General features: G+C 70.3%; 15 protein-coding genes, 1 tRNA gene and 1 pseudogene (1 of these 17 running past the window's edge). 3 read left to right on the top strand and 14 right to left on the bottom strand.

What is annotated here, in order from left to right; all coding sequences use genetic code 11:
• Window positions 1-129: 129 nt before the first annotated feature.
• Window positions 130-2,160 (top strand): NADPH-dependent 2,4-dienoyl-CoA reductase, encoded by a 2,031-nt coding sequence (locus tag OG804_RS29365; RefSeq protein ID WP_328391875.1) that lies wholly within the window; start codon window positions 130-132, stop codon window positions 2,158-2,160.
• A gap of 123 nt (window positions 2,161-2,283) precedes the next feature.
• On the opposite strand, the pseudogene OG804_RS29360 reads toward OG804_RS29365, so the two are convergent.
• From OG804_RS29360 to OG804_RS29330, 7 genes and pseudogenes are all read right to left on the bottom strand, one after another.
• Window positions 2,284-13,137, bottom strand: a pseudogene (locus OG804_RS29360) (SDR family NAD(P)-dependent oxidoreductase); the annotation flags it as partial.
• Window positions 13,138-13,174: 37 nt separating this feature from the next.
• A complete protein-coding gene (locus OG804_RS29355) occupies window positions 13,175-29,740 on the bottom strand; it encodes a type I polyketide synthase (protein ID WP_328391873.1) in 16,566 nt (5,521 codons plus the stop codon).
• Between the two features lie 89 nt (window positions 29,741-29,829).
• Window positions 29,830-46,581 carry a type I polyketide synthase gene (locus tag OG804_RS29350; protein WP_328391872.1) on the bottom strand — a complete coding sequence of 5,584 codons (16,752 nt, stop codon included), beginning with the start codon at window positions 46,579-46,581 and terminating at the stop codon, window positions 29,830-29,832.
• Between the two features lie 884 nt (window positions 46,582-47,465).
• Window positions 47,466-47,780 (bottom strand): hypothetical protein, encoded by a 315-nt coding sequence (locus OG804_RS29345; protein WP_328391871.1) that lies wholly within the window; start codon window positions 47,778-47,780, stop codon window positions 47,466-47,468.
• Window positions 47,777-48,196 (bottom strand): Fic family protein, encoded by a 420-nt coding sequence (locus OG804_RS29340; RefSeq protein WP_328391870.1) that lies wholly within the window; start codon window positions 48,194-48,196, stop codon window positions 47,777-47,779. The genes OG804_RS29345 and OG804_RS29340 overlap by 4 nt, the downstream gene beginning before the upstream one ends.
• Window positions 48,181-48,633, bottom strand: a complete 453-nt coding sequence (locus OG804_RS29335) for a hypothetical protein (RefSeq protein WP_328391869.1) — start codon at window positions 48,631-48,633, stop codon at window positions 48,181-48,183. Before OG804_RS29335 ends, OG804_RS29340 begins: the two co-directional genes overlap by 16 nt.
• 183 nt (window positions 48,634-48,816) lie before the next feature.
• Window positions 48,817-48,889, bottom strand: a tRNA-Asn gene (locus tag OG804_RS29330).
• A gap of 203 nt (window positions 48,890-49,092) precedes the next feature.
• Between OG804_RS29330 and OG804_RS29325 the strand changes: the two genes are divergently transcribed.
• Complete coding sequence (locus tag OG804_RS29325; RefSeq protein ID WP_328391868.1) at window positions 49,093-49,341, top strand: hypothetical protein; 249 nt, start codon at window positions 49,093-49,095, stop codon at window positions 49,339-49,341.
• Between the two features lie 18 nt (window positions 49,342-49,359).
• Here OG804_RS29325 and dnaG read toward each other — a convergent pair whose 3' ends face one another.
• From dnaG to OG804_RS29310, 3 genes are all read right to left on the bottom strand, one after another.
• Window positions 49,360-51,291, bottom strand: coding sequence for a DNA primase (dnaG, locus tag OG804_RS29320; protein WP_328391867.1), 1,932 nt, complete (start codon window positions 51,289-51,291; stop codon window positions 49,360-49,362).
• 71 nt (window positions 51,292-51,362) lie between these two features.
• The gene (locus tag OG804_RS29315) at window positions 51,363-52,613 is read right to left on the bottom strand and encodes a deoxyguanosinetriphosphate triphosphohydrolase (protein ID WP_328391866.1); all 1,251 of its coding nucleotides are present in this window, start codon (window positions 52,611-52,613) and stop codon (window positions 51,363-51,365) included.
• Window positions 52,614-52,677: 64 nt separating this feature from the next.
• Window positions 52,678-53,373, bottom strand: a complete 696-nt coding sequence (locus tag OG804_RS29310; RefSeq protein WP_442941662.1) for a YdcF family protein — start codon at window positions 53,371-53,373, stop codon at window positions 52,678-52,680.
• 514 nt (window positions 53,374-53,887) lie between these two features.
• On the opposite strand from OG804_RS29310, the gene OG804_RS29305 reads away from it, so the two are divergent.
• Window positions 53,888-54,790: a cutinase family protein gene (locus tag OG804_RS29305; protein WP_328391865.1), complete on the top strand. Its 903-nt coding sequence runs from the start codon at window positions 53,888-53,890 to the stop codon at window positions 54,788-54,790.
• Here OG804_RS29305 and OG804_RS29300 read toward each other — a convergent pair.
• The 4 genes in view from OG804_RS29300 to OG804_RS29285 are tightly spaced (at most 50 nt apart) and all read right to left on the bottom strand, a layout consistent with a single transcriptional unit that may run on beyond the window.
• A complete protein-coding gene (locus tag OG804_RS29300) occupies window positions 54,693-56,270 on the bottom strand; it encodes an aldehyde dehydrogenase (protein WP_328398813.1) in 1,578 nt (525 codons plus the stop codon). The genes OG804_RS29305 and OG804_RS29300 overlap by 98 nt on opposite strands.
• Window positions 56,271-56,320: 50 nt before the next feature.
• The gene (locus tag OG804_RS29295; RefSeq protein ID WP_328391864.1) at window positions 56,321-56,713 is read right to left on the bottom strand and encodes a cupin domain-containing protein; all 393 of its coding nucleotides are present in this window, start codon (window positions 56,711-56,713) and stop codon (window positions 56,321-56,323) included.
• 38 nt (window positions 56,714-56,751) lie between these two features.
• Window positions 56,752-57,108, bottom strand: coding sequence for a hypothetical protein (locus OG804_RS29290; protein ID WP_328391863.1), 357 nt, complete (start codon window positions 57,106-57,108; stop codon window positions 56,752-56,754).
• Window positions 57,109-57,128: 20 nt separating this feature from the next.
• Window positions 57,129-57,671: the 3' portion of an MFS transporter gene (locus tag OG804_RS29285; RefSeq protein WP_328391862.1), read on the bottom strand. The gene runs 432 nt beyond the window's last position; only the last 543 of its 975 coding nucleotides appear in the window; its start codon lies off the right edge, out of view; the stop codon is at window positions 57,129-57,131.

Raw genomic sequence — 57,671 nt, 5'->3', positions numbered from 1 at the left:
ACCGCCGGCCATGTCGACGCGCGTCGTGGGATTCTTCGCCACCGACGGGGCGGGCCGTGCGGTCGGTATCGGCACGGAAACCGTCGGCCATCCGTTGCGGCATAAAAGACCGGTCAGTAGGTTCACTTCATGAGCTCCACGTTCCCGCATTTGCTGTCGCCGCTCCAGCTGCGGCATATCACACTGCGCAATCGCGTGGTGATGGGTTCGATGCACACCGGCCTCGAAGACCGGCCCTGGCATACCGACCGGCTGGCCGCCTTCTTCGCCGAACGCGCACGCGGCGGCGTAGGTCTCATCGTCACCGGTGGGTACGCACCCAATCGGGAAGCGCTGATCTCACCGTTCTCGTGCTCGATGCTCACCGAGGCCGATGCCGTGCGGCATCGCGTCATCACCGGCGCCGTCCACGAGGCGGGCGCGAAGATCGCGATGCAGATCCTGCACACGGGACGTGATTCGAACACCCCGAACAATGTCGCACCGTCGGTGGTCGCCTCGCCGTTCAGCGCCTTCGAACCGCGGGAATTATCCGACGCCGAGGTCGAATCGACCATCGATGCCCATGTGCACTGCGCCCGGCTGGCGAAATCGGCCGGGTACGACGGTATCGAGCTGATCGGCGGCGAGGGATTCCTCATCAATCAATTCCTCGCCCCCCTGACCAACAAACGCACTGACCGCTGGGGCAGCACGCCGGCCGATCGCCGCCGATTCCCGGTGGAGATCGTCGCCCGGACCCGCGCCGCGCTGGGTGACGAATTCCTGATCATGTTCCGCATGTCGCTGGCCGACTTCATGGAGGACGGACAGACCTTCGAGGAGATCATCGCCCTGGCTCGCGAGCTGGAAGCGGCGGGAGTGGATATCATCAACACCGATATCGGCTGGCACGAATCCCGGGTACCCACGATCGCCACTTCCGTGCCGCGGGCAGCTTTCGTCGGATACACCGCGAAGATCAAACAACAGGTGAGTATTCCGGTGTGCGCGGCGAATCGGATCAATATGCCCGACGTCGCCGAAGCGATCCTCGAGCGTGGTGACGCCGATCTCGTCGCGCTGGCGCGCCCGATGCTCGCCGACCCGGAGTGGGTGCGAAAAGCGGCCGAATCCCGGGTCGACGAGATCAACACCTGCATCGCCTGCAACCAGGCCTGCCTGGACCACACTTTCACCGGAGAGCTGGTGTCGTGCCTGCTGAATCCGCGCGCCGGCCGGGAGACCCTCCTCCAGCTGCTGCCCACCCGGCAGGCCAAGAAGGTCGCGGTGATCGGGGCCGGACCGGCCGGGTTGTCGGCCGCGATCGGCGCGGCCGAACGAGGGCACCGGGTGGAGCTGTTCGAGGCGGCGGACCGAATCGGCGGTCAGTTCGACCTGGCCCGGCGTATTCCCGGCAAAGAGGAGTTCGACGAGTCGATCCGGTACTTCCGGCGCAAACTGGAAGTCCTCGGTGTGTCGTTGCGATTGAACACCGAGGTCACGGCCGGACAACTCGCCGAAGGCGACTGGGACGAGGTGGTGGTGGCCACCGGGGTACGCCCCCGCGTCCCCGATATCGCCGGTATCGACCACCCGATGGTGCTCTCCTACCCGGAGCTGATCCGCGGCGAACGCACCGCCGGGCGACGGGTGGCCGTGATCGGCGCGGGCGGAATCGGATTCGACGTCGGCGAACTCCTCACCGTGGCGGGCAGCAGCGCGCTCGACCTGGCCGAATGGCAGCGGGAGTGGGGGGTCACCCACGACGAGCAGGCGCCGGGCCAGCTGACCACACGCACCTGGTCGCCGGCGGTTCGCGACGTGACGCTGCTGAAACGCAAACCCGGTCCGTTCGGAACCACGCTGGGCAAGACCACGGGCTGGATCCACCGCACCGCACTCGAGGCCAGGGGGGTCGAGCAGATCGCCGGGGTGAACTACGAGCTGATCGACGACCGGGGCCTGCACATCAGTTTCGGGCCCGATCACGAAGGCCGGCGCGTGCTCGAGGTCGACACTGTCGTGATCTGCGCCGGTCAGGAATCAGTACGCGAACTGGTGGATCCGCTCAGCGACCGTGGGATGCGGTGCCATGTCATCGGCGGCGCCGACGAAGCCAAGGAGCTGGACGCCAAACGGGCGATCGAACAAGGCACCCAACTGGCAGCCGAACTCTGAACGCGGCGGTCGCGATCTGAGCGATCCGCCGCGGCGATATCCCGGTCGGCGACTTCGCCGACCGGGATATCGCGGCCACTGAGCTGTGTGGGCCCGCCCCCGGCCCTCAGGCCGGGGCGGACGTCAATCCATCAGCTCTCGATCGAGCAACGCGAAGAGCTCATCGGCGCTGGCATCCGCCACCACCGTGTGGGCAGGGGGCGGCGACAGTTCCGGCTCGATGGTCGCCTCGTCGAGCAGCGCCCGGATCCGGGCCGCCAAACGCTGCTTGTCCTGCGCCGACCGGATGGTGGTGAACATCGAGCGCAACGCCGCCAGCTGATCGTCGACCGCCGAGGTCACCGCGGTGTCCTCCCACCGCTGCAGGAGCAGTTTCGCGACCGCCGCGGCGGTCGGATGGTCGAATACCAAGGTGGCGGGCAACCGCATACCGGACCCCTCGGACAACCGGTTGCGCAGTTCGACACCGCCCAGCGAATCGAATCCCAGGCTCTTGAACGGCGTATCCGGCTCGACCGCAGCCGCCGACGGGTAGCCCAGCACCGCCGCCGCCTGCTCCCGGACGAATTCGAGTGCCAGCGCCTCCCGCTCGTCTTCGGCGGCGGCGGCCAGCCGCCGGACCAGTCCGGCACCGGCCGCACCACCGCCGGCCCGGCGTGGACGCGCGGGCACGAGACCACTGAGCACCTCGGCCAGCAGCCCCGCCCGGGATTGCGCGGCCAGGGTGGGCCGGTCGAACCGGGCGCCCACGACCACCGGCGCGGCGGCCGGCAGCGCAGCATCGAACAACGCCGTCCCGACATCCGCGCCGAGCACCTCGATGCCCATCCGCTCCAACCGTGCCACGGCCGACCGGTCGAGTTCGCCGGTCATCCCGATATCCGGAGTCCAGGGACCCCAGGCCACCGACACCGCGGGCAGACCCTCGGCACGCCGGACCCGGGCCAGCGCATCGAGCACCGAGTTCGCGGCGGCGTAATTGCCCTGCCCGGGTGAGCCCATCGCGGCGGCCAGCGACGAGAAGACGACGAAGGCCCGGAGGTCGTATCCGCGGGTGAGCTCGTCGAGGAGCAGCGCGCCCTGGACCTTCGGCGCCAGTACCCGGTCGATCTGTTCGGCGGTCAGCGTTTCGATCGTGCCGTCGTCGAGCAGGCCCGCCGAGTGGATCACCCCCGTCAAGGGATGCGCGGGATCGATCGAGTCCAGTAGCGACGCCATACCGGTGTGGTCGGTGACGTCGCAGGCGGCGACCCGCACCCGCGCACCCAGCCCCGACAACTCCGAGACCAGGTCCGCGACGCCCGCTGCCGCCGCACCACGACGTGATACCAGCAGCAGGTGTTCGACACCGTGCGCGGCGACCAGATGCCGGGCCGTGACCGCGCCCAGGCCGGTGGTACCGCCGGTGATCAGCACCGTGCCGGTCCCGAACGCCCCGCCCGGCACCGGTGCCGGGGCAGCGGCGGCGCCCTGGACCACCCGGGGTACGAACATTCGCGATCCGCGCACCGCTATATCGGCCGCGCCGGCCACCAGCGCGGTGCGCACCAGGTCGGGACTCAGCTCGTCGTCGTAGTCCAGCAGGATGATCCGGCCCGGGTGCTCGGATTGCGCGCTGCGGACCAGTCCCGCCGCCGCGGCGGCCGCCAGATCCACCGGCTCGCCGTCGATGCCGGTCGCCCGCCGGGTGGCGACGACGAGGCGGGCCGCGTCGGGAAGGTCCACGGCCAGCCAGGACCGGACCGTGTGCCAGGCGGCATGCACTGCCGCCCGGACGATTGCGGCGCGGTCTCCCGCTGATCGCGTCCGCCCGACGCCGGTGTCCGGATCGTCGGCGACGAGCGGATCCGGTGCCGGTGCCCACACCACCACCTCCGGAACCCGCTCGGTACCGGCCAGTTCGGGGTGATGCCGGTCGATACCGGGGATACGGACCGTGCCCACGGTCGCGATCTCCCGTGCGTCCGGAAACGTCGGCTGCGGGAGTTCCGCTTCGACCCAGCGCAGGTCCAGCACGGGCGCGGGCCGGGAAGCGACAGCGGCGGACAGATCGGCCGCGTCGACGGGCCGGGAGGCCACGGCGTCGATGGTGAGCACCACCGCACCGGAGTCGTCGGCGACGTCGATGCCGACCCGGCCGTCGCCGACGGCGACGGCGCGCACCCGCGCCGCCCGCGCGCCGGAGCGCCACAGCCGCACACCGGTGAAGGTGTACGGCAACGGCAGCCGCCCGGGCGGCAGATCATCGAGCAACCCGGTGATGGCTGTGTGCAGGCAGGCGTCCAGCAGCGCGGGATGGACACCGAAACCGGTCATCGGACCGACCGCGGTGTCGTCGAGCGAGATCTCGGCGAAGGTGTGCTCGCCGCGGGTCCACCGGGCGGTCACGCCCTGGAAGGCCGGCCCGTAGTCGAAACCCGCCTCCGCCAGCCGGTCGTAGATCGACTCCTCCGCCGATGGCTGTGCTCCGGCGGGCGGCCAACTCTGCTCGTTCCAGTTCGGCGCGGACTCGTCACCGAGGGCCAGGACCCCGCGCGCATGTGTCGCCCAGGGGTTCTCCTCGGCGGTGTCCCCGCCCGCGGACAGACGGGAGTAGACCGTGAATTCCCGGCGACCTTCTTCGTCCGGCCGGCCGACACCGATCTGCACTTCGATATCGTCGCCGGCGGCGATCGACAATGGCGACTCGAGCAGGAGTTCCTCGACGGTGTCCAGGTGCAGGTGCGCACCGACACTGCACGCCAGTTCCACGAACGCCGTCCCGGGCAGCAGTACCGAACCGAAGACCGCGTGATCGGCGATCCACGGATGGGTCCGCAGCGAGAAGCGGCCGGTGAACTGCCATTCGTCCCGGCCCGCGAGCGGCAACCCGGTGGTGAGCAGTGGATGACCGAGCGAGCCGGTGGCCGCGTCCACCCTCGGCGCCAGCCAGTACCGTTGGTGCTGGAAAGCGTAGGCGGGCAGGGTTACCCGCTCGACCGGACGCCCGTCGAACAGTCGGCGCAGGCGCACCGGTATTCCCGCCGTGTGCGCGCGGCCCAGCGCGGCGACGAAACCGGCGATCTCGTCTGTCGATCGCCGCGCGGACGCCACCACCGTGGCTGCCGCCGCGATCTCCGGGCGCTCGTCCAGGCTCTCCTCGATCATCGCGGTCAGTGCGGCGTCGGGACCGACCTCGACGAACCTGCGCACCCCCGATTCGATCAGCAGGTCCACCCCGGGTGCGAACCGCACACAACTGCGCACATGCCGCACCCAGTAGTCCGGGTCGCACACTTCGTCGGCGACCCGGGTGGCCGACACATTGGACACAAGCGGGATCGACGGCGCCCGATAGGTCAAACTCCGGGCCACCGCGCGGAACTCGTCCAGAATCGGTTCCATCACCACCGAATGCGACGCATGCGAAATCCGCAGCACAGTGTTCTGCACACCGTCGGCCGTCAACCGCGCCTGGATCTCGGCGACAGCGTCGGCGAAACCGGAGAACACCACCGAACGGGGACCGTTCACCGTTCCCAGCGAGACCCGATCATCGGCGCCGTCCAGGTACCGGTCCGCCTCCGCCTCCGAGACGGCCGCCGCCAGCATCGCGCCGCCCGACGGCGCGGACCCCATCAACCGACCCCGCGCCGCGACCAGCACGCACGCGTCCGCCAGCGTCCACACCCCGGCCACATACGCTGCCACCAGCTCGCCCAGCGAATGCCCCGCCACCACATCGGGCTGCACGCCGAACGACTCCAGCAGCCGGAACATCGCCACCTCGAAGGCGAACAATGCCGGCTGCATCCAATCCATCCGGTCGAGCAGGCCGTCCGGATCGGTGAACATCGCGGTGCGCAACGAGCCGTCCAGGTGCCGATCGAACTCCGCGCACAATTCGTCCAGCGCGGCGGCGAACACCGGGAACGCCCGCGACAACTCGGCGCCCATACCCACTCGTTGCGCACCGCCACCGGTGAACAGGAAAGCGGTGGTACCCGGGGTCGTCCGGCCGTTCACCACAGTCGGCGACGGGGTATCGGAGGCGAGCGCGGCCAACCCGGCCAGCAATCCCTCCCGATCACCGCCGACCACGACACCGCGCCGATCGAACGAGGTCCGGGTGTCCAGCAACGACCGCCCCAGCGTCGCGGCGTCCACCTCGGGATGCGCGGTCCACCACGCCCGTATCCGGTCCGCCTGAGCGCGGAGCGCGGGCACCGATTTCGCCGAAACGACCAGCGGCATCTCGGCGGCCGGGACCGGCTCACCGCCGGCCGCGGTCGGCGGCGCGGGTGACGGCTGCGGCGCCTCCTCCAGGATCACGTGGGCGTTGGTTCCGCTGATACCGAACGAGGACACTCCCGCGCGGCGGACGGCCGCACCTGCCGACCACGGTTCGGGCGCGGTGAGCACGCGCACCGCCCCGGCCGACCAATCGACATGGGGGGACAGTTCTTCGGCGTGCAACGACTTCGGCAAGGTCTCGTGTCGTAACGCCTGCACCATTTTTATGACGCCACCGACGCCGGACGCGGCCTGGGTGTGGCCGATATTGGATTTGAGCGACCCCACCCGCAGCGGGTCCCGCGACCGGTCCTGCCCGTACACGGCCATCAGCGCGTGCGCCTCGATCGGGTCGCCCAGCGCGGTGCCGGTGCCGTGGGCCTCCACCGCGTCCACGTCGCCGGGGCGCAGACCGGCGTCGGCCAGCGCGGCGGTGATCACCCGCTCCTGCGAGGGCCCGTTCGGTGCGGTCAACCCGTTGCTCGCCCCGTCCTGGTTGACGGCGCTGCCCCGGACCACCGCCAGCACATCGTGCCCCAGCCGCCGGGCGTCCGACAATCGTTCCACCACCAGCACAGCGGCGCCCTCACCCCAGGACACGCCGTCGGCCGCGGCCGAGAACGGTTTGCACCGCCCGTCCCGGGCCAGGCCGCGCTGCCGGGAGAATTCCACGAACGGCAGCGGCGTCGCCATCACCGTGGCACCGCCGACCAGCGCCAGTGACGTCTCACCCTGCCGCAACGCCCGGCCTGCCAGATGCAGCGCCACCAGCGACGACGAACACGCCGTATCCACTGTGAGCGCGGGGCCTTCCAGGCCCAGCGTGTAAGCCACCCGGCCGGACACCACACTGCCCGCGCCACCGGTGCCGATGTAGCCTTCGGCGTCCGCGCCGGCGCGCCGGGCGAGCACCTCGTAGTCCTGGTACATCACGCCGGTGTAGACGCTGGAATCGGAACCCCGCAACGAGGCCGGGTCGATCCCGGCGTGCTCGAGTGCTTCCCAGGACACCTCCAGCAGCAACCGCTGTTGCGGATCCATCGCCACCGCTTCCCGCGGCGCGATATCGAAGAACGCGGCGTCGAAACCGGTCACATCGTCGAGGAAGCCGCCCCGGCCCGAGTACGAGGTGCCCGCGTGGTCCGGGTCCGGATGGATCAGACCGTCCAGGTCCCAGCCGCGGTCGGCCGGGAACTCACCGATGGCGTCGGTACCGGCGCTCACCAGATCCCACAGTTCGTCCGCCGAGGACACCCCGCCCGGATACCGGCAGGCCATCCCGACGATCGCGATCGGTTCGTCGGCCTCGGTACGGCGTTCGGTCCGGCGGGGTCGGGCGGTCCCACCCTCGATCCGGGAACGCAGGAACCGAGCGGTTGCCGTGACGGTCGGGTAGTCGAAAATCAGGATCGAGGGCAGTCGCAGGCCGGTGGCCTTGCTCAGCCGGTTCCGGAAATCGACCCCGCCGAGGGAGTCGAAACCCAGTTCGCTGAAAGGCTTTTCGGGGTCGATCGACGCACCGGAGGGGTGGCCGAGCACTTCGGCTACCTGATCGCGGACGAAACCCACCAGGATTTCCTCGTGTGTGTCCGGTGTGGCGGCGGCCAGCCGCCGGAGCAGGTCCGCACTCTCGCCGCCGCCCCCGACGCGGCGCTGCGGCGGGGTCGGGGCCAGTGTTCGCAGCAGGTCGGGCAGCACACCGGCACGGGACTGGATCGACAACGCCGCACTGTCGAAGTCCACCGCGGCGAGGAACGCCGGACCGCCGGCCAGGTCGAGCAACGCCACACCGTCGGCTTCGGCCAGCGGCCGGAAACCCAGCCGTGCGATCCGATCGACTGCCGCCGCGGCCAGTTCGGCGGTCATGCCGCTGTCCTGATTCCAGGGTCCCCATGCCACGGAGACCGCGGGCAGGCCGGCGTGTATCCGCCGGTGCGCCAAGGCGTCCAGTACCGAGTTCGCGGCCGCGTAATTACCCTGACCCGCCGACCCGAGCATCCCCGCGACCGAGGAGAACATCACGAATGCGGCGAGATCGGCGCCGGCGGTGAGCTCGTGCAGATTCAGTGCTCCGTCGACCTTCGGTGCGAGCACCTGATCGACCTGCCCTGGGGTGAGAGTGTCGATCGTGCCGTCGTCCAGGACGCCCGCGGCGTGCACGATACCGGTCAACGGGGGCCCGCCGGCGAATGTGCCGAGCATGGCCCGTACGGCGTCGCGGTCGGCGATATCGCAGGCCACCACCCTGGGCCGGGCCCCCAGCTCGGCCAGTTCGGCGACGAGTTCGCCGACGCCCTCGCCACGTTCACCGCGCCGGGACACCAGCACCAGATCACGGACACCGTGGGTCGTGGCCAGGTGCCGTGCCACCAGCGCACCGAGCCCACTGGTGCCACCGGTGATCAGCACCGCGCCGGTACCGAAGGAGAGGGCCGTGTCCGCGCCGGTGCCGAGCCGGGTCAGCCGGGGCACCAGCAGGGAGCCGGCCCGCACCGCCAGTTGCGATTCGCCGGTGTCCAGCACCGCCGAGACCAGCGCACCGGTCACCTCGGCGGTATCGCTGTCCACGAGCACGATCCGGCCCGGGTTCTCCGACTGCGCGCTGCGCACCAGCCCCCGGATCGCCGCGGCGGCCAGGTCGGGATCCTCGCCGGGTAACCCGGCCCCGTTTCGGGTCACGACGACCAGCCGGGACTCTGCTGCCACCGGCTGATCCAGCCAGCCGCGCACGGTCGCCAGTGCCGTGTGCACCGCCCGGTGCACCGCGTCGGCGGCCGCCGTGTCCGGGGATTCGGTGTGCGGGTCGGCGAACCACACCACGACGGCGGCGGGGCCGCTCGCCTCCACGGTCACGGATTCGGCGGCCACGGACTGCGCCCAGGCGGCCGTATCCGGCTGGGTCTCGGCGAAACCGGTCGCGTGTGGCCGGCCCACCGCGACGAGCCGAAGCTCACCCGCCGATCCGGGTTCCGGTGTATCCGCTGGAATCCAGCGGATTTCGTAACGCGCGTCGCGGGCGATGGAGGTCGCGCTCGTCAACGCTGCGCGGTCGATCGGGCGCGTCAACAGCGATTCGATCAGGGCCACCGGATCACCGGCGGCGTCCCGGAGCTCGACCCGGACGCTGCCGGCACCGTCGGCCCGGATCCGGGCCTGCACGGCCGCCGCGCCCGGACGGTACAGCCGTACACCGTTGAACGAGAAGGGCAGTGGGATCTGCCCGGCTCGTACCTCGGCGGCCAGAACATCGCCGGCCGCGTGCAGCGCCGCGTCCAGCAGTGCCGGATGCAGACCGAAACCGGGGGCGTCCGCGCTCAGCGCAGCCGGTAACAGCACATCGGCCAGCACCTCGTCCTCGCCCCGCGCGGTGCGCCGCACACCCTGGAACGCCGGCCCGTACTCGAACCCCTGGGTGAGCAATCGGTCGTAGAGCACGTCCGCCGCGGCCGCGTCGCCCTCGGCCAGCGGGCCGTCGAACCGGCCGGTGGGCAGTACGTCGGCGGCCGCGCCGGGCGCGAAGACACCTCGGGCGTGGGTGATCGCGGCGGCGGCCGGATCGTCCGCCGGGCGGGAGGCCACCAGGAATCGGCGCCGCCCGTCGGTACCGGCCGCTTCCACGCTGATCTGGATATCGACCTCGCCGCGTTCGCTCAGCGGCAACGGCGCCTCGAGGACCAGCTCGTCGAGTACCTCCATGCCCAGCCGGGCACCGGCCGCCAGCGCCAGTTCCACGAAACCCGTCCCGGGCAGCAGCACCGAGCCGAAGACCACGTGATCGGCGATCCACGCCTGCGCTGCCAGTGAGAGCCGGCCGGTGAACAGCCACTCGTCCCGGCCGGCGAGTGCGACGGCCGCGCCCAGCATGGGGTGGTCGACAGCCAGCAGACCGGCTCGGCGCACGTCACCCGATCCGTCGGTGGGCGTCAGCCAATACCGCTGCCGCTGGAAGGCGTAGGTCGGCAACGGAACCCGGCGGGGCGCGTGGCCGGCGAACAACCGGCCCCAGTCCGCCCGCAACCCGGCGGCATGCGCACTACCGAGAAAGGTGACGAACTGCGCCGTCTCGTCGACACCGCGCCGACCGGCCGCGAGCACCACCGAACGCGCCTCGATCTCGGGGTCGGCGGCCAGACAGTCACGCGTCGCCGCCGAGAGCACCGCGGCCGGACCGATTTCGACGAACCGGCGCACACCCGCACCGGTCGCGGCCTCGATCCCCGGAGCGAAACGCACGCCCGCCCGTACCTGACGCACCCAGTACTCCGGATCGGTCAGCACCGACCCGTCCACCACCGCACCCGTCACATCGGACACGATCGGGATCGACGGCGCCCGGTAGCTCAGACCGGCCGCGATCGCCCCGAATTCGGCCAGCATCGGATCCATCCGGGCCGAATGGAAGGCATGGCTCACCCGCAACCGGGTGGTCTTGGCGCCACGTTCGCGTAGTTCACGCTCGACTTCGCCCACCGCGTCCGCATCACCGGAGAGCACCACCGACGCAGGGCCGTTGACCGCCGCCACCGACAACCTGTCCGAGTACCCGGACAGCAACTCGCCCGCCTCGGTCTCGGTGATCGCCACGGCCAGCATCGCCCCACCCGCCGGCAACGCACCCATCAGCCGGCCCCGCGCCGCGACCAGCGCGCACGCGTCGGACAGGGACCACACGCCCGCCACATACGCCGCGACCAGCTCACCGATGGAATGACCCACCAGGATGTCCGGGGCGAGCCCGAACGACTCGGCCAACCGGTACAGCGCCACCTCGAACGCGAACAACGCCGGTTGGGTGAACTCGGTGCGATCCAGCAGCTCGCCCGCATCGGCCCGGAACATCAGCTCGCGCAGCGACCTGCCCAGCAATGGGTCGAAGACCGCGCACACTTCGTCCAGCGCCGCCGCGAACACCGGGAACCCGGCGTACAACCCGGCGCCCATGCCCGCGCGCTGCGCACCCTGACCGGTGAACATGAAGGCAGTACCGCCCGAACCCACCTGCCCCGACACCACGCTCGCGCCCGGCGCACCTTCGGCCAGGGCAGCCAGCCCCGCCGCCAGTTCGGCGTGATCCCGGCCCACCACAGCCGCCCGCCACTCCAGGTGTGCCCGGGTCGTGCACAGCGAGTACGCGATATCCCGGACATCCACGCCCGCATCCGGATTCAGCAGGCCGCGCAACCGGTCGGCCTGGGCCCGCAACGCCGCCTCGGAACCGGCCGACACCAGCAACGGAACGTACTCGCTGCCGACCCGCTCCCCGATCTCCGTCGAAGCCGGCAGTGATGCCCCCTCGACAGACCCGGCGACCGTAGTCTCACCGGGCTCCGGCGCCTCCTCCAGAACGACGTGCGCGTTGGTGCCGCTGACCCCGAACGAGGACACACCCGCCCGCCGTGGTCGCTGCCCCACGCGCGGCCACGGCGCACTGTCCTCGAGCAGTCGCACCGTCCCGGCCGACCAATCCACCAGCGGGCTGGGTTCGTCCACGTGCAGCGTCTTCGGCAGCATGCCGTGCCGCATGGCCTGAACCATCTTGATCACACCGCCGACCCCGGCGCCGGCCGAGGTGTGGCCGATATTGGACTTGAGCGAACCCAGCCACAACGGGGTCTCCACCGGCCGCGCACCGTACACGCCGATCAGCGCCCGCGCCTCGATCGGGTCACCGAGTTTCGTACCCGTCCCGTGTGCTTCGACCGCGTCGACCTCCGCGGGATGCACACCGGCGTTGACCAGCGCCTGGCGGATGACCGCCTCCTGCGACAGACCGTTGGGCGCGGTCAGCCCGTTGCTCGCGCCGTCCTGATTGATCGCGCTACCGCGCACCACCGCCAGGACCGGGTGGCCCAGCCGCTGTGCGTCCGACAAGCGCTCGAGTACAAGGACACCCAGCCCCTCGGCGAAACCGGTCCCCTCGGCCCCGGCCGCGAACGCCCGGCACCGGCCGTCGGGCGAGAGCGCGCGCTGACGCGCGAACGCGATCAGCAACGACGGATCCGACATCACCGTGACCCCGCCGGCCAGTGCCAGCGCGGTCTCACCCTGCCGCAGCGCCTGGCAGGCCAGATGCAGGGCGACCAGCGAGGACGAGCATGCCGTGTCCACCGAGATCGCCGGTCCCTTGAAACCGAGGGTGTAGGCGACCCGGCCCGACAGCACGCTGTTGGACACACCCAGGTAGACGTGGCCCTCGGTCTCGGCTGTGATCTGCGCCGAGCCGACCCGGGGCCCGTAGTCCTGGTGCGCGACGCCGGCGAACACACTGGTATCGCTGTCGCGCAGCGATACCGGATCGATTCCGGCCGCCTCCAGCGCCTCCCACGACGCCTCGAGCATCAACCGTTGCTGCGGGTCCATGGTGGCGGCCTCACGCGGGCTGATCCCGAAGAAGCCCGCGTCGAAACCGGCGGCGTCGTCGACGAAACCACCCTGGCGCGTGTAGATCGTGCCCGGCACGTCCGGGTCGGCATCGAACAGCCGATCCAGATCCCAGCCCCGGTCCGTCGGGTAGTCCCCGACCGCGTCCACCCCCTCGGCCACGACCCGCCACAGATCGTCGGGTGAGGTGACCCCACCCGGGTACCGGCAGGCCATCCCGACGATAGCGATCGGTTCCCGCGACCGGTCGGTGACCTCGCGCAGTTGCTGTTTGGTGTCGTAGAGCTCTTTGGCGGTCTTCTTGAGATACCGGCGAAGCTCGTCGTTGTCGGCCATCGGTGGGGCTCCTGCTCGTGCCAGTTCAGCTGAGGTTGTCGATGAAATCGAAGAGCTCGCGATCGTCCGCGTCGTCGAGCTTTTCGGCGTTGTCGGCCAGATCGGCCGCAGCTCGGTCGCCGGCTTCCAGTTGCCGTTGCAGCACGGCCAGCCGGCTCGCGATCTCCGACCGTTGCGCCGGCGAGAGTTCCGCGTCGGCGCAGCGGCGCGACAGGGAATCGAACTCCCTCGTGATGGCCGGCATCGGGTCGTCGCCGGGTGCGATCTCGCGGCGGAGGAAAGCCGCCAGGGCCACCGGGGTGGGGTAGTCGAACACGGCGGTCGCGGCGAGCTGCACACCCGCCGATGCCTTGAGCCGGTTACGGAACTCCATGATGCCCAGCGAATCGAAACCGATATCGCTGAACTGCTTGTCCGCGCTGATCTCCGCCGCGCTCTGATAGCCCAGCACCGCCGCGGCCTGTGCCCGGATCACCTCCAGCAGCACCTGCTCCTGCTCCGCCGGCGAGCGGCCGGCCAGCTGCCCCGCCAGTCCGGTCGGCGACTCGTCCACCGGCCCCGCCGCCCGCCGTCGCGCCGGGCGGGTCAGACCGCGCATCACCGCCCGCAGTTCGGCCGGCGACAGTTCGGCCAGCGCGGCCCGATCCAGCCGGGCCGCCACCGAAACGGCCCGGCCGGCCGCGAGCGCGGCGTCGAACAGCGCCATACCGTCGGAATCCTCCAGTGGTAGCAGGCCCTCTCGGCGCAGGCGGGCCAGATCGGTGTCCGACAGCGCGCTGGTCATCCCACCGCCCTGCCGCCACGGACCCCACGCCAGCGAGGTCGCGGGTAATCCGTTGATCCGGCGGTGGTGTGCCAGGCTGTCCAGGAAAACGTTCGCGGCAGCGTAGTTGGCCTGCCCCGAACTGCCGATGACACCGGCGATCGACGAATACAGGACGAACGCCGCGAGATCGAGACCCGCGGTGGCCTGGTGCAGGTTCCACGCGGCATCCACCTTGGCCGCCAGCACCGCGCCGATCTGTTCTTCGGTCAGCTGCTCGAATACCCCGTCGGCCAGCACGCCCGCGGCGTGCACGACCGCGGTGAGCGGACGATCCGGGGGGATGCTCGCCAGCACCGCGTCCACGGCCGCTCGATCGGCGGCATCACACGCCACTACCTCGACTTCCGCACCCGCGGCGACCAGTTCGTCCCGGAGTTCGACCGCGCCGGGCGCGGCCGGCCCGCGGCGTCCGGCCAATACCAACCGCCGCACGCCGTATGCCCGGACCAGGTGCCGGGCCAGCACCGCTCCCAGCGCACCGGTGCCACCGGTGACGAGAACGGTCCCGTCGGTCCGCAACCGGGTGGGCACGGTGAGCACGTTCTTGCCGATGTGCTGGGCCTGGCTCAGGTACCGGTAGGCATCGGGACCGTTGCGCACATCCCAGGCGGTGATCGGAGACAGCCCCAGTGCTCCGGCCTCGAAGAGCTCCACCAAGGTCGCCAGGATCTCCTGTAACCGCCCGGGATCGGCGTCCAGCAGCATGAAGCTCTGATACCGGACACCCGGATGCCCGGCCGCCACCTCCGCCGGATCACGACGGTCGATCATGCCCATCTCGACGAACCGGCCGCCGCGCGGCAGCAGCCGCAACGACGCGTCCACGAACTCACCGGCCAGCGAATCCAGCACGATATCCACACCACGGCCGCCGGTGACATCCAGGAACTTCTGCTCGAAGTCCAGCGTCCGGGAATCCCCGATCAGGTCCTCGGGGAATCCCAGTTCCCGCAGCGCACCCCACTTCGGCGTACTGGCCGTGACCAGCGAACGCAAGCCGAGATGCCGGGCGACCTGGATCGCCGCCATCCCGACCCCACCGGTCGCCGCGTGTAGCAGCAAGGTCTCGCCCGGCGCGGCCGCGGCCAGATCCACCAGTGCGTAATAAGCGGTGGCGTAGGCGATCGGCACCGAGGCCGCGCGGGCGAACGACCAGCCACGAGGTATCCGGGCGAGCAGGCGCCGATCGGTCACGGTGACCGAGCCCACCTCGGTGACGAACCCGAACACGCGGTCGCCGGGGACGAATTCGGTGACATCCGCGGCGACCTCGAGTACGACGCCGGCGCCTTCACCACCGATCCCGGCGCTCGGGTCCGGGTAGGTGCCGAGTGCGATCAGCACATCACGGAAGTTGAGTCCGACCGCGCGCATACTCACCCGGACCTGGCCCGGAGCCAGTGCCGCCCGCGCGTCGGAGTTCTCGGCCAACGCGAAGTTGTCCCCGGTCAGCGTGCCCGTCCCGCGCAGTGTCAACGACCACGCGGACTCGCCGACCATATCGACGACCAGCTCGTCGCCGACTCGCCGCAGCCGTGGCACCTGGATCGCGCCACGGCGGATCGCCAACTGCGGTTCTCGGCGCGCCGACAGCGCCGTCGCGATACCGCTCGCGCACTCGGCCCAGTCGTCGATATCGAGCAGCACCAGCCGATCCGGATGCTCGCTCTGCACCGAGCGCACCAGACCCCATACCGCCGACGACGACAGATCCACCGGCTCGCCCGGATGCACCGCGACCGCTCGCCGCGTCACCACCACAATCGGTACGTCCCGAGCCAGCAGGCGTCTGATCCGGGCGGAGACGCCGATCACCACATCGCGCACCGTTCCCGGCAGATCACCGGCGGCGCGTTCATCGACGACGCCGCGGCGCTCGACGACCGACCGGCGATCCACCCGGATCACCGCCGTGACCCGGCCGGCGACGGTAACGATCTCACCGAGATCACCGGCGGCGGCGGTGAGCTCCGCGGCGTGCTCCACGCCGAACTCGGGCACACGTACCCACTCCACCTCGTAGCCCGTCCCCGGCGAACTCCGGCCGACCGGTCCGAGTGCCGCGATGGAGATCGGACGCAATGTCAACGTCCCGATCCGGGCCACCGGAGCACCCGAGGTGTCCGCCAGCCATACCGTCACCCGGTCGGCGGAAGTACTCGCCACCGCACGCACTCGCACCGACGACGCACCCGCCGCGGCGAGGTCCACGTCCTCCCAGGAGAACGGCACGGCCACCGCACCGGCGCCCGCGGCGGGGACCAACCCGCCCACGACCACCGCGTGCAATGCGGCATCGAGCAGCGCCGGGTGGATGCCGAACTCTCCGGCCGCGCCCGCGGCGTCGGGCAGGGTCACCTCGGCGAACACTTCGCCGTCACCACGCCACAACGCCCGCAGGCCACGGAACGCGGGACCGTATTCATAGCCGCGTGCCGCGAGATCCGCGTACACGTCACCTATCTCGACGGCCACCGCTCCGCGCGGCGGCCAGCTCATCCGCTCGGTGTCGCCGTCGGCGGTGCTCGCGGCCGGAAGTTCCGGCACGACCGTCGCCGACACATGCCGAATCCAGCGGTCGGGCCGGTCGCCGTCGTCCGCGCCGGAGCCCGCTCGCGAGTGCACCGATACCGTCCGCGCACCGGACTCGTCGGGCCCGCTCGCGACCACCCGCAACTCGACAGCCGCGTCCCCGGCCAACGGCATCGGCGACTCGACCACCAATTCCGCCACCCGCGGGCAGTCCACTGTGGTCCCGGCATGCAGGACCAGGTCGACGAACGCCGCGCCCGGAACCAGCGTCGTCCCGGCGACCGTGTGGTCGGCCAGCCACGGATGACCGTCCACCGTCAACCGCCCGGTGAACACGGCCCCCTCGGAATCCGGCAGCCGCACCATCGCACCCAACAGCGGATGGCCGGCCCGGTCCATACCCGACTGTCGGACATCCGACGTGGTGATCGGCGCGGGCCAGTAGCGCTGGTGCTGGAAGGCGTAGGTAGGCAACGAGACCCGGGTCGCCGTGCGGCCCGCGAACGACGGCCGCCAATCCACCGCGACACCGGCGACATGAGCCCACGCCAGCGCCGCCAGCAACTGTGCCGGTTCGTCCGTCGAACGCCTGGCGGCCGCCACGAATATCGAGCGATCCTCGATATCGGGTGTTTCGGCGAGGCACTGCCGGGCCATCGCGCTCAGAACCGCGTCCGGCCCGATCTCGACGAATCGCCGCACCCCGATCGAGACCGCCGTTTCCACGGCCGGCGCGAACCGCACACAGCCGCGCAGCTGGTCGACCCAGTAGCCCGGATCCGTCAGCTCGGCGCCGGCCACCGAGCCGGAGACATTGGACACGATGGGCACGGTGGGCAGGTGATAGGTCACCCCCTGGGCCACTCGGCGGAATTCGTCCAGTACGGGATCCATTCGCGGGGAATGGAACGCGTGACTCACCCGCAGCCGGTTGGTCTGCACACCCGCCCCGGCCAGCTCCGCCTCGATCTCGGCGACGGCGTCGAGATCACCCGACAGCACCACCGACGACGGCCCGTTGACGGCCGCCACCGATACCCGGTCGCCGCGACCGGCGACAGCCTGCGCGGCGACCTCCTCGGAGACGGCCGCCGCCAGCATCGCGCCGCCCGCGGGCAGCGCACCCATCGATCGGCCCCGGGCCACCACCAGCGCGCAGGCGTCGGGCAGCGACCACACACCCGCCACATACGCTGCCGCGAGTTCACCGATCGAATGCCCGATCAGCACATCGGGCACGACTCCGAACGATTCCAGCAGCCGGAAGGACGCCACCTCGAAGGCGAACAGCGCCGGCTGGGTGAACTCGGTCCGATCGAGCAGGTCCGCATGGTCGGGGTCGAACACGATATCTGCGAGCGAGCGGCCCAGTAACGGATCGATATGCGAGCAGACCTCGTCGAAGGCGGCCGCGAAAACATCGAAGGCCGCGTACAGTCCGGCGCCCATACCGGTGCGCTGGGCACCCTGTCCGGTGAACAGCAGAGCTGTCGCGCCGGTGCCGGCCGTCGCCGTGATCGTGCCGGGCGCACCGGCCGCGATCTCGGCCAGACCGGCCAGCAGTTCGTCGCGGTCGGCGGCGACCACCACGCCGCGCCGATCGAGTCGGGCCCGGGTGGACTCCAGCGCCCAGGCCACGTCCCGGAGATCGAGGTCGGCGTGTTCGAGCAACCACTGCCGCAATCGTTGCGCCTGAGCCCGCAAGCCCGGCTCCGAACTCGCCGACACCAGAATCGGCACAGCCGCACGCGGCACCGGAATCGGCACAGCCGTACGCGGCACCAGAATCGGCACAGCCGCACGCGGCGGGTCCACCGGCTCGGCCGCCCGGGCCCGAGCCCGCGGCGCCTCCTCCAGGATGGCGTGCGCGTTGGTGCCGCTGACCCCGAACGAGGACACCCCCGCGCGCCGGATCCGGCCGTCGGCCGGCCACGGCGCGGCCTCGGTCAGCAGCGCCACCTTTCCGGCCGACCATTCCACGTGCGGACTCGGCTCGTCGGCGTGCAGAGTCTTGGGCAGCATCTCGTGCCGCAGCGCCTGCACCATCTTGATCACCCCGCCGACACCGGCGGCGGCCACGGTGTGGCCGATATTCGATTTGACCGTGCCGATGCGCACCGGATGCTCACGATCCCGGCCATAGGCCGAGATCAGCGCATTCGCTTCGATCGGATCCCCCAGCGTGGTCCCGGTGCCGTGCGCCTCGACCGCGTCCACATCAGCGGGTCCGAGTCCGGCGTCGGCCAGCGCGGCCGCGATCACCCGTTCCTGGGACGGGCCGTTCGGAGCGGTCAGCCCGTTGCTCGCGCCGTCCTGGTTCACCGCGGTTCCGCGGACCACCGCCAGCACGTCGTGGCCGAGCCGCACCGCATCGGACAACCGTTCCAGCACCAGCACGCCGACGCCTTCGGCGAACCCGACACCGTCGGCGGCGGCGGAGAACGGTTTACACCGCCCATCCGGCGCCAGCCCGCGCTGCCGCGCGAAATTGATGTACAGCCAGGGGGTCGCCGCGACGGTCACGCCACCGGCCAGCGCCAGCGAAGTGTCCCCCTCGCGCAGCGCCCGGCAGGCCTGATGCAGCGCGACCAGCGACGACGAGCACGCGGTGTCGATACTCACCGCGGGCCCTTCCAGACCCAGAACATAGGACACCCGGCCGGAGACCACACTGTGCGCCGTGCCGGTGAGCCGGTAACCCTCCAGTTCTTCGGGTATCCGGTCGGCGTACCCGGAGTCGCAGACGCCCGCGAACACTCCGGTGTCACTGCCGCGCAGGGTGGTCGGGTCGATACCCGCGCGCTCGATCGCCTCCCAGGACGCTTCGAGCAGCAAACGCTGTTGCGGATCCATGGCCGACGCCTCACGGGGGCTGATCCCGAAGAATTCCGCGTCGAACCCGGTGATGTCGGTGAGGAATCCCCCGCGCCGGGTGTAGGTCGTACCCGGGCTGTCCGGATCGGGATCGAAGAGTCGCGCGAGATCCCAGTCGCGATCCGCGGGAAACTCCCCGCTCGCGTCGATTCCGGCCGCGACCAGATCCCAGAGATCGTCCGGCGACGCGACGCCGCCCGGGAACCGGCAGCTCATCCCGACGATCGCGATCGGTTCGGGGCCGAGCCCCGGATCCACCGGCCTGCTCGGCGGCACAACCTGTTCGGCGGCGCCCGCCGAGGTCGCGGGCTCGATCCGGGACAGCAGCAGTTCCGTGATCGCCGTCGCGGTCGGATAGTCGAACACCAGAGTCGAGGGCAGTGCCATACCGGTGCTCGCGACCAGCTGATTACGGAACTCCATCACACTGAGCGAATCGAACCCCAGATCCTTGAACGGCATGCCCGGGGCGATCGACTCGCCGCTCTCGTGCCCGAGCACCGCCGCGGCCTGGGACCGGACCAGTTCCAGCACGAGACGTTCCCGCTCGGCAACCGGCCGGCCCGCCAGCCGCCCGGCCAGCGTGTCGGCCGGCGTCGGCGACTCGCCCGGGCCGGCCGCCACCCGCCGGCGAGCCGGCCGCGACAGGCCACGCATGATCGAACGGGTACCGGCCGCACCGGATTCGGCGAGGGCCGACCGGTCGATCCGGACTCCGGCGAAGGCCGCCCGGCCACCGGCCAGGGCCGCGTCGAACAGCGCCAACCCCTCCTCGGTACCCAAGGGCGGGAAGCCGTCTCGCCGCAGCCGGGCGATATCGGCCGACCCGAGACCGGTGGTCATCCCGGTGCCGTCCTGCCACAGTCCCCACGCCACCGAGGTAGCCGCGAGACCCATGACCTGCCGGTACTGGGCCAATGCGTCGAGGAAGACATTGGCCGCCGCGTAGTTCGCCTGGCCCGGGTTGCCGATCACGCCCGCGATCGACGAATAGAGCACGAAGGCCGACAGGTCCATGGACCGGGTCGCCTCGTGCAGATTCCAGGCCGCGTCGACCTTCGGCCGCAACACCTCGGCGATCCGCTCGGGTGTCATGGCATCGAGCAGGCCGTCGGCCAGTACGCCGGCGGCGTGCACGACGGCGGTCAGCGGATGCCGGGCCGGTATCGCGGCCAGCACCGCGTCCAGCGCCGCACGATCGGCCACATCACAGGCGACGATCTCCACCCGGGCGCCGAGGCCGGCCAGCTCGGCCCGCAATTCGCCCGCACCGGGGGCGGCGGGTCCACGCCGGCTGGTCAGCACCAGGCTGCGGACGCCGTACTCGGTGATCAGATGCCGCGCCAAGCCCGCACCCAGTCCACCGGTTCCACCGGTGATCAGCACCGTCCCGTCCGGCCGCAGCGGAGTGGGCACGGTGAGCACATTCTTGCCGATATGCCGGGCCTGGCTCAGGTACCGGAAAGTCTCCGGCGCCCGCCGGATATCCCAGGCCGTGGTCTGCGACGGTGTCAGGGCACCCGACTCGAAGAGGCCGACGACGGCGGTGAGGATCTCCCGCAACCGATCCGGGTGCACATCCAGGAGCACGAACTGGCGGTACTCCACGCCGGGGTATTCGGCGGCGACCCGAACCGGGTCACGCTCGTCGAGGAGCCCCATTTCGATGAACCGGCCACCGCGGGGCAACAACCGCAGCGACGCGTCCACGAACTCGCCGGCCAGCGAATCCAGCACGATATCCGCACCGCGCCCGTCGGTGATCTCGAGGAACTTCCGCTCGAAATCCAGCGTCCGGGAATCCGCGATCTCGTGATCGGCGAAACCGAGGTCGCGCAGCACGTTCCACTTCGACTCGCTCGCGGTGACCAGCAGCCGCAACCCGAGGTGCCGGGCCAACCGGACGGTCGCCAGGCCGACACCACCGGTGGCGGCATGCAGGAGCAATGTCTCACCGGGCTCGGCGCCCGCGAGATCGACCAAGCCGTAGTAAGCGGTCGCGTAGACGACCGGAGCAGCGGCGGCCTGGACGAAGGACCAGCCGTCCGGGATATGAGCGAGCAGTCGCCGGTCGGTCACCGATTCGGAACCGGCACCGGAGGTGAACCCGAATACCCGGTCGCCGGGCGCGAATTCGGTCACGTCGGATGCCACCTCGAGCACGACGCCCGCGCCTTCCACGCAGAAGGTCGCGTCGATCGTTCGTGATCCGGCGTCCGTATTCGTCACCATGCCCAGCGCGATCAGCGCATCCCGGAAATTCACTCCGACGGCGCGCAACGACACCCGCACCTGACCCGGTTCCAGCGCCCGCTGCGCCGGTGTCTCGGTGAGCACGAGATTATCGCCGGTCAAGGTGCCTTTCTCCAGGTGCGTCAGCGCCCACCCCGGAGTGCGGACGAGATCCGCGGCCCCCACGATGTCGCCGACGCCGGCACTCAGCCGGGGCGCGTACCGGGCCCCGCGGCGCAGCGCCAGCTGGGGTTCGGTGTCCGTGGCCACCGCCAGTGCCACCGCGTGGCGGTATCGCGACCGCTCGTCGATATCGATGACGACGATCCGGTCGGGGTACTCGGACTGCGCGACCCGCACCGTTCCCCACACCGGCGCCTGCGCGATATCGATCGACTCGCCCGGATGCACAGCCACCGCACGGTGGGTCACCACCACAATCGGCTCGTCCCGGCTCAGCAGCCGCTGGAGCCGCTCGGTCAGCGCGGTCACGGTGTCGCGCACGTCCCGGGGAATATCGCCGCCGGTCGCGTCATCGAGGAGCAGCACCGAGACGGTCCGGCCGGCGATGGTCGCGGTTTCCCCGATCTCGGCCGGATTCCAAGCACCGGGATCGCTGGGCGCACTGCCATTTTCGGGCAGCGCGACCCACTCGACCCGATAACCCGGATCGGTGCGGGTGGCGGACAACGCACCGATGGACAGGGGCCGCATCGTCAGTGCGCCCACTTCGGCGACGGTCGCTCCGGAACTGTCGGCGAGGGTCACCGCGACCCGGCCGGAACCCGGATCGGTGGCCGCGACCCGGACCCGCAGGGCGGTCGCACCGGTCGCGTACAGCTCGACGTCTTCCCAGGCGAACGGAACAGCGATCTCTCCGAGCTGCGTCTCGGGCAGGAGCCCGCTCACCAGGATCGGATGCAACGCGGCGTCCAGCAGGGCCGGGTGCAGATCGAATTCGGCACCGCCGGCACCGGCCGGTAGCTCCACCTCCGCGAACACTTCGTCCGCGCGCCGCCACACGGCCCGCAGACCACGGAACACCGGCCCGTACTCATAGCCCCGCTCGGCCAGATCCCGATAGGCGTCGCCGATCTCCACCGCTACCGCGTCGACCGGCGGCCACACCCGCAGACCCGAATCCGGCGTCCGGACAGTGGTACGTCGGGCGAGGGTGGCCACCGCATGACGCACCCAGGTCGGCGTCTGCTCGAAACCCGCGGCACCTGCGCGACCCGAATCCTCGGCCGGCCGCGTACGCGAATAGACCGCGACGCCGCGGGCTCCGGATTCGTCCGGTGCACCTGCCACCACCGCCCGGAACTCGACGGTATCGGCGGCCGGCAACGGTAGCGGCGCCTCGAGCACCAGTTCGGCCACCCGTGGACATCCGATCACCGCGCCGATGTGCAGTACCAGCTCGGCGAACGCCGCCCCCGGCAACAGCGCCACACCCGCCACCGCGTGATCGACCGCCCACGACTGCCCCGACCGGGACAACCGCCCGGTGAAGACCACCGCACCGGAATCGGGAACCTGCACCATCGCACCCAGCAACGGGTGTTCCGGATCGTCCAGACCCGACTGCCACACATCCACCGACTGCACCGGCTCCAGCCAGTACCGCTGACGATCGAACGCGTACGTCGGCAACGGCACCCGGCCCACCGCACGACCGGCGAACAACGGCCCCCAATCCACATCCGCCCCCGCGACTCGCACCGCCCCCAGCGCCGCCACGAACGCCGCCGCCTCCTCGACCGAACGCCGCGACGACGCCACCACCGCCGACTCGGCCGCCAGCTCCGGGCGCTCGGCCAAGCACTCACGAATCATCGCGGTCAGCGCGGCATCCGGACCGACCTCGACGAACCGGCGCACGCCCGAGTCGATCAACGAATCCACCCCGGGTGCGAACCGCACACAGCTGCGCACATGCGAGACCCAGTACTCCGGATCGCACACCTGCTCACCGATCAGCGCACCGGACACATTCGACACGATCGGGATCGACGGCGACCGATAGGTCAACCCCCGCGCCACCGCCCGGTACTCGTCCAGGATCGGCTCCATCAGCACCGAATGCGACGCGTGCGAGATCCGCAGCAACGAGTTCTTGCGCCCCGCCTCGGTCAACCGCGCCTGGATCTCGGCGACCGCGTCGGCATATCCGGAGAACACCACCGAGTTCGGGCCGTTGACCGTACCGACCGATACCCGGTCGCCGTAACCGTCCAGCAGTTGCGCGGCCTCGGCCTCCGACACCGCCGCCGCCAGCATGGCGCCGCCCGACGGCGCCGCGCCCATCAACCGGCCACGCGCGGCCACCAGCACACAGGCGTCCGGCAACGACCACACCCCGGCCGCATACGCCGCGGCGAGCTCACCCAGCGAATGCCCGGCCACCACATCCGGCAGCACACCGAACGATTCCAGCAACCGGAACAGCGCCACCTCGAACGCGAACAGCGCCGGCTGCATCCATTCCATCCGATCCAGCAACCCGTCGGGATCGGTGAACATCACCGTCCGCAACGACCCGCCCAGCTGCCGGTTCAGCTCGCCGCACACCTCGTCCAACGCCGACGCGAACACCGGGAAGGCCCGGTACAGACCCGCACCCATCCCCACGCGCTGGGCGCCGCCACCGGTGAAGAGGAACGCGGTGCTCCCCGCCCGCGCACCGCCCTCGACGACCGCCGGTGATACCGTCCCCGACGCCAGCGCCGCCAGCCCCGCGATCAATTCGTCCCGGTCCGCGCCGACCACCACCGCCCGGCGCCCGAGCCATCCCCGGGTCTCGATCAGCGAATACGCGACACTGTCCACATCCAGATCAGGATGTTCGAGCAGCCACTGCCGCAACCGATCCGCCTGTCCGCGCAAACCCGGTTCCGACTTACCCGACAACACCAACGGCACCACACCACCGGCGGCGGCACCACCGGCCGCGGCCGCACCGCTCGCCGGCAGCGCGGGCGCTTCCTCCAGGATCACGTGTGCGTTGGTGCCACTGATCCCGAACGAGGACACACCCGCGCGACGGATACGGTCACCGACCGGCCACGGCTCGGATTCGGCCAGCAACCGAACCGAACCGGCCGACCAATCCACATGCGGTGTCGGCGGATCGGCGTACAGGGATTTCGGCAAGGTCTCGTGGCGCAGGGCCGCCACCATCTTGATCACGCCGCCGATACCGGCGGCCGCGACCGCGTGCCCGATATTGGATTTCAGCGATCCGATCCGGAGTGCGAGTTCCCGATCGGTTCCATAGGCGGCGATCAGGGCCTGGGCCTCGATCGGATCGCCCAGCGCCGTACCGGTGCCGTGCGCCTCGACCGCGTCCACCTGCGCCGGGTCCAGCCCGGCATTCGCCAGTGCCGAGGCGATCACCCGTTCCTGCGAAGGGCCGTTCGGCGCGCTCAGTCCATTGCTCGCGCCGTCCTGATTGATCGCGCTGCCGCGCACGAGCGCCAGCACCGGATGGCCGAGCCGCCGGGCATCGGACAACCGCTCGACCGCCAGCACTCCGGCGCCCTCCGCCCAGGTGACACCGTCGGCGGCTGCGGAAAACGGCTTGCACCGCCCGTCGGCGGCCAGGCCGCGCTGACGGGAGAAGTCGACGAACAGGTCCGGGCTCGCCGCGACGGTGACACCGCCGGTCAGGGCCAGCGACACCTCACCCTGCCGCAGTGCCTGACAGGCGAGGTGCAGCGCGACCAGCGAGGAGGAACACGCGGTGTCGACGGTGACGGCCGGGCCTTCCAGGCCGAGGACGTAGGCGACCCGGCCGGAGACCACACTGTGCGCGTTGCCGGTCAGCCGGAATCCCTCGTATTCACCGGTTACTCCGGGCGAGTACCCGGAGGAACCGGCACCGAGGTAGACACCGGTATCGGTGTTGCGCAAGGTGGCCGGATCGATCCCCGCGTTCTCCAGGGCCTCCCAGCACACTTCCAGGATCAACCGCTGTTGTGGATCCATCGCCGCCGCTTCGCGGGGCGCGATTCCGAAGAAGGCCGCGTCGAATGCCGCCACATCGTCGATGAAGCCGCCTTCCCGCGTGTACACGGTGCCCGGCTTGTCCGGGTCGGCATCGAAGAGACGGTCGAGGTCCCAGCCGCGATCCGCCGGAAAAGGGGTGACCGCGTCGACGCCACCGGCGACCAGGTCCCACAGGTCCTCGACCGACCGCACACCGCCCGGGAAACGGCAACCGATTCCGACGATGGCGATCGGTTCCTCGGTGCGGTCGCGGCGCGCCGGTCGCGGCATGTCGTTCTCGAGGCCTTCCAGCCGGGACCGAACCAGCCGGGTGACCGCAGTCGGTGTCGGATGGTCGAAGATCAGCGTCATCGGCAGGTCGACGCCGGTGGCGCTCGCCAATCGATGCCGTAACTCGATGCCGCTCAGCGAATTGAAGCCGAAGGCGGTGAACGGCAGGTCGGGGTCGATCGCATCGGGCGAATCGTGACCGAGTACCGCCGCCGCCTGCTCGGCGACCACCGCGAGCACCAGCGCCTGCCGCTGCGGCCCGGGTACGGCGCCGAGCCGCTCGGCGAAGGACCCGGCCACTACGGTCCGCCGTTCCCGCACCGGACGTGCCGGGTTCACCACCGCGGCGTCGGTATCGGGCACGGGCCCCGCCGACTCGATCAGCACCGACTCGACGGTGAGCAGCGGTCGACCGTTCTCGGTGGTCGCGGTGAGGTGCGTGGCACCCGCTGCGCCACGTCCGATCCGGACGCGCGCGGCCGGCGCACCACGGTGATACAGGCGGATACCGCGCAGCGACACCGTGATCGGTATCGCCGGGCTGCCGGAGCCGGCGGTGTAGGAGTCCAGCGCGGGATGCAGCATGGCATCGAAGAGCGCCGGATGGACCATGAAGCGCCCGGCCCCTTCGGCCAGGCTCTCGTCGAGCGAAACTTCGGCGAACTGCTCGTCGTCCTGTTCCCAGGCGGCGGTGACGCCCTGGAATGCCACTCCGTAATCGATGCCCCGGCCGAACATCCGGTCGTAGAGTTCCCCGGCGGACACCTGGCCGCCCGTGGGGGGCCGGTCACCGATCGCCACCTCGGTGGAGTCCGCCGCGGCCACGGCCGCGGCGAGCACGCCGGACGCACACCGCACCCACACCGCCGCGCTGCTCTCGTCGCCGGTATCGGGCCGCGCGTACACGGTGAACGACCGCTGTCCGTGATCGTCCGCCGCTGCCACACTCACCTGCAGATCCAGCACCTCGGCAGCGGGCAGCGGCGGATGGATCCGCAATTCGGACACCGTTTCGGCGCCGACCCGGGCGCCGGCGGCCAGGGCGATCTCGACCCAGACCGAGCCGGGTACCACAGCCGCCCCGGCGAGCACATGGTCGGCGAGCCACGGATGGGTACGAGTGCTCAGCCGGCCGGCGAACAGCCAACCGCCGGTCCCCGCGATCGGCGTCGCGACGCCGAGAATCGGATGATCGGGATCATCCAGCCCGTACGCGCGCACATCGCCCGCTCCGACGGCCACATCCGGCGTCCAGCACTGCCGCCGTTGGAAGGCATAGGTCGGCAGATCCACCGGGTCGGTGCGTGGCGCGAGCTTCTCGTCCAGCACATCGATGCCCACGCAGTACGCCCGAGCCAGCGCGGCGCCGAACTGCTCCGCACCGCCACGTTCGCGTTCGAGCGTGCCCAGCACGGCCACCCGCCCGGACAGCCCCAGCGACCCGGCGGTGAGTTCGATCGCCACGGTCAGCACCGGATGCGGGCTCACCTCGACGAACGCGTTCATTTCGGTGTCCATCAGGCTGCGCACCGATTCGGCGAACCGGACCTGTCGGCGCAGACCGCGATACCAGTACCCGGCATCGAGACCGGCCGTATCCAGGTAGTCGCCCGTCACGGTCGAGAAGAACGGGATCGACCCCGAAACGGGCCGGATCGGCTCCAGTTCGTCCAGTAGTCGCTCCCGGATCCGTTCCACCGCGGCCGAATGCGAGGCATAGTCCACCGGAATGCGCTTCGCCCAGACTCCCTCGGCCGCGCACGCGTCGAGGAACTCCCCGATCGCGTCCGCGTCACCGGAGACGACCGTCTGCCCCGGACCGTTCTCGGCGGCGACCGACAATCGAGGACCGAACGCGCGCAACCGATCGGCGACCGCGTCGGCGGCCAGTCCGACCGCCGCCATACCACCGGATCCGGCGAGCTCCTGGGCCACCGCCTGCGAGCGCAACGCCACCACCCGGGCGCCGTCCGCTGTCGACAGGCCGCCGGCCACCACCGCGGCCGCGATCTCACCCTGCGAGTGTCCGAGCACCGCGGCCGGCCGGACACCCCGTGCCTGCCACGATCGCGCCAGTGACACCATGACCGCGAACAGCGCCGGTTGCACCACATCCACCCGGTCCAGTCCGGGGGCGCCCGGTTCGGCCCGCAGCACCTCGGTCAACGACCAGTCCACGAACGGCGCCAGTGCCGCTTCGCATTCGGCGATGGACGCGGCGAATACGGGGTCGGCGGCCAGTAACCGGGCGCCCATCCCCACCCATTGGCTGCCCTGACCCGGAAATACGAACACCACCTGACGGGTCGCGGCCCGCTCGGGGACAACCGCCCCCGAGCCGGAATCGGGTGCCGGGTCGATGAGCCCGGCCAGCCCGTCGGACAGGGCGGCGATATCCCCGCCGACGACAGCCGCGCGCCACTCCAACCGCGCGCGGGACCGGGCCAGCGACGAGGCCACCGCCGCGGCGTCGAGGTCGGGATGATCGCCGAGCCAGTCCCGTAGCCGTGCGGCCTGCGCGCCCAGCGCCTGTGGACTGCGCGCGGACAGGACCCAGGTCAGCGGCTGCCCGGGTGCGGTATCCAGATCGCCGGAATCCGCACCGGCGGGAGCGCCTTCCAGGATCACGTGCGCGTTGGTTCCGCCCATGCCGAACGACGAGACAGCGGCCCGGCGCACCGGTGCGGCCGGCCAGGGCCGGTTGCCGGTCAGCACGGTCAGGCCCAGCTCGTCGAGCGGGATCCGGGGATTGGGCGTGTGGAAATTCAAGCTGGGTACCAGCTCGCCGTACCGCACGCACAGTGCGGTCTTGATGAACCCGGCGATTCCGGCCGCACCCTCCAGATGCCCGATATTCGTCTTGACCGAACCGACGGCCAGCCGCCGCCCGGCCGGGCGACCGGCGCCATAGGTATCGCCCAGCGCGGCCGCCTCCACCGGATCCCCGGCGGGGGTGCCGGTTCCGTGCAGCTCCACGTAGTCCACCGACTCCGGCTCGACCCCGGCGGTCGCCAGCGCGGCCCGGATGACCGCCGCCTGGGTATCCGGACTGGGTGCGCTCAGCACCTGCCGATCGTTGCCGTTGTTGACCGAACTGCCACGGATCACCGCGTAGACCCGATGGCCCTCGGCCACCGCCCGGTGCAGCGGTTCGAGCACGACGATGCCGCCGCCCTCACCGCGCACGGTCCCGTCGGCGTTCGCATCGAAGGTGTGGCACTTTCCCGACGGCGAATGGGCGCCGAAGTGTTCGTAGCGCTCGCCGCTGAGCGGCGACAGGATCAGGTTGACGCCACCGGCCAGCGCGACCTCGCAGTCACCGCGGCGGATCGCTTCGGCGGCCAGATGCACAGCCACCAGCGACGAGGACTGCCCACTGTCGACCACCAGGCTCGGCCCGGTGAACCCGTAGTAATTCGAGATCCGGTTGGCCGCGACACCCCGACCCACCGCCCACAGCGAATGCCGGCTGATACCGGCGCTTCCCCGCGCGGCCGCGATTTCGGCGAAGTCGGTGCCGGTACTCCCGAAGAACACGCCGGTGGCGGCCTCGGCCGCAGCACCGAAACCCGCGTCCTCCAGCGCCTCCCAGCTCAGTTCCAGACCGAGCAGCTGTTGGGGATCGATAGCGCGGGCCTCGTTCGGGGGCACACCGAAGAAGTCCGCGTCGTATCGGGTCGCGGTATCCAGGAACCCCGCGATCTCGTCGATTCCCGGACGGTCCGCCCCGGCGGTGCCGATCGCGTCCCGTCCGTCCCGCAGCAGTCGCCAGAAGGCCGGGAGATCGGGTGCTCCGGGCATGCGGCACGACATCCCGACAACAGCGATATCGTTCGCCGACTCGATCATGGAAATTCCCGTCCAACCAGGTGAATACTGAGCTTGTTGGTGTTCGCCGGCAGCCACGTCACACCAGGGACTGCGGCCGGCGGCGCCGGTCATCTCGGATCGACATCGCGCCCCGGATCCATCGCCGGCAACTGCGGATCGGCGCCGTTCACAGCGCCTATCCACTGCCGGATATGTGTCGCCACCTCGCCCGCGGCCCCGTCGAGCACGGACAGATGGTCGGCGGTGATCCGCACCGTCGGACCGGCGTGCTGCCAATCCGGCACCGGTACCGCCATATCCGACAGTCCCGGCATCGGGGTGGTGGCCCGCAGCAGCAGCGTGGGTTCGGAAATCGGCTCCGCCCCGCGGCCGCCGTAGACCTGGCCGTAGTGCGCCATCACCACCAGGCCACGATCGTCGACCGTCACCAGTTCGTGGCTGAAGGCCACTTCGAGTGCGCTGCCGAACACCTCGAGGTTGTCCGCTTCGCTGTCGGGCGAATAGGTGTCGATCATGGCGACACCCCTCGGCGCCCGTCCGCGTTCGGCGAGCCGGCCGGCGAGCCCGTGCGCGATCGCGCCCCCGATCGAGTAGCCGACCAGCACGAACGGATCCGCCCCGACCGTGTCGAGGGTGGTGTCGGCGAGACAGTCCAGCAGGGCATCCCAGTGCGGCGGCAACGACTCCCCCGGGCGCGTACCGGGCAGCCAGAGGGCGGTCATCCCGAACTCGGCACCGAGCTCCCGGGCCAACCGGCCGAACTGGTGCGGACCGTTGCCGACCACGAACGACGGGACACAGATCAGCTTCAGCCCCGCCCCGCCGCGCGCCAGCAACATCGGTTTCGGCGCGACCAGTCGATCGGCCGATTCGTCCAGATCGACGATCAGCCGGCCGGTCTGCATCAGCACCGGCAGGGCGACCTTCGCGTCACCACGCCGGAGCGCCTCGGTGACCAACCCGGTGAGAATCCCGGGCGCACTCGATCCCGCCGCCGGCGCGGCCCCGCCCTCGACACCGACGAGACCACCGATCTGCTCGGTCAGCGTCTCGGCCACGGCGGCCGGGGTCGGATATTCGAACACCAGCGTGGACGCCAGGGTCAGTCCGGTGATCGTGGCGAGCCTGTTGCGGAATTCCACACCGCCCAGGGAGTCGAACCCGAGTTCGGTGAACAACGCGTCCGGGTCCACTTCGTCGGCCGAGGCGTGGCCCAGCACGGTGGCCGCCAGCGCCCGGACCTCGTGCAGCACCAGGTCGTAACGTTCGGACTCGGCAACGGCAGCCAGCCGGCGGGCCAGCGATCCCTTGTCCTCGGCCGACAGCGCCGCCACCGGAGCGCGCACGATATCCCGGAACAGGCTGGGCAATGCGCCGGTGCCGGCGAGCTCACTGAGCGCGGGCATGTCCAGCAGCGCGGTCAGCACCAGGGCGTGGCCGGTGCCGAGTGCCTTGTCGAACAGTTCCATGCCCGGTTCTGCGGTGATCGGCACCAAGCCGAGCCGGGTGCGGATCTGGCGAACGATCTGCTCGGCGCCTTCGCCGCCGAGCGCGCTGCCCATGCCGACGGTCCACAGTCCCCAGGCCAGCGAATGCGCGGGCCGGCCGGATTCGCGACGCTGATGAGCCAACGCGTCCAGGAAGGCATTCGCCGCCGCGTAGTTGCCCTGGCCCTGGCCGCCGAGCAGCGGCGCGGCCGAGGAGAACAGGACGAAGGCCGACAGCTCCGCATCCCGGGTGAGTTCGTGCAGGTTCACCGCGGCATCGGTTTTCGGTCGCATGACCCGATGCACCTGGTCGGCGGTCAAGGTCTCGATGGTGCCGTCGTCGATCACACCCGCGGTGTGCACCACCGCGGTCAGCGGATACTCGGCCGGCACGGTGCGCAGCAGGTCGCCCAATGCCGCGCGATCGGCCGCATCGCAGGCGACGACCCGCACCTGGGCACCGGCCTCGGTGAGGTCGGCGGCCAGTTCTTCCGCACCGTCGGCGGCGGGCCCGCGCCGGGACACCAGCAGCAGCCGCCGCACCCCGTGCTCGGCCACCAGGTGCCGGGCCAACAACGCGCCCAGGCCACCGGTGCCACCGGTGATCAGGACCGTCCCGGTGCCGAACGACACCGGTTCGGTGTCCGCCACCGCCTTGACCATCCGGGGCACCAGCGCCGCGGAATCGCGTACGGCGACCCGGGGTTCACCGGCCGCGGCGACCGCGCGGATCAGATCCGCGCTCGGCGCGGTCCGCTCGTCGAGGTCGAGCTGGACGATCCGGCCCGGGTATTCCGCCTGCGCGGAGTCGATCAGGCCGGCGACCGCCGCACTCGCCGGGTCGCCGGGCTCGCCGGGCAGACCGGCGGCGCAGCGGGTGAGTACCACCAGGGTCGCGCGCTCGGTGCGTTCGTCGGCCAGCCAGTCGCGCACCAGCGTCAGCGTGGCGCTGACACGGAGCCGCGCGACCTGGGCCAGGTCGCCCGCGCCTGTTTCCTCTCCGGAATCCCAGACCACCGATCCGGGTAGATCCGGGGCGGCGGCCAGCGCGGTGAGATCTCGGTGGGTACTCACCGATCCCGGCACCGGAGCCGAGCCGAGCACTGCCACCGCGGTTCCCGGCCCGGCGGCCGGGAGCGGCACCGGCTTCCAGCTGCGGGTGTAGAGCGGGCTGGAGGTGGCCCGGGACCGATTCAGCGTCTCGATATCGACCGGGCGGGCCAGCGCGGCGGCAATGGTCAGGACGGGTGCGCCGTCGGTGTCGGTGAGGTCGAGCCGGGCGGTATTGGTCTGGTCGGTGACGCTGATCCGGACGCGTACGACATCGGCACCCGCCCGGTACAGCCGGATCCCGGTGTAGGAGAAGGGCAGCGGAACCCGGCCCGGATCGTCGAGCCGGTCCAGCGACGGGTGGATACTCGCGTCCAGCAGCGCCGGATGGATCCGGTACCCCCGAGCAGCGGCGCTGTCGGGCAGCGCCACCTCGGCATACATCACCTCGCCGGCACTCCAGGCCGCGCGCACACCCTGGAACGCCGGACCGTAACCGAAGCCGATCGACGCCAGCTGTTCGTACAACTGGCCGGGGTCCAGCGACCGGACCCCGCTCGCCGGCACCTGTCCGTCCCACGGCGCGTCACCCGGAACCGAGCCGGCCGGGGCCAGCGTGCCGATCGCGTGGGTGATCCAGTCGGCCTCGTCGGGAGCCCCGACAGGCCGGGAATGGATCACGAACCGCCGGCGGCCGGTGGTGTCGGCCGCCTCGACGACGACCTGCGCGTCGAGCGGGGTGTCGTCGTCGAACAGCATCGGCGACTCGAGCACCAGTTCCTGAATCGTGTCCATGCCCAGATGGCTCCCGGCGTGCAGCGCCATCTCCACGAAACCCGTGCCCGGGATCAGCGCCGACCCGAACACCACGTGATCAGCCAGCCACGGATGGGTGCGGGTGGAGAAGCGGCCGGTGAACAGCCATTCGTCCCGTCCGACCACCGGCACGACCTCGGTGAGCAGATGGCCCGAAACCGGCCGGGCGGCTTCCGGTCCCGGCTCCAGCCAGTACCGCTGATTCTGGAAGGCATAGGTCGGCAACGCGATCCGACGGGTGTCCCGGCCCGCGAACAGCGGATCCAGCACCACCGGCAGACCCGATACCCGCGCCTGCGCCAGGAATGTCACGAACTGCGTGCCCTCGTCGGCTGTGCGCCGGGCGGTGGCCGCCACCAGCGACTCGGCGTCGGTGTCGGCCAGGCATTCGCGGGTCGCCGCGGTGAGCACCGCGTCCGGCCCGATTTCCAGGAAACGCCGGACTCCGGCAGCGGCCAGCGTTTCCACGCCGGCGGCGAAGCGGACACATCCGCGCACCTGGTCCACCCAGTACTCCGGGTCGGTGAACTCACTACCCGCGACGGTTCCCGAGAGGGTGGAAACGATCGGGATCGAGGGCGCGCGATAAGCCAGAGACTCTGCGACCGAGCGGAATTCCGCCAGCATCGGGTCCATCAGCCCCGAGTGGAACGCGTGGCTCACCCGCAGCCGCGAGGTTCTGATCCCCGCCTCGTCCAACAGCTTCGCGACCGTGTCGACCGCGTCGGCGGTTCCGGAGAACACCACCGAGAGCGGGCCGTTCACCGCGGCGATCGACAGGTCGTCCCGGCTGCCGTCCAGCAACCGCTCGGCGCTTTCCTCGGTGGTCGCCGCCGCGAGCATCGCCCCGCCCTCCGGTAGCGCACCCATCAGCCGGCCGCGTGCGGCCACCAGTGCGCAGGCGTCCGCCAGCGACCACACCCCGGCCACCTGCGCGGCCGCGAGCTCGCCGATGGAATGCCCGGCCAGCATGTCGGGAACGATCCCGAACGATTCCACCAGCCGGAACATCGCGACCTCGAAGGCGAACAATGCGGGCTGGGTGAACTCGGTGCGGCCGAGCAGATCCGCCCGGTCCGCGTCGAACATCAGCTCCCGGAGCGACCGCCCCAGCAGGGGATCGAACCGGTCACAGACCTCGTCCAGTGCGGCGGCGAAAACCGGGAAGTCGCGATACAGCCCCGCCCCCATTCCCGCCCGCTGCGCGCCCTGGCCGGTGAAGAGGAACGCGGTGCGACCCGTGCGCGCCTTCCCGGACGCCACCCGCCCGGCCGACGCGCCCGACGCCAACTCCGCCAGGCCGTTCAGCATCGCGTCGCGGTCGTGCCCGATCACCGCGCCGCGCCAGTCCAGCTGCGCTCGGCTGTCGACCAGCGAGGAGGCCACCCGCCACAGATCATCGGACTCCGGGGCGGCGGCCAGCCACTGCCGCAATCGATCGGCCTGCGCACGCAGACCCGCTTCGGATTTCGCCGACACCAGCAGCGGTACCGCCGCCACCCGCACGTCCGCGTTCGTATCGTCCGGCCCGGTCCGCCCGGGTGCCGGCCGGGTCTCGGCGGGAGCTTCCTCGAGCACCACGTGTGCGTTGGTGCCGCTGATACCGAACGACGAAACACCGGCCCGGCGCTTGCGCCCGGCCGCGGCGGGCCACGGCTCGGGCTCGGTCAGCACCCGCACTGATCCGGCCGACCAATCCACCTGCGGCGAGAGCTCGTCCGCGTGCAGGGTCTTCGGCAGGATACCGTGGCGCATGGCCTGCACCATCTTGATCACGCCGGCCACCCCGGATGCCGCCACCGAGTGCCCGATATTCGATTTCAGCGACCCGATCCGCAGCGGTTCGGCCCGATCCTGCCCGTACGCCGCGATCAACGCCTGCGCCTCGATCGGATCACCCAACGGCGTACCCGTACCGTGCGCCTCCACCGCATCCACATCCGCCGCCGACAACCCCGCCGACGCCAACGCCGCCGCGATCACCCGCTCCTGCGACGGACCATTCGGCGCGGTCAAACCATTGCTCGCCCCGTCCTGGTTGACGGCGCTACCACGAACCACCGCCAGCACCTCGTGCCCCAGCCGCCGCGCATCCGACAACCGCTCCAACACCAGCACACCCACACCCTCGGACCAGCCCACCCCATCCGCGGCCGCCGAAAACGCCTTACACCGACCGTCCGACGCCAGCCCCCGCTGCCGGGCGAAGTCGACGAAGAACTCGGGGCTGCCGGAGATGCTGACGCCGGCCGACAGCACCAGCGACGTCTCACCGTTGCGCAGCGCCTGGCACGCCAGGTGCAAGGCAACCAGCGACGACGAGCAGGCGGTGTCCACGGTCATCGCCGGACCCTGCAGCCCGAGAACATAAGCGACGCGCCCGGAGATCACGCTCTCGGAGTTCCCGGTCATCCGGAACCCTTCGTTCTCCCCCACGACCCGCTCGCCGTAACCGGACGGAGTGGCGCCGACGTATACACCGGTATCGCTGCCCCGCAGCGATACCGGATCGATACCCGCGTCTTCCAGCGACTCCCAGGCGGCTTCCAGCATCAGCCGCTGCTGCGGGTCCATCGCCGTCGCCTCACGCGGGCTGATCCCGAAGAAGCCGGGGTCGAAACCACCGGGGTCGGCGAGGAAACCGCCCTCACGCACGTAGGTGGTGCCGGGGACATCCGGGTCCGGGTTGTACAGCCGGTCCAGATCCCAGCCCCGGTCAGTGGGGAAACCGGAGATCACATCGGTGCCTGCGGCCACCAGGTCCCACAGCTGTGCGGCGGAGGAAACGCCGCCGGGATAACGGCAACCGATTCCGACGATGGCGATGGGCTCGTCGGTGCGGCCCTGGCGCAATGCCCTGGGGGCCGGCTTCCGCGCACTGGGCGCGTCATCGATCATCGATACCAGCAATACCGCCACCGCCCGCGCGGTCGGATGGTCGAAGACCAGGGTGGCGGGGAGCGGCAAACCGGTGGCCTTGGCGAGCCGATTGCGGAATTCGACCCCGGCCAGGGAGTCGAAACCCAGGTCGGTGAACGGCATATCCGGCTCGATCGCCTCGGCCGAGCCGTGCCCCAGCGCCGCGGCCGCGGTCTCGCGCACCACCGTCAGCGCGACCTCGTCCCGTTCGGCGGCCGCGACGGTGGCCAGTCGTCCGAGCGGCGTCGCGTTCGGCGGGGACCCGGGCGCGGCCACCAGTGTGCCCAGCACGTTCGGCAGCGAACCCGCCCGGGCGAGCTCGGTCAGTCCGGCGATATCGAAATCGGCGGCCACCGCGAAGGCGTCCGGCGCCGCGACAGCGGCGTCGAACAACAGCAGTCCGGCCGTGTTCTCCAGCGGCCGTAAACCCATCCGGCGCAGTCGCGCCAAGCCCGGCGCACCGAGTTCGCCGGTCATCCCGGTGCCCGCGTTCCACGGGCCCCAGGCGATCGATACGGCCGGTAGCCCAGCCGTGGTCCGCAGCGCCACCATCGCATCGGCGAAGGCATTCGCGGCCGCGTAGTTGCCCTGGCCCGGCGCGCCCGCCACCCCGGCCATGGATGAGAAGACGACGAACGCCGATACCTCGGCAGATCCGGCCACCTCGTGGAGCGACCACAGCCCGTCGACCTTGGGCCGGAACACCCGATCGATCTGCTCGTCGGTCAGGCTCTCGACAGTGGCGTCGTCCACCACCCCGGCCGCGTGCACGATTCCCGACAACGGGAACTCCGGCGGCAGCTGTGCCAGCAACTGTGCCAGGGCATCTCGATCCGCCACGTCACAGGCGGCCACCTCCACCTCGGCCCCCAGCGCGGACACCTCGGCGACCAGCTCCGGCACCCCGTCGGCGTCGCGGCCCCGGCGCGAAACCAGCAGCAGCCGGCGCACCCCGTGTACCGCGACCAGATGCCGCGCCACCAGTGCGCCCAGACCGGTGGTGCCGCCGGTGACCAGCACCGTGCCCGTGCCGAAAGACATCGGCGCGGAGTCCGTCGCGGCAGGACGGCGACGCACGCGCGGCACCGAGAGAGCGCCGTCGCGTACCGCCAGCAGCGGCTCGTTCGCGGCGAGGGCGGCCGCTACGATCCGCCGGTCGAGCTCGCCGTCCCGGTCGAGCAGGACGATCCGGCCCGGATGTTCGGCCTGCGCACTGCGCACCAGTCCGGCGATCGCCGCCGCCGCCGGGTCGGGTGATTCCCCGGCCGGCCTCATCGCCCGGTGCGTCACCACCACCAGCCGGGTCCGGGACGCCCCGCTCTCCGCCAGCCAGGATCGCATCAGACCGAGCGTCTCCCGGACGCCGCGCCGGGCCGTTCCGGGCATCGTCTCGACGGCGTCGGCCACAGTCGCGGCGACATCGGCCACTGCCTCGGCAGCCTCGGGCACTGTCTCTGCGGCACCGGCCACCGTCTCGACGGCATCGGGCACCGTCTCGGCGAACCACACGACCGCATCGGGCGCCGCCGGCCCCCGCGCCGCCTCGGCGGCCGCACCGATATCGGTGAATCGATGTGCGGCCCCGGCGATATCGGCCCCGCCGAGCACCGCCACCGTCACCTCGGGCACCTCGGTCAAGGCCGGGACCGGCAACCAGTCCAAGCCGTACAGCGGCAACGCGCCCGCCGAGCGGACCCGCTCCACCGTGCGCCGCTCGACCGGATGAACCACGACCGAGTCGACACTCAGCACCGGTTCGCCGGCTTCGCCGACCGCTTCCATCCGGATCCCGTAGCCACCGTGCCAGTCGATCCGCAGCCGCAGCGGCCCGGAACCGGTCCGGGCCAACCGCACGCCCGCACAGCGCACCGGCAGCGGAACCCGGTCGGCGGGAACGTCGTCCATGACGAAGTCGAGCGCCGGGTGCAGGCAGGCGTCGAACAGCGCCGGGTGGATACCGAAGCCGCCCGTCTGGGGGATCACCGCGTCGTCGAGCGAGACCTCGGCGAACATCTCGTGCCCACGCCGCCATGCCGCGCGTACCCCGCGGAATACCGGTCCGTATTCCATACCCAGGCCGGAGATCCGGTGATACAGGTCCGCCACCTCGAGCTGTTCGGCGTGCTCCGGCGGCCAGACCTCGGCCCATCCGGTGCCGGTATCGGGTGTCGTGTCGGCTTCGGCCAGCACACCACCGGCGTGCGCGACCCAGGCCTCGGCGTCCTCGGTCCGCTCCGGCCGGGAGTAGACGGTGAAGCGGCGGCGGCCGTCCGGCCCGGCCTCCGCCACCGCGACCTGGATGTCCACCGGGTTCTCGGTGAGCACCAGCGGAATATCGAGCAGCAGTTCCTCGATCACCCCGGCGCCCAGGCGCGCCCCGACCGCGGATGCCAATTCCAGATAGGTGGTCGCCGGCACCACCGGCGTGCCGAACACCAGGTGCTCGGCGACCCAGGGCTGGCCCGGATCGGACAGCTTTCCGGTGAAAAGCCACTCGTCCCGACCGGCCACCGGCACGGCCTCGGTCAGGATCGGATGGCCGAATCCGCCCGTGGCGGCCGGGCGACCGGCAGGCAGCCAGTAGCGCTCCCGCTGAAACGCGTAGGTCGGCAGGTCGACCCGCGCCGGTAGGCGGTCGGCGAACAGTGGCGCCCAATCGACCTCGATACCCGCACTGTGCGCCCGGCCGAGGAACGCCAGGAATTGCGTCACCTCGTCGGCGCCGCGCCGGCCGGCGGCCGCCACCAGAGCCTTCGATTCCAGGTCCGCGGGCAGGCACTGCCCGGTCATCGTGCTGAGTACGGCATCCGGTCCGATTTCCAGGAACCGCGTCACCCCGCTGTCCACCAGATGGTCGACGCCGAGGGCGAACCGCACGGTATCGCGGATATGACCCACCCAATACATCGGATCGGCGAATGCTTCACCGCCGACGACCCCGAACACGGTGGACACCACCGGAAGCAGCGGACGGCGGTAGTTCACCCCGGCCGCCACACTCTCGAACTCGGGGAGCATCGGCTCCATCAATCCGGAGTGGAAGGCGTGGCTCACCCGCAGCCGGGACACCCGCACGTCCTCGGCCGAGAGCAGCGCCTCCAGCTGCGCGACAGCTTCCTCGGTACCGGAGAACACGACCGCCGACGGACTGTTGACGGCGGCGACCGACAGCCGCCCGCCGAAGGGGGCGACGATCTCGTCCGCGCGCGGCGCCGTGATCGCCGCCGCCAGCATCGCGCCGCCCGGCGGCAACGCACCCATCAGCCGGCCGCGCGCCGCCACCAGCGCACACGCGTCCGCGATCGACCACATCCCGGCCACATACGCGGCGACCAATTCGCCGATCGAATGCCCGATCAGCACATCCGGACCGATGCCGAACGACTCCACCAGCCGGAACAGCGCCACCTCGTAGGCGAACAACGCCGGCTGGGTGTACTCGGTCCGATGGATCGAGTCCGGCTCGGCCGCACCGAAGACGATCTCCTTCAGGCCGGTATCACTGCCGAGCTGTCGATCGAATTCGGCGCAGATCTCGTCGAAGGCGGCGGCGAAGACCGGGAAGGCCGAATACAGTCCGGCACCCATGCCCGGTCGCTGGGCGCCCTGCCCGGTGAACAGGAAGGCGATCTTGCCGTCGACAGGTGTGCCGTCGACGACGCCCACGCCGGTCGAACCGGTGGCCATATCCGCCAGCCGCGCCAGTGCCGACTCCCGATCCCCGGCGACGACCACTCCGCGCCGGTTCAGCCGGGAGCGAGTTGTCAGCAGCGCGTGCGCGATATCCGGTAGTTCCGCGTCCGGGTGCGCGAGCAGCCAGTCGCGTAACCGCGCCGCCTGGGCGCGCAGCCCCGGCGCCGACTTGGCCGACAGCAGCAGCGGCACCGCTCCCGCCGCCGGACCGCGGCCGTCGGCTACGGACACCGCCGAACCCGCCGGTCCGGCCGGTGCTTCCTCGATGATGATGTGTGCGTTGGTGCCGCTGATCCCGAACGAGGAGACCCCGGCCCGGCGCACCCGGTCCGCCGAACCCGGCCACGACCGATCCTCGGTGAGCAACCGCACCGCCCCGGCCGACCAATCCACATGCGGCGACGGCGCGTCCGCGTGCAACGTCCTCGGCAGCACCGCGTGGCGTAGCGCCTGCACCACCTTGATCACCCCGGCCACCCCGGCGGCCGCTTGACTGTGCCCGATATTCGATTTCAGCGACCCGACCCACAGGGGTTCGGCCCGATCCTGCCCGTACGCCGCGATCAACGCCTGCGCCTCGATCGGATCACCCAACGGCGTACCCGTACCGTGCGCCTCCACCGCATCCACATCCGCCGCCGACAACCCCGCCGACGCCAACGCCGCCGCGATCACCCGCTCCTGCGACGGACCATTCGGCGCGGTCAAACCATTGCTCGCCCCGTCCTGGTTGACGGCGCTACCACGAACCACCGCCAGCACCTCGTGCCCCAGCCGCCGCGCATCCGACAACCGCTCCAACACCAGCACACCCACACCCTCGGACCAGCCCACCCCATCCGCGGCCGCCGAAAACGCCTTACACCGACCGTCCGGCGCCAGCCCCCGCTGGCGCGAGAACTCGGTGAACAGGAACGGTGTCGACATCACCGCGGCGCCGCTGGCCAGCGCCATCGAGCATTCGCCCTGACGCAACGCCTGAGCGGCCAGATGAATGGCCACCAGCGAGGACGAACACGCGGTGTCCACGGTGATCGCCGGCCCCTCCAGGCCCAAGGAGTACGCCACCCGCCCGGAGGCGACACTGCTCGCCGAACCGGTGCCGATGTACCCCTCGACACCGGCGCCCGACGCTTTGGCGATCTCCTCGTAGTCCAGGTACGAGACGCCGGTGAACACACCCATATCGCTGCCCCGCAACGACGCCGGGTCGATTCCCGCGTGTTCGAGCGCCTCCCACGATGCCTCCAGCAGCAGCCGCTGCTGCGGATCCATCGCCGCCGCCTCCCGGGGGCCGATACCGAAGAATCCCGCATCGAAATGGCCCGCATCGGTGAGGAACCCGCCGTAGCGCAGATAGGAGGTCCCCGGGTTGTCGGGGTCGGGATGGAACAACCGGTCCAGATCCCAGCCCCGGTCCGTCGGGAAATCGGTGATCGCGTCGGTTCCGGCGGTCACCAGATCCCAGAGCTGGGCGGGCGATTCGACGCCCCCCGGATAGCGACAGCCCATACCGACGATCGCGATCGGTTCATCGGTCCGGACCCGGCGGACCACCCGGCTCACCGGTCGAGCCGACTCGAGCTCACCGACCCGGGACAGCACGAATGCGGCCACCGCCCTGGCGGTGGGATGGTCGAACACCAGCGTGGACGGCAGTTGTACGCCGGTCGCCTTGCTCAGCCGGTTGCGGAACTCGACGCCGGCCAGCGAATCGAAACCCAGTTCACTGAACGGCGCGCCGGGATCGATCGCGGCGGCGGAGATGTGCCCGAGCACGCCGGCCGCCTCCGCACACACCACCGCGAGAACAACGGCCTCGTGCTCGGCCGGCTCGGCAGCCGCCAACCGGCGAGCCAGTGAGCCGGTGGTATCCGCCGCCCGCCGCACCGGCACGGTCACCATCGCGTGCAGTACCCGGGGAAGCGAGCCCTCGCGTGCCCGCGCCGCCAGTGCCTCGGTGTCGAAATCGGTGGCGACGACCGTCGGCGCGGCCGCAGCGGTCGCCTGATCGAACAGGGCCAGTCCGTCGGCGGCAGCGAGCGGGCGTATCCCCATCCGCGCCATCCGCGCCATCGCGGTGTCGTCCAGCGCACCGGTCATACCGCTGCCCTGGTTCCAGGAACCCCACGCGATCGACACCGCGGGCAGGGCCGCCGCGTGCCGTCGGGCTGCCAGCGCGTCCAGGAAGGCGTTCGCCGCAGCGTAGTTGCCCTGCCCCGGTGATCCCGCGACACCCGCGAGCGAGGAGAACAATACGAAGGCGGCCAGCTCCCGGTCACGGGTGGCGTCGTGCAGATTCCACGCGGCATCCGCTTTCGCCGCCAGTACCCGGTCCAGCTGTTCGGCGGTCAGGGTTTCGACGGTGCCGTCGGCGAGAACGCCGGCCGAATGGATCACCGCGCTCGGGGCGAATTCGCCGTTGAGATCCGTTAGCAGCGCCGCCAGCGCGGTGCGATCACCGACATCGCACGCGGCCACCCGCACCTGCGCACCGGCCGCGGCCAGCTCACCGACCAGCTCGGGCGCCCCGGGGGCGCGGTCGCCACGGCGCGAGACCAGAACCAGGCGACGCACTCCGTGCGCCGCCACGAGATGCCGGGCCACCTCGGCACCCAGCCCACCGGTGCCGCCGGTGATCAACACCGACCCCGTGCCGAAGTCCGGTACCGCGGATCCGGCCCGGCCGGACCGGCGTCGCAGCCGGGGCACATACCGCACACCGTCGCGGATCGCCAGCTCCGGTTCTTCCGAATCCGCCGCGGCGGCGACCGTTTCCTCATCCAGGTCCGCGCCCGGCGCCACGTCGAGCAGCACGAACCGGCCCGGGTATTCGAACTGCGCGCTGCGCAGCAAACCGGCCACAGCCGCTCCGGCCGGATCCGGCGATTCGCCGGATATCGCGGCGGCGCCTCGCGTCAGCACCACCAGCCGAGCAGCCGACAACCGGTCATCGGTCTGCCACCGACGCAACAGCTCCAGCGTCGCGGCGACCTCGGTGTGCGCGCGAGCGACGATATCGTCGGCACCGGAAACACCGCCGACCGGGGACCATACGACGACCTCGGGAATCGTCTCCGCGGCCAGCAGCTCGGCCACGTCGGCGAACCGGCCGCCGACCCCGGAGACCGCGCCGGATCCCAACACCGCCACCGACACCGTCGGATCGCCGGACCCCGCCGACACCGGCACCCACTCGACCTCCACCAGTGACGGACGCTCTCTGGCCGCGCCGCGCAACACTTCGGCGTCCACGGGACGGGAAGCCAGCGAGTCGAGACTCAGTACCGGAGCACCCGCGTCATCGACCGCGACGAGCCGGATCCGGTCGGATCCGGTCAGCATGACGCGCACCCGGACAGCCGTCACCCCGGTGCGGTACAACCGGACCCCACCGAACGAGAACGGCAGTGGTAGCCGGCCCGCCGGCAGCTCCCGCGCGAGTTCGGCGATCGCCGCATGGAACGCGGCGTCGAACAACGCGGGATGGATGGCGTAGGAAGCCCCCGTACCGGCGTCGTCGGTCAGCGCCACCTCGGTGAGCAGATCCCCGCCGTCCCGCCAGATCGCCTGTAGTCCCTGGAACGCCGGGCCGTAGCCGAACCCCAGATCGGCGAGCTGGTCGTAGAGCGCGTCATAGGCGACCGGCTCCGCCCCGGCGGGCGGCCAGTCCCCCGGCGTCTCGGCGGCGACCCAGGTCGGGACGGCCTCGGCAACGGGGACCAGCACACCACTGGCGTGCGTACTCCACTCGCCACCGGTGACCTCGTCATCCCCGGCCGCGCGGGAGTGCACGGCGAACCGGCGCCGGCCCGCTTCATCGGCGGGTTCCACACTCACCTGGATATCCGCCGGAGCATCGCCGGTCAGCACCAGCGGGTTCTCCAGCAGCAGCTCCTCGACGGAACCGGCGTCCAGCCGCGCCCCCGCCGTGAGCACCAGCTCCACGAACGCGGTACCCGGCACCACGACCGAACCGAATACGCTGTGATCGGCCAGCCAGGGCTGATCGCCCGCCGAGATCCGGCCGGTGAACAGCCATTCGTCCTTGCCCGCCAGCGGAACCACACCGGTCAGGATCGGGTGATCGGAAGTTCCCGGCGCCGCCCCCCGGCGCAGCGGCTCCAGCCAGTACCGCTGCCGCTGGAACGCATAGGTGGGCAGCGCTACCCGGCCGATCTCCCGGCCGGCGAACAAGGGACGCCAGTCCACCTCCAGGCCGGCGGCGCCGGCCTGGGCCAGCATGGTGACGAACTGGGTCACCTCGTCGCCCGATCGCCGGGACGCGGCCACCACCAGCGACTCGGCCTCCACCCCCGGATGGCCGGCCAGGCATTCGCGCGACGTCGCCGCGAGCACCGCGTCCGGTCCCACCTCGACGAACCGTCGTACTCCGGCAGCCACCAGCGCATCCACCCCGGGTGCGAACCGGACGCAACCGCGGACCTGGTCGACCCAGTAACCGGGATCGGTCAGCGCCGTCGCGGCGATACCGGCGGACACATTCGACACCAGCGCCGGCGACGGCTGCCGATAGGTCAACCGCTCGGCGACAGCCCGGAACTCGGCCAGCATCGGATCCATCCGAGCCGAATGGAAAGCATGGCTGACCCGCAACCGCGAGGTCCGCACACCTTCGCCGGAAAGCCGGCGCTCCACTTCCTCAACCGCGTCGGCGTCACCGGAGAGCACCACCGAGGCGGGACCGTTGACGGCGGCCAGCGCCAGCCGATCCCCGAAAGCCGTCACGATCTCGAGCCCACGCTCCTCGGTGACGGCGGCGGCCAGCATCGCCCCGCCCGCCGGCAGCGCACCCATCAACCGGCCCCGGGCCGCCACCAGCGCACAGGCGTCCGCCAGCGACCAGACACCCGCCACATACGCCGCGACCAGTTCCCCGATCGAATGCCCCGCCACCAGGTCCGGCGCGAGACCGAACGATTCGACCAGGCGGAACATGGCCACCTCGAACGCGAACAGGGCCGGCTGCGTCCACTCGGTCCGCTCCAGCACACCCTGCGGATCGGCGAACATCACCTCCCGCAGCGACCCGCCCAGCAGCGCGTCGAATTGTCCGCATACTTCGTCCAGTGCCTGTGCGAAAACCGGGAACGCCGTGTACAGACCGGCACCCATCCCCACCCGCTGCGCACCCTGACCGGTGAACAGGAAGGCCGTCTTCCCGGAACCCACCGAGCCGGTCACCACCGCCGGCGACGCCGAACCCGACGCCAGATCCGCCAGCCCCGCCAGTAATCCGGCCCGGTCCCGGCCCACCACGGCGGCCCGCCGCGCGAACCGGGTCCGATGTTCCAGCAGGGCCGACGCCACACTGGGGAGGTCGGCGTCCGGATGGCCGGACAACCACCGGCGCAGCCGCTCGGCCTGAGCCCGCAGGGCAGGTTCGGATTTGGCCGACACCACCAGCGGGGTCACCTCGGTGGACACGGCGGCCGGCGAATCCGCGGGACCTCCGGTCTGGTCCGCGACCGGTTCGGCAGCAGGCGCCTCCTCCACGATCACATGCGCGTTGGTGCCGCTGATCCCGAACGACGAAACCCCCGCACGTCGCACCCGCGCGCCGGCCGGCCACTGCTCCGCCTGTGTCAGCACGCGCACCGTGCCCGCCGACCAATCCACATGGGGCGACAGTTCGTCGACGTGCAGCGTCTGGGGCAGTTCCGCGTACCGCAACGCCTGCACCATCTTGATCACCCCGCCCACCCCGGCGGCCGCCTGACTGTGCCCGATATTCGACTTCAGCGTCCCGATCCGCAGCGGTTGCGGGCGGTCCTGTCCGTAGGTCGCGATCAGCGCCTGCGCCTCGATCGGATCGCCCAGCGCCGTACCGGTCCCGTGCGCTTCCACCGCGTCCACATCGGCGGGTCCCAGCCCGGCCGCCGCCAGCGCCGCGGCGATCACCCGCTCCTGGGAGGGGCCGTTGGGTGCGGTCAACCCGTTCGACGCACCGTCCTGGTTCACCGCTGAACCGCGGACCACCGCCAGTACGTTGTGCCCGAGCCGCCGGGCATCCGACAACCGCTCCAGAACCAGCAGCCCGACCCCCTCGGACCAACCGGCCCCGTCCGCGGCCGCGGAGAACGCCTTGCACCGGCCGTCCGGCGCCAGTCCCCGCTGCCGCGCGAACTCGACGAACAGCTGGGGTGTCGACATGACCGTCACGCCGCCGGCCAGCGCCATTGCCGTCTCGCCACGGCGTAGTGCCTGGCAGGCCAGGTGGATCGCCACCAGCGAGGACGAACACGCGGTATCCACCGTGATGGCCGGCCCTTCCAGGCCGAGCGTGTAGGCGACCCGCCCGGACACCACGCTGCCGGAAGTACCGACCCCGCCGTAGCCTTCGGCGGCCGGACCGGCCGCTCGCGCGGTGTGGTCGTAGTCCTGGTACATGACACCGGCGTAGACACCCGTGTCGGAGCCGTGCAGAGACACCGGATCGATCCCGGCGTCCTCCAACGCCTCCCACGCCGCTTCCAGCAGCAACCGCTGCTGCGGATCCATCGCGGCCGCCTCGCGCGGGCCGATCTCGAAGAAGCCGGCATCGAAATCGCCTACGCCGCGCAGGAAGCTCCCGGACCGGGTGTAGGTCTTGCCGAACCGATCCGGATCGGGGTCGTAGAGCCCGTCCACATCCCAGCCGCGGTCCCGGGGGAACTCGGTGACGGTATCGCCGCCGGAGCGGACCAGCTCCCACAGCTGGTCGGGCGACTCCACACCACCCGGGTAACGGCACGCCATGCCGACGATCGCGATCGGTTCGTCGAGCTTGTCGCGCAGCCGGGTCAGATCGTCCCGGGTGGTGAGCAATTCGACCGTTACCTTCTTGAGGTACTCCAGCGTGCGGTCGGACGAGGCGCTGTTGTTGGTGTCCACGTGTCACATCCCGGTTTTCAAGGTCGGCGGAGAAACCCGGGGCGTAACCACGTCGGGTTCGAAAAGTCAGTCGGTTGCGAGGAGTCGATCGGCTGGGAACCGATCGACGACTGACCGATCGGCAGGTCGCCGATCGGTCAGGGCATCCGCCGGATGGGCGGCGAGATATCGCGCCGATCAGCGGGTTCTACGGCTGCGGGAAGTTGGGTTGTCCGACGGCCTCGGCGGCAACAGTCAGCCGGATAAGGAGCGGTGAAAGACTCGGTTCAGCGAGTTATTCGGTCACCGAGAAGCTCAGGCACAGGTATCACCGGACTCGAAACCGGGGGCCGATCAACGCTCATTCACAATCCCTCACCTACGGGCATACAGGCGGTAGCTCATCTGACCCGCCCGCGTTCCAGTAGCTTGCCAGCTCACACGCATTCGTGCAACCGACCGGTTTGTATTAGCTGGATTCCGTCGAGTTCCCCCGGAAAGCTGAAGGACACGGTCTGAAGTCGCTGTCGTCCCGGCCCGGCCGCGCCGGCATCGACGAATCGCAGGGGCGGGCCGCGACCGCATCGAGATCAGCGCATTCCCGCCTGGTCCGTGACGCCGAGGAACAGTCCGGCCCGATCGAAAACCGAGGTCGCCCCGACCAGCAGTCGACCTCGCAAAATAGCCGACCGGGTTCCCTGACAGTGGCAGCGCTGTCACCCGAGCCCGGCACCGAATTCACCGCGTGAACCCAGCAGTTACTGCGCAATGTCGGTGTGGGAAAAGGCGATCCGCCGACCACGCCCGAACAGCAACCAGCCGACCTACTGAATTAACGATGAATTAATCTACGAGTCCGACACTTCCTGGTTCGATTTTCAATTGCTGCCAGAAATGCATCTTCACTACTCCGGTGAATCGGCACGCAGTCTGCCGAAACGGTCCACCGCCGGCGCCGGTGGCCCCTGATCGGGTCGCCGATGGTCCGCATCGCTGGCCCCGGCCCGGTCGGCGCGCTCAACGAGGACACTGAGGCCCCGGTGGGCGTCTGCTGTGTAGCACACGATTTTGCCCTTGTGATTCTTCGAGCGGCCGAGTGCTCCGGCGTCGGCCAGCTCGGTCAGCGCGCGGTGGGCAGCAACAGCCGAGACGCCATACCGAGTGGCGGCCGATTCGGTGGTGAACACGGGGTGTGCGGAGAAGTCCGCGAGGATCTTCATGGCGACCGCGTCCCGACGGAGTAGGACGGGACTGGTGCCTCGTCTGCGCCGGTGCTCGACCAGGCGTTGCAGGAGTTGCTCATCGAGGCGGCAGCGTCTCGGGCCAGCCGCACTCCGGTCTGCGCTGCTTGCTCGGCGGCCTGGGCGAACCCGATGACCCACTCGTCGGTGTGTGGTTCCGGATCGCGGTAGGAGGTCAGGCCTGCCAGATAGACGTCAGTGCGCGCGGCGAACACAGTGCTGATCGGGATCAGCGTGTGCCGCAGGGCATCGCAGCGCCGCAGCACGGTGTGTATCAGTGCGCGGCCGGTGCGTCTGTTGCCGTCGATGAACGGGTGGATCGTCTCGAACTGCGCGTGGGCGATCGCGGCCCTTACAACCGGGTTGCCGTGAGTGGCGGTCAGGAACGAGGCCACATCCGCGACCAGGACGGGAACCTCGGACTCGGGCGGGGGTACGAAATCGGCCCGTAGTGGGCACCACCCGGTCCGCCCACCCAGCTCTGTCGGGTACGCAGACCGGCCGGTAACCGGGGTTCGATTGTGTGCTGTAGATCCACGATGTCCCGTGTCGTGATCGGCCTGCATCGGTCGGCCGGCGAATCGATGGCTCGCTCAGTGGCAACCACGTCCAGGGCCGTGCGAGTACCCGATTCCAGGGTTTCGGCGATGGCGAGTTCTTCAGGGGTGATGCGGTTACCTTCGATCCAGGACGAGGAGATCGACTCGGACCGGATCAGCAGGTGGTTGAGGTAGCTACCCCGGGACCCGATGCGTTCATCAGCCCTGGCCAGCACCGCCAGTGCATCCTCGGCAGCCTGCTGGGCCCGGGGGCCGATCTGCGGGAGGTCCACCCCCAGCGGGTCGGGGATATAGGCCCGATAAGTTCCCGCCCCGAGTATGGGAACCTGCGACGGACGACCACCGGCCCGTTCAACTGTTCGGAGGCCTGGCCCGGAACTTCGGCGTATTCCTGGCTACAGGCTAAAAGAGAAAGCAGGTCGAGCGGAGTTAGTAGGCTCGACCTGCGTCTTCTGCTCCCCCAACTGGACTCGAACCAGTAACCTGCCGATTAACAGTCGGCTGCTCTGCCAATTGAGCTATAGGGGATTGTTCGGTTGCCCGCCCGTACCGGGCTGGCCGAGAGGAAACTTTAGCGTATCGCCCCGCGCGGGCCCAAATCGCGGGGTCGGGTGGGCACTCGGGGGTGAATCCGGGGCTGAGCGGGCGGTCTGTGTGGCGTCGGATCGACAGGTGTCGGTGCGGTCGGGCAGGATGTGTCAGCACGGACTACTGGGAGGAGCTCGACCCCTATGCTGCGGTTGATCATCGGTATCGCTGCCGGTTATGTGCTGGGCAGTAAGGCCGGGCGGGCGCGCTACGAGCAGATCAGTGCGAGTGCGCGCGCGGTCACGGGAAGCCCGGTGACACGCAAGCTGGTGCAGGTGAGCCGGCAGAAGCTGTCGGACAGGTTGAGCACCCAGCAGAAGCTGGAGCCGATGGAGCCGCTCGACGAGCGCACCACGGTGATGGTGCCGCACGATCAGCTGCGGCGGCGTTAGAACAGGGTGAGCCGAATCTCAGGTGGAGGCGAAGTCGCCGCTGCCCATGGCCTGCTCCAGCAGGCTCTTGCGGTACTGCTCCAAGGCCACCAGGTCGCCGAACAGCGCCATATAGGTGTCGGGTTCGTCGGTGGACGAGACGCGGTGCAGACGGGATTTCAGTTCGGCGATCTGGCGCCCGACCAGCGCGGCCTGGGCGTTGGCGAGGACGCCGGTGATGAAACGCGGCAGATCGTTGATGGTTTTCACCGGCAGCGGTTCGCTCGCGAGTTCGGACACCAGGGCGCGCAGGGTGAGGTCGTCGGTCAGGTCGCCGATGGCACTGACCCAGTCCGCTCCCGAGAGCCCGGAGGCCGTACCGCCGGCTTCGGCCATCAGGGTGCGCACCGCGATATAGGCGGGGTGGGTGAAGGCGTCCGATTCGAGTGCGTCGAACGCGGGACCAGCGATTTCCGGGTACTGGAGTCCGGCGGTGAGGGCCTGCCGCTGCGAACGCAACACCGGGTCGCGCGGATCGGGGCGGGCGGCCGGCTGGCTGGGGCCCATACCCGCTTGCTCGGTGCGGGCTGCGCGCGGCGGGGTCGTAGCCGCGACGCCGCGTAGTTTGCGGGCTTCTTCGTCCACCCGGCGGTACACCAGTTGCGGGTCCTGCCAGCCGGTCCATTCCGCCAACTGGGTGGCATAGCGTTTACGCAGGCCGTGGTCCTTGATCTGGGCGACGATGGGCACCGCCCACCGCATCACCTCGACCTGGCTGTCGTAGGTGAGGGCGTGGGTGCGGCTGTCCTCACGTTTGGCGATCTCCTGGCGCAGCGCGAAATCGAACAGCGGTTCGCGGCGCGCGACCATATCGCGCAGGGCGGCGTCACCGGAGTACTGGCGCATCTCGCACGGGTCCTGGCCGTCCGGGGACACCACCACATAGGTCTGCCCGGCCACCTTGTGGTCGCCCAGGAACGCTTTGAGCGCCGCAGCCTGCCCCGCGGCGTCGCCGTCGAAGGTGAAGATGATCTCGCCGCGCCAGAAGTTGTCGTCCATGAGCAGGCGGCGCAGGATCGCCAGATGGTCGTCGCCGAAGGCGGTGCCACAGGCGGCGACGGCGGTTTTCACGCCGGCCAGATGCATGGCCATCACATCGGTGTAGCCCTCGACGACCACGGCCTGATGGCCCTTGGCGATCTCGCGTTTGGCGTGGTCGAGACCGAACAGCACCTGAGACTTCTTGTACAACAAGGTTTCCGGGGTATTGACGTATTTGCCCGGCATGGTGTCGTCTTCGAAGAGTTTGCGGGCGCCGAAACCGATCACATCGCCGCCGAGATTGCGGATGGGCCACAGCAGCCGCCGATGGAACCGGTCGATCGGGCCGCGCCGCCCCTGCCGGGAAAGCCCGGCTGCCTCGAGTTCTTTGAACTCGAAACCCTTGTTCAACAAGTGTTTGGTGAGGGTGTCCCAGCCGTCCGGGGCGTACCCGCAGCCGAATTGGGTGGAGGCGGCCTCGTCGAAATTGCGGTCGGTGAGATATTTGCGGGCGACGGTGGCGTCGGGGCCGCGCAACCGCGCAACATAGAACTCGTGCGCGGCGGCGTTGGCGGCCACCAGGCGGCTGCGGGTGCCGCGGTCGCGCTGCACCGAGGTCCCGCCGCCCTCGTAGTTGATCCGGTAACCGATCCGGTCGGCCATCTGTTCGACGGCCTCCACGAACCCGATGTGCTCGATCTTCTGCACGAAGGCGAACACGTCGCCGCCCTCGCTGCATCCGAAGCAATGGAACAGGCCGTGGTTGGGACGGACGTGGAAGGACGGGGATTTCTCGTCGTGGAACGGGCACAGGCCCTTCATCGAGTCCGGGCCGCCGCGCTTGAGCGCCACGTACTCCCCGACCACATCCTCGATCCGGACGCGCTCCCGAATGGCGGTGATATCGCGAGCAGGTATTCGTCCGGTCACGGAGTCGAGTCTAGGCGAGGGGGCATCCACCGGAACCCGAGCACCCTGTGCGCGAACTCACCGTGCGCTGCTCACCCGCCCAGCCGCGCGGCGATCCGTTCCAGACGGCTCTCGGTGTAGGAGGCGATCTGGTCGACGATCGCCCGGACCCGCGCCGCGTCGTCGGCGGCGGCCTCCCACCAGGGCAGCAGAAGCGGGTCGAGCGCGGCGGGGCCGGTGGCCAGGAGATGCTCGGCCACGGCGGTGATCCGGTCGCGTTGTTCGGCTTGACGCAGTTTGTGGTCGGGATCGGACATGACATAACGCAGCGCGACGGTCTTCAGTACGGCGACCTCGGCGGCGGCCACCGGCGGCACCACCAGGTCCGCGGAGTACCGGGCCGGCTGCCCGGGCCACGCCGCCCGGGTCGCCGCGACCGCCGCATTGGCGAAACGGCCCACGAGTTCACTGGTGAGCCGTTTCAACGCGACCGAACTGGTGATCGTGCCGTCATAGACGAAGACATCGGCGACGACCGGCAGTTCCGAGAGCCGCTGCGCGGCCGCCACCAGGTCGTCGACCGACAGGCCGCGGTGCTGCACGTGCCCGAGTTCGGCGAGGGCCAGCCGTTCCGCCGGATCGGCCAGAGCACGGAGATCGATACGGCCGGCGATGATGCCGTCCTCCACATCGTGCACGGAGTAGGCCACATCGTCGGACCAGTCCATCACCTGGCATTCCAGGGACGGCCGACGGTCCGGCGCCCCCTTACGGACCCAGGCCAGCCGGTCGGCGTCCACTTCGTAGGCGCCGAACTTGCTGCCCGCCTCGGTGCGGTGCCACGGGTATTTGATCGCGGCGTCGAGCGCGGCGCGGGTGAGGTTGAGCCCGGCGCTGCCGCCGGAGGAGTCGAGCACCTTGGGTTCGAGCCGGGTGAGAATACGCAGATTCTGGGCGTTGCCCTCGAAACCACCGAAGCCGGCGGCGAATATGTCCAGCGCGGTCTCCCCGTTGTGGCCGTAGGGCGGGTGACCGATATCGTGCGCTAGCCCCGCGAGTTCGGCCAGGTCGGGATCGCAGCCCAGACCGTCGGCGATACCACGGCCGATCTGCGCGACCTCCAGCGAATGGGTGAGCCGGGTACGCGGGGTGTCCCCCTCCCGCGGACCCATCACCTGGGTCTTGTCGGCGAGCCGGCGCAGCGCGGCCGAATGCAGTACCCGAGCACGATCACGCGCGAATTCACTGCGGTGCCCGTTGCCGTGGGCGGCGGCATCGGCCAGACCGGCCGTTTTGGGCGCCTCGATGACCAGGCGTTCCCGGTCGTGCTCGGTGTAGCTCATCGCACCCAGTCTGCCACCGGGCGGTGACCGAACGGGGTGTTCGAGCGCACCGGCGAGTGCAGGGTCACTGCCCGGCGGTGTAGTTGAAATCCGCCGAGAAATGGGTGAGCTGATACCAGAGCAGAGCCGCGGTTTCCCGGGCTATCCCGTGCGCCTGCGACTCCCGGGTGTAGACGGCGGGCCCGGTGCGGGTGGGCGCGGTCCAGGCGTCGAGCCCGGCGTCACGGGCCATGGTCCGGGTGCGCAGTGAATGCCACGGATCGCTGACCAGGGCCGCGGAGCCGAGCCCGCGTTCGTGCATGGCGTCGGCGACGGCCTCGATACTGCGGAGTGTGTCGGAGCCGGTCTCCACCGCGAGGATGGCGTCCTCCGGGACCCCGGCCTCCGTCAGGTACATCTTTCCGGACGCGGCCTCGGTGTACAGATCGCCGTCCTGTTTCCCGCCGACTGTGATCACCAGATCCGATACGCCCTGCTGGTAGAGGCTGGCCGCCTGGTAGAGCCGCGCCTCGAACACCGACGACGGGGTCCCCGAGTACTGGGCGGCGCCGAGGACGACGATGGCGTCGGCACGGGTGTAGTCCTCGATCCGCGCCACCTGCCACACCCGCACCGCGGTGCCGCCCACCAGGATCAGGCCGACCACCAGGGCGCCCCCGATCAGCCGTCCGCTCCACCGCAGGATTCCGGCGCCGATCCCCCGCGCGCCGCCGGAATCGGCACGCGAGTCCGGTCGTGTTCGCACTGGTGCCCAAGTCACGACACAAGTCTGCCAGGCAGGTCTACCCCTGGACGGCGCGCGGCCCCCGCGCTCGCACGCGCCACAATGCCGCGGTGATGTTGTTCTCCCTGGTCAGGGCGTCACACGGGCGTTCGGGATCGCTCGTCGACCATCGATGCGGGGTCGAACCCGCCCGATCCCGGGCTCATCCGGCGAATCTTGCGGCCCGAATCGTTATGTGCCGACCACCTGTACGGGGAAGGGCGCCTTCGGGCGCGACGTGGATCCGGGTTCGACTCGCGCCACGGCGGGTTGGTGAATATCCCGTGGATCACCGCAGAACACCGGTAGATTCAGGCGCCGGAACGGGCGCCGATATGCTTGGCTATCCTGGTGCGGGACCTGCCGCGGCGTCGGTCGTTTACCGGCGAAGGGCAGACCCGCATTTCGCACGCGTTACGCCGCATCGCTGCGGCATGCCCGTCGACTGTTTTGGGAAACCTGGGAGCAGGTGACGGCCCGCGGCCGTCTCGGTGAGCACATGGAGTACACGATGTTTCCTCGATGGAAGAACGCAACCGCCGGACTGGCGGCAATTCTCGCGACTGCGATCGCCCCGGGAGTGGCCACCACCGCCCATGCCGCGCCGGTGGGCTGCCCCAGCCTGTACGTCGTGGCGATCCCCGGCACCTGGGAGACGTCGAAGACCGAACCGGGCCGGGGCATGCTGGCCTTGGCCGCCGACAATCTCCCGGGCAACGCCCAGACCGACTACGTCGCCTACACCGCGACCGCCTTCCCCTGGGAGGGCGAGGTCTACGGCCGGTCCAAGAACGAGGCGATCGCGGGTGCCCGCGGACTCATCGGCGATGTCGCGCGCGCGTGCGGCAACACCAAGTTCGCCCTCCTCGGCTACAGCCAGGGCGCCGACGCCGCCGGTGACCTGGCGGTCGAGATCGGCACCGGCCTCGGTGTGGTTCCCGCCGATCGGATCGGCCTGGTCGGCCTGATCGCCGACCCCCGCCGCTCCCCCCTCGACAATCTCGTCGGCCCACCGGTTCCCGGCGCCGGAGCGGGCGGCACCCGCCTGACCGGTTTCGGCTGGCTGAGCAACCGCACGTACACCTTCTGCGCGGTCGGCGATCTGTACTGCTCGACCCCCGACGGCGATTTCGCCGCCCGGATCGCCGGATTCTTCGCCCAGGTCTCCAACGCCGACCCCAGTCAGGTCGGCAACTACCAGACCCTCGGTATGCAGCTGCTCAACGACGCCCTGGCCGCGGGCGGACTCGGCCTGCTGCACGACCAGCTCAACGGCAGCGCCTACGAGGAGCGCAAGAAGCAGGTCGACGATTTCGTCAAATCCGGTATCCACCAGAGCTACCCGCAGTACCAGGTGGCGGGCGGCGCCACCGCCCTGAGCTGGCTCCGGCAGAAACTGGTCGAACTGTCCTGACGGGCCACCCCCGCTGCTGCGCCGTGCGGCCATCGACGCCGAGCACAACCTCCACTCCACGCTCAGCTGATCGTGTGCTCGGCCAGGACAGCCTGTGCGATCGCGAATCCGTCCAGGGCGGCCGGGAAGCCACAGTAGGCCAGGGGACTTGTGGGGCGACGGTGCGGTAGGAGTTGATCCAGACCGACCCTGCGCGAAGTCGACCGGCGATGCGGTGCGCGCGATAGACGTCCCGGGTCCAGACTGCGGCGGCCAGCTCATACGGGGTGCCGTTCGCGATCCTGACGGCCTCGTCTTCGGTGTCGAAGGTGACCACCGACAAGACCGGGCCGAAAATCTCCTCGGTCAACGCGCGGGCGTCGACCGGCAAGTCACGCAACACGGTCGGACGCACGAAATAGCCGCCGAGCTCTGGGACAGCGCTGCCCCCGGTCGCGACCACCGCGCCGCACTCCCGGGCGGCGTCGAGGTGCTCGAGTACTTTCTGATACTGCCGCTCGTTGGCGAGCGGACCCATCTCGGTCCGGTCGTCGGTCGGATCCCCGAGCACAATGGACTCGGCCCGCGCGACCAGCCGATCGATCAGCTCGTCGACGACAGAACGGTGCGCGACAAGACGCGAACCGGCCATACATGTCTGGCCCGCCGCCGCGAAGATCCCCGAGACCACCCCGTTGACGGCTGCGTCGAGGTCGGCGTCCGGAAAGACGATCTGGGCGGATTTGCCGCCCAGATCCAGCGTGATTCGCGCGAAGCGGTCCGCAGCCGCGCGCGCGACCGACCTACCCACCTCTTTGGAACCCGTGAACGCGATCTTCTGCACGTCCGGGTGCGCGGCGAGTGCCCGGCCGGTCTCGGGACCCCAGCCGGTGACCACGTTCACCACACCGGCCGGGAAGCCCGCTTCGGCAATGAGTTCGGCGAGGGCGACCGTGGCCGCCGGCGTGTGGTCGCTCGGCTTCACCACCACCGTGCAACCAGCGGCCAGCGCGGGTGCCAATTTCCATGTCAGCAGGAGCAGTGGTGAGTTCCACGGGGTGATCGCACCGACCACGCCGACCGGGACGTTCTGCGTGTAGACGAGGAAGTTGGACTTGTCGGTGGGGATGACGTCGCCCTGGACCTTGTCCGCCAGCCCGCCGAAGTAGCGGTACCACTCGGGCAGCGCCCGAACCTGACCCCGCATCTCGCGCAGGAGCTTTCCGGAGTCCCGGGTCTCCCACAGTCCGAGGCGGTCAGCGTTCTCCTCGATGAGTGCGGCGAGGCGTTCGAGGAGTCGGCCTCGGGCTGGTGGGGTCATCGTGCCCCAGGGACCGTCCAGGGCCTCCCGGGCGGCCCGCACGGCGCGGTCGATATCGGCGGCGGAACCGTCCGCCACCCGCGCCCACACCTGCCCTGTGTAGGGGTTGACCGAGTCGTAGGTGCGCCCGTCGGCTGCCGGGACGACCCGGCCGTCGATGAACAGGCCGATCTGTTCGATGTCGGTCGTGGGGGCGCTACCCGAGCCAGCGCTGATCCCCCGGTCGTCGTTTACCACGATGCCTCCTGTACTGCACGTTCGTACTCCTCATCCAAGACCTCGTGCAGCCATTCGGTGGTACCGAACGAGTACGCGGTCTGGGCGAACACACTGTCCGGCCCGGCTCCGTGCCAGTGCATTTCGCCCGCTGGGGTCCAGATGCTCTGTCCGGCCACGACGGGCCCGCCGCCACCGTCGTCGCGGACGACGAACCCCCGCCCGTGTGATGCGATGATCAGTTGGCCGCCGTGATGGCGGTGCCAGTAGGTGCGGGCCCCCGGGGCGAAGACGACAATGTTGACCGTGGGTTCGCCGCTCGAGACCGGGTCGGCCCACACCTCACCGGTGAAGGTCGCTGTTCGGCGGACGCTCGGTTCCCCTGAGCGCGGTGGGATGAGATGCATCGGATGGTGTCTCCTGTCGGCAATGACGGTCCGGTCGGTCAGGACGGGACCGAGATGTTCTGTTTCGGGGTGGTCGGGGGCCGGACGCTGTGGTCGCCCTCGAGACCGAGGCCACGCTCACGGGTTTCCGGGAGCATCCGCCACAGCACGGCGGTGCAGATCAGCGCGACGCCGGCGATGTACACAGCAGGTAGTGCGCGTCCATGCCCGGTAGCTGCGAGTGCTGCCGCGATCAGTGGACCCGGTCCGGCGACCAGGGCCGCGCCGAGGTTGTAGCCGATGGCGCTCCCGGTAGTGCGCATATGCGCTGGGAAGAGCTCGATGAGCATGACGGTGGTCGTGCTGTTGTGCATGGCCTCGAAGAGCCCGAACAGCACCAGGCGGAGCAAAGCCATCAGTGGCTCGCCGGTTGCCATCAGAACGAAGGCCGGGACGCGCATACCGCCAGACCGGCGCCACCGAGAAGTGAGACCGGGCGCCGCCCGACCCGGTCCGACCAGGCACCCATCATCAGGCACAGCCCGGCGTAGATGACCGCGCCGATGGCGACCACGGTCAGCGCCGGGAAGCGTTTCATCTCGCCCGTCGTGATGAGAAACGTCATGACATAGGTGGCGATGTAGTAGAAGCCCAGGACAGTGATGGCCGAAAGCCCGAAGGAGATGGCGATGGAGCGCCGCTGGGTCTGCGCGACTGCGCGGATCGGGGTGTCCGACACCGCGCCTCGTGCCTGGATCGCCCGGAACACTTCGGTGTCATCGAGCTTGACGCGAAGGTAGAGGCCCGCCAGTGTGAGGGGAAACGCCGCCAGGAACGGCAGGCGCCAGCCCCAGCTGACGATCGCCGCGGCGGGCACGGTCGTCTCGACCAGTAGTGCCACACCGGCGCCGACGCTCACCGCGAGGGCGGCTGTCGTCGGGATGACGCTCGCAGTCAACCCGCGTCGGTGCGCCGGTGC

Origin of the sequence: Nocardia sp. NBC_00416, assembly GCF_036032445.1 — a bacterium.
Classification (GTDB): domain Bacteria; phylum Actinomycetota; class Actinomycetes; order Mycobacteriales; family Mycobacteriaceae; genus Nocardia.
Note: the sequence above shows the minus strand (reverse complement) of the source record. Positions and strands in the feature narration are given on the sequence as shown.

What these genes read in the sequence shown, in the direction of transcription:
- OG804_RS29365 (WP_328391875.1), top strand. Translation starts at nt 130, where the DNA reads ATGAGCTCCACGTTCCCGCATTTGCTGTCGCCGCTCCAGCTGCGGCAT.
- OG804_RS29315 (WP_328391866.1), bottom strand. Translation starts at nt 52,613, where the DNA reads ATGAGCTACACCGAGCACGACCGGGAACGCCTGGTCATCGAGGCGCCC.
- OG804_RS29295 (WP_328391864.1), bottom strand. Translation starts at nt 56,713, where the DNA reads ATGCATCTCATCCCACCGCGCTCAGGGGAACCGAGCGTCCGCCGAACA.
- OG804_RS29355 (WP_328391873.1), bottom strand. Translation starts at nt 29,740, where the DNA reads ATGATCGAGTCGGCGAACGATATCGCTGTTGTCGGGATGTCGTGCCGC.
- OG804_RS29325 (WP_328391868.1), top strand. Translation starts at nt 49,093, where the DNA reads ATGCTGCGGTTGATCATCGGTATCGCTGCCGGTTATGTGCTGGGCAGT.
- OG804_RS29305 (WP_328391865.1), top strand. Translation starts at nt 53,888, where the DNA reads ATGTTTCCTCGATGGAAGAACGCAACCGCCGGACTGGCGGCAATTCTC.
- OG804_RS29345 (WP_328391871.1), bottom strand. Translation starts at nt 47,780, where the DNA reads ATGAAGATCCTCGCGGACTTCTCCGCACACCCCGTGTTCACCACCGAA.
- OG804_RS29290 (WP_328391863.1), bottom strand. Translation starts at nt 57,108, where the DNA reads ATGGCTTTGCTCCGCCTGGTGCTGTTCGGGCTCTTCGAGGCCATGCAC.